Raw genomic sequence first — 57671 nt, 5'->3', positions numbered from 1 at the left:
TTAAATGGCTTACCGTATAAAAAAGCTATGAAACGTGCTATTTTCGAATTAGAAAAAATAGGACAGGGCGAAGGAAAAACCAATTACCGTTTACGCGATGCGGTTTTTTCCAGACAACGTTATTGGGGCGAACCGTTTCCAGTGTATTACGTAAACGGCATGCCACAAATGATTGATAAAGCCCATTTACCAATCCGTTTGCCAGACGTTGAAAAATATTTACCAACCGAAACAGGCGAGCCACCTTTAGGTCGTGCCGATGTTTGGGCATGGGATGTGAAACAGTGTTCGGTTGTTAGTAATGAGTTGATAGATAATGAAACCGTATTTCCGTTAGAACTCAACACCATGCCAGGTTGGGCAGGAAGTTCCTGGTATTTCTTTAGGTATATGGATGCGCATAACGACTTGGATTTTGCAAGCGAAGACGCACTCAAATACTGGGAGAATGTGGATTTATATATTGGCGGAAGCGAGCACGCTACAGGCCATTTATTATACGCACGTTTCTGGGTGAAATTCATGAAAGACAGAGGTTTTGTAGGTGTAGAAGAACCTTTTAAGAAGCTGATTAACCAAGGGATGATACTTGGGACGAGTGCTTTTGTAAATCAACTAAATTATGTTTTTCGTTATAAAAATGAGGCAGATTTGATTGAAGATACTCCTACAGCTTCAATATATTTTAAACATGTTTATATTTCAAATAGTTTGGTGAATGACAATAGTAAAGTTGAAGAACTATTATTTGAATTAATAAATAAAGATTCTGAATACAAAGTTTTGAAGGATTATATTGATTCTGGGAAGTTTGAACAAAAACCCGAATTATTTTTTTATGATAAACATGTTGATGTATCTTTTGTTAACTCTTCAGATGAGTTAAATATTGAATCCTTTAAAAACTGGAGAGAGGAATTCAATAACGTGGAGTTTATAACTGAAGAAGACGGAACATTTAAAGTTAAGCGCGAAGTCGAAAAAATGTCCAAATCCAAATACAACGTCGTCAATCCTGACAGCATTTGTGAAGATTATGGCGCAGACAGTTTACGCCTTTACGAAATGTTTTTGGGTCCTTTAGAGCAATACAAACCCTGGAATACGGCGGGAATTACAGGTGTTCATGGTTTCCTTAAAAAATTATGGAAGTTGTATGTTGATGATAACGGCATTAAAGTTACCAATTCTGAACCAAGTAAAGACAGTTTAAAAACGCTACATAAAACCATTAAAAAAGTAGAGGAAGATATTGAGAATTTTTCATTCAATACTTCGGTTTCTACCTTTATGATTGCGGTGAATGAACTAACAGCTGAAAAATGTACCAGTCGTGAAATTTTAGAACCGCTTGTTATTTTAATGTCGCCATATGCACCACATATTTCAGAAGAACTATGGCATCAATTAGGACATGAAGAATCTATTTCAACAGTTGCTTTTCCAAAATTTGATGAAAGGCATCTGGTAGAAAGTTCTAAAAATTATCCTATTTCTTTTAATGGTAAAATGCGTTTTACACTAGAGTTGCCAATGGACATGAGTAAAGATGACATTGAAAAAGCGGTTATGGCTCACGAAAAAACCCAAGCACAATTGGAAGGACGAACACCTAAAAAGGTGATTGTGGTCCCTGGGAAGATTGTAAACATCGTTGGCTAAAATTCCTGTTTTAGCAGGAATCTGAACAAAAAACTGACAAAATTTCTTAACGAATATTTGGCTTATTATTTGCTATATAACTTGTAAATTTATCTTGAAATAAAAGAAAACACATGATTGGATATTATATATTAATTGGAGCCATAGCATTAGTGAGCTGGGCAGTGAGTAGTCAGTTAAAAAAGAAATTTAAGAAGTACTCGCAAGTTCATTTACAAAATGGCATGAGCGGAAAAGAAATAGCAGAAAAAATGCTATTGGATAACGGTATTACGGATGTTGCAGTTATTTCAACACCAGGGCAATTAACAGACCATTATAACCCTAAAAATAAAACTGTTAATTTAAGTGAGTCGGTTTACAACCAACGAAATGCAGCAGCAGCAGCTGTTGCGGCTCATGAATGTGGTCATGCAGTTCAGCATGCTCAAGCTTACGAGTGGTTAACCATGCGTTCTAAATTGGTGCCAGTTGTTAGTGTGTCTTCAGGAATGTCACAATGGTTAATAATTGGTGGTTTAATTCTTGGTGGAGCAGCAGGTGTAGGGCTTGGTTGGTATGTAGCTGTAGCAGGCGTTATTATGATGGGATTGGCAACCGTTTTTAGTTTTATAACCTTGCCAGTAGAATATGATGCCAGTAATCGTGCTTTGGCTTGGTTAGAAAACAAACATATGGTAACGCGTGAGGAACATGATGCTGCAGAGGATGCTTTAAAATGGGCGGCTAGAACTTATTTGGTAGCTGCTATTGGAGCTTTAGCTTCATTAGCGTATTGGGCACTTCAGGTTTTTGGAGCACGCGATTAAAAATAAACGCTTTAACGAATTTAAAAGTCAGATGCAACACATCTGACTTTTTTTGGTTATTTTCAACCTCAAATTACTAACCAAATTTAATTATGGAAAACCAAGTTCAAGACCAACATTTGTTGGCACAAGTATCGGATATAGATCGTGTAGCTTTTTACAAAAAAACCTACGCACATGTGGCGGGTGGTGTTTTAGTTTTTATTCTTTTTGAATATATATTATTACAAAGTGAAACAATTGTAGAATTCATGTTGTCTATGTTAGATGGGTACAAATGGCTCATTATGTTAGGCGGTTTTATGTTTATTACAAATTATGCAGAACGGATGACCATGAAAACAACGGATAAAAACACGCAGTATTTAGCATTTGCACTCTATATACTAGCTGAAGCTTTCATTTTTGTGCCATTGATTTATATAGCGATGTTTTATATGGATTCTGGTACCGAAATGCTTAATCAAGCTGCGATAGTAACTTTGGGCTTGTTTACTGGGTTATCGGCAGTAGTTTTGGTTACCAAAAAAGATTTTTCATTTATAAAAACAGGTTTAACTATTGGATTTTTTATAGCCATTGGGTTAATTCTAGCAGGAACATTATTTGGGTTTACATTGGGTCTATGGTTTTCGGTGGCTATGTGTTTATTAGCAGGAGGCTCTATTTTGTACCAAACGTCAAATATGGTAAATAAATACACAACAGACGATTATATTCCAGCAGCACTAGGGTTGTTTGCGTCTTTAATGTTATTGTTTTGGTACGTGTTGAGTATCTTTATGTCTAGAGATTAGTAAACAACTATTAAAAACAAAAAAAAGCTCCTGAACATTCAGGAGCTTTTTTTTATGCGTATATATACTTAAATCGCAGAATATTATACGTAGGACTTTGGTGGTAACCCCTATTCTTTAATTGCCGTTATTCTTCTCTTATTTTTCAACGAAGTATTTATCAAATTTGTCATGTTCAGGAATAAGTGTGTTGCAACAAATTATTTGGAATAGGTAGTAGTCGAAAAACCTATAAACGAGTAGACAAAAACTATTAAATTTTAATATCATGGCAAAAGTAAGTGTAACAAATATTACTGTAAACGTAAATGAATTTCAATCTGCCTATAACCACTTTGGGTTAGGGCCAATACCAGCAGGAACAAAAATTGATCATGCTGTGGCGGCTGTTCAAAAAGCATTGAAGACCGAATTATCTACCAATTGGCCAAAGGCAAATCCAAGTCCTCAATATGCACCCGACTCTGCAATTATGGCACCTTGGAAAGGCAATGTAGCTGGTTCTGCGCCTAAATGCGTAACCGATGCTATTACCCAAGATTTTGGTTCTTGGGGATTGCCAGTTGATAAAGCAACAGTAACAGAAATGGCTAAACAGATAACTCAAGAAATTTCAAATAGTGCAGGTTTAAATGGCTACTATTATGGACAATCTTCTTTGGGTGCTTCGGAAACAATTTATTGGGGAGTTTCATATATTTCTCTGGTAGTTGTTGATAGTCCCGAAGAGTATGGAATTCTTTTTGCTTTTTCAGCTTCATTAGGGCTTAATTAGTAATTGATTTTTAGCTAGATTGAAAAAGCCAGAGGCGTTATTGTCTCGGGCTTTTTTGTTGAAAGAAACATAAATTAAGGCTAATTAATTCTGTTTTTATATAAAATTATTTTTTTGTAACTAGTTAAAACGTATCATCTAAAACAACCAATTTCTGACGGATGGCGTATACTACTAATCCTGCTAGGTTTTTCGATTCTGTTTTTATTAATAGATTATTACGATGACCTTCAACCGTTCTAGGACTAATAAACAATTTTTCACCGATTTCATTTGTTGTGTATTGTTTGCAAATTAAATTCAATACTTCTTTTTCTCGCCTAGTAAAATAGGTAGTGTCAAAATTTGATTTTGTATTTTTTTCATTTTGGTTTAACAGGCCTTCGTGGATAAATTTCATGACTTGCGTATCATAATAAAACCCTTTTTCGGCAACTTCTCTAATAGTTGTAAGCATGAGTTTAGGTGTGCTATTTTTGGCTAAATAAGCGACTGCTCCTATAGAAATCATATTAATAATAAATGGCTTACTAAAATAACTTGTTAGAGCAATTATTTTAATGTTGGGATATTCTTTTCGAATTAATTTTGTGGCTTCCACACCATTGAGTCCTGGCATTTTTAAATCTGTTATTATAATTTCAGGTGGATTTGCAGTAGCTCGTAATTGATTCATTAAATCATTACCATCTTTAGCATCAAAAACAATTGAAATATCACTTTCTCTCTCTAAAATAGATATAAGACCTTGTCTAAATAATAGTTCGTCATCTGCAATAGCAATAGTGATTTTATTAGTCATAGTTTCTAAATTTAATGGAAAATAGACTTCCTTTATTTTTTGTGCTGCTTACTTCAATTATCCCATTTAAAATTGCAACTCTACTTTTAATGTTTTGCAATCCAATTCCTGATTTTTTGCTGGCATCATTGGTGTTAAAACCTATTCCGTTATCCTCATATTTTAATTTTAAAAAATCCCCTTTTTTATTAATATCTAATTTTAAAATAGTGGCTTTTCCATGCACTAATGAGTTGTTTATAAGTTCTTGAATAATTCTAAAAATATGTAATTCATCTTCTTTTTTTATACAATCTATTACAATGTTTTGTTCTATTTTAAGAGATGAATTGGATGTAAACTCTTCAAATAACTCTTCGAGGGCTTCCTTTAATCCGAATTTATCTAGAATTGGAGGCATTAATTTATGTGCTATTACTCTAGAGTTCTCTAGCGTTTTATTAGTGATATCTAATATATGTTTGAGGGCTTCTTTGTTTTTAGTACTCATGGTTTGGTCTTCTATTAAAACATGAGTTGTTAAACTTATAATATTTAATTTAGAGCTAATGGCATCATGTAAATCTTGAGATATTCTGTGACGCTCAGCTTCTTGAACTTTTATAGTAGTTTGATGTATTCTCTCTTGGTAATCTAGCTTAATGTTAATTTTTTCTATTTCTTTTTCAATTATTTTTTTTCTTGAGTAATAGAAAAATAAAATAAGTCCTAAAGTTACGAGAACTAAAAAAATGAGGCCGTAAACCAGAGCTTCTATTATCTGCTCCTGACTTGTAAATAGCTCTTCTTCCATTCCAGTAAAATTAAAATTAAATATCCAACATTAAGGATTTTGTTAAAGAACCAAATATTGGTTATGATGTTGTTTTTTGTGTTAGAGGCAATATAGTTTCCTAATATATAAATCAGCGTACTCGTGGTAAGGTACATAAGTACTCCAGAGTTTATAAGCATAAATTTACCTTGTTTGTTTAGTGAATTATATAAATGCATTATTGAATATATAACAATTGGAAACGTTGTTATAAAAATTTCTAACACGTTAAATTTATAATATAATTCTGGTTTTATTATGTATTGAATCGTTAAAGCTGATAAGACAATAAAAAGAATACAATCGATTAGTTTTTGTTGCCATTTTTTGAAAAGTGCTTTATAGAATAATGACAATAATATGAATTGAGATATAAAATAAAAATGAGATAAGTATAAGTTGTTAATTTTAAGTAAATAATGTGTGAAGCTAATTACTTGAATGAGGCATATTATTACAATATAAATACTGAAATATTTGAGAGCTATAGTCGTTTTAAATCGCCTATAGCTCCAAATAAATAAACAGGCGTTTACAATGATTAAAAATATTCCAAGATATCCAAAAAAATCATTGATTGTCATCTATTACTTTTATTAAGGGTTAACCAAAGGACTTAAGTCGTCACAATCATTAGGACAAGGCGTAGTAATATCGTAAATTCCACTGCCTGTTATAGCAGCCGATGGTTCTGCGATACCTTCATCTTGTACTATATCGCGATACTTACCAGCTATTTTTTCTGTACCTACAATATATAGCTTATTACCAAAGCCTTCAGCCATGGTTCGTTTTGAAGGGTCTGGATTCGTGCCCAAGTAGGCTCTTACACAGGCGTCTGGTATGTCATTGACAACCATTGTGCCATCTGATTTTAAACTAATAACACCCATTTCTAAAAAACATCCAATTAAATCCGATACAGGTATTCTGTAAGCTTTAGCTCTAGTCTTATTGTTTTCTTGCCATGTTTGCACCCATTTTTGTACTTGTTTAAGAGGGAATGTTTTCCCAGTCATTTTAGTTTCCATAATGTATAGTTTTTAATTGGTTCAGGTTTAAATGTAGTCATAAAGATCCATGTTTTTATTAATGGATTAAAAAACAGGGGTTTTTACGGTGTTTTGAGATAGGGGAATTTTGCTGTTAAATACTAGGGTGGTTTTACTCAACTTTGATGTTAGTTAATCAATTTAAAATAAAGTACTTATGGAATCATTTTTAGCACAAATTATCATGTTTGCCGGTAATTTTGCACCAAGAGGTTGGGCTTACTGTAACGGTCAGTTATTATCAATAAATCAATACAGTGCATTGTATTCTCTTTTAGGTAATACCTATGGTGGTGATGGACGAACCACTTTTGCATTGCCAGATTTAAGAGGGCGATTACCGAAAGGTATGGGACAAGGCGCAGGCCTTCAAAACGTAACTTTAGGTGCGTTAGGAGGAAAAGAACTTGTTACGCTATCTGTTCAGAATATGCCATCTCATAGTCATGATGGTAGTGGATTGTCACTAGTATTGGCCTGTAATGAAGATGATGGCGATACGAATGAGCCTACTGGTAAAAATATTGGGATTTCAGAATCAGGGACGCCTTATAATACTTCGGCAAACGATGCCGCTTTTGGCAACGGAACCGTATCTGGAAGTACTGGTTTGCAAGGAAACAACCAATCATTTGATGTTCAGAATCCGTTTGTAGGGATTAATTATATCATATCACTAGAAGGAATTTTCCCTTCAAGAAATTAGAAACAAACAAATACAAATTAACACTTTAAATATTAATAATTATGGATGATGCATATATTGGAACAGTAATGATGTTCGGAGGTAATTTTGCTCCACGCAATTGGGCTTTTTGTAATGGACAATTATTAGCAATAGCTTCAAATCAAGCTTTATTTTCAATTTTAGGAACTACGTATGGAGGTGATGGACGCACCACATTTGCACTGCCTGATTTAAGAGGCCGTGTTCCGAAACATCCAGGAAATGGTCCAGGGCTTCAGCCTGTAACATTAGGAGAAATAGCCGGTCGTGAACAAGTAACACTAACAACGGGTCAATTACCTTCACATAGTCATGATGGCAGCGGATTAACAGCTTCCTTATCCTGTAATGAAGATGATGGTGATAGTAATGAGCCTTCAGGAAGAAATATTGGTATAGCAGAATCTGGTACGCCTTATAATTCTGCAAGTAACGACGCATCTTTTGGGAGTGGTACTATATCTGGAAATACCGGATTGCAGGGAGGAAATTTACCGTTTGATATTCAGAACCCTTTTTTAGGAACAAACTATATTATTTGCATGTTTGGAATTTATCCACCAAGAAGTTAATGATATTAACTTAACAAATACAGAAGCGCCGAGTTTATATATGGTATATTGGCGTTTTAACTTTAAAATAAATATTATGAAAACAAAACTACTTTTTTTTACTCTTTTAACAACCTGTATCGTGTATGCCCAAGTTGGTAACGGTTTTGAAAATGTTCCAGGTGTAACTTTTAATGCTGTTGGTGGATCTTGTCAATATTTTGATTTTAATACAAGTACAATCCATACACTTGCAAATTACAATGCGCCTTGTGGATTAATTTATGTTACTGAACCTTCATCGGGATCAACTTTAGGGTATTCGATTACTTTAGATCCAACTGCACCAAACGGTCCTTCTGGATTTAGTGATGGTGATTTCTTTGGTGTAGGAACGAGTGCATTTTTTACCACAGAAATAAATTTAGCACCACCTGAAGGCAGTCAAGCATTTTTTATGGAGGATCCAGATGGTAATATTACAATGACTTTTGATCCTGTTGATTTATCAGGCACTACAAATCCTCAATTTAGTATGCAATATATTTTGGAAGCTACGAGTTGGGAACTTGAGGACTTTTTGAAGATAACCATTCAGTTTGCCAATTGTGCCAGTTCCACATTAACTTTAATTGACACTACTGGTAGTGATATTGATGATTTAAACATTGAAGATGTTTGGAACACATTATCTGCTGATTTAACTGCCTATGTTGGTTGTTCAGCCCAATTAATCATAGAGTTTTCATCTAATTCTGCTGCAGAAGAATTAGGGTTAGACGCTATTTCATTTAGTGCTGGGATGACCTTATCCACCTCAAACTTAATGTTGGAAGAAGCATTCGCTATTTATCCTAATCCATCAAATGGTTTGGTGACTATAAAAAATAATGGAATGGCTATACAAACGGTTATGATTTCAGATATTAATGGTCGTCAGATTGAAAAAATTAACTTAAATGGAACTACGACTCATACAACTTTAGACTTGCGTAAAAAAGTGTCCTCTGGTATGTATTTTATTACATTAACATCAGGGAATAGAACCATAATCAAGAAAATTATTGTTCAATAAGACTACAAAAGCAATTTAAAGAAAAAGCTCCTGAATGTTCAGGAGCTTTTTTTATATTTTAATTTGCCGATCTATTTGCTGATTCAAAGAAATAAAGGTTTCTGTTCTGGAAACACCAGCAATAGATTGAATATCCTTGTTTAACAAATGCATTAAGTGTTCATTATCCTTGCAAAGAATTTTAATAAAAATACTCCAGTTTCCAGTTGTATAATGACACTCCAATACTTCAGGAATTTTTTGTAATTGTTTAACTGCTTCTGGATTACTCATAGCTTTATCTAAATAAATGCCAATAAACGCCATGGTTGTATACCCCAAAACTTTAGGATTAATAACAAATTTAGAACCAGAAATAATGCCTGATTTTTCAAGTTTCCGAAGCCGTTGATGAATAGCTGCTCCTGAAATACCGACTTCACGTGCAATTTCCAGAACAGGGGTTCTGGCATCACTCATTAAAGCACGCAAGATGGTTTTGTCAATACCATCAATCGTTATTTCTTTATCATTTATTTTCATATTTCTGAAAATGTTAGGAGCCAATTGTTTTTATAAATTTAACGGATTGTAGCCTAGATAAGGTACTTCGGTTTCTTTAAAAGCGATACCATAAGTTTCCAATTCTTTCAAAATAGGACCGTAAACTTCTTTATTAATAGGCATCTGTACACCAGGAGTTGTTATTTTACCATTTAAAATAGCGAGTGTGGCAATGGCAACAGGAAGTCCAACCGTTTTGGCCATAGCTGTATAGGTCTGATCTTCTCCAATGGTTACCATTGTAGAGTCTATCTGATGCTTTTCACCATTTAATTCATAACCAAATTTATGGTACATAACAATCATATCTTTATCATCTTCAGCTAGTGTCCAGCTGTCCATTAGAATTTTTTGAAGGATTTCTGCGGGAGTTGCCTTTTTCAAACCAACGAGCTTTGTGCTGTTAAAAAGGTCTAGTTCTAAAAGTTTGTCCCAAACAATATCATCTTGATCAATCTTTAAGGCATGCCTAAATTTTAATTCAACGGAATCTGTAGGGCTGTAGGGTAAAAAAGCATTTACAAAATCGCGGTAGCTCATGTTTTCACTGTCGTCTATGGTGTAGCTATCATCCGTCATACCTAATTGGACAAACATATTCCAAGCACGACTAAAACCTACACGACGCATAGTTCCTCTGTATAAGGTTTTAACATCATTTAAGCCATATACGGACTGATATTTAAGAGAGTCCCGATTGGCATAACCTTCAAAACGGCCAAAACCATCTACATCTAAAAACTCTGTTCTTCTAAATAAACGGTTATAAGGAATATATTTGTAAGTACCTTCTTGTAAGAATTTTGCTGCGCCACCTTGGCCAGCAACAACTACATTTCTTGGATTCCAAGTAAACTTATAATTCCATAAGTTATTATCACTTTCAGGGGCAACCAAGCCACCTGTAAAAGATTCAAAAAGAATCATTTTCCCTCCAGCATCACGAATTCTATCAATGACATGCATAGCACTCATATGGTCAATTCCAGGATCTACACCAATTTCATTCATAAAAATTAAGCCTTTGTCATGTGCAGCTTTATCTAATTTGTGCATTTCATCACTTATATAAGAGGCCGTAACCATGTTTTTATTAAAAGTGATACAATCATGAGCAACTTCAATATGATAGCGAGCAGGTAGCATGGAGATTACAATATCGCAATTTTGAATAGCATTTTGACGTGATTGTTTGTCAAAAACATCCAGCATGATTGCCTGTGCATTTTCGTGGTCATTAATTAATTTTTTGGCATGTGCAAAATTTACATCGCCAACAATTATTAATAAATTTTCTTCATCAGATTTTTCTAATAAGTATTTTATAAGGTAGGATGCAGATTTTCCCGCACCAATCAGTAATATCTTTCGCATAATGAAATATGTTGAGTATTTTTGTTGTCACGAAAGTAAGAAATAGTAATTGGTATAAAAACTCAATCCACAAATTAATATGAACAGTAAGGTGTTAATTTTAGGCGCTTTTTTAGGTCTAACAGCTGTAATTTTGGGTGCTTTTGGTGCGCATGGTTTAAAAGAATTAGTATTGCCTGAACAGTTAGTAACTTTTGAAACAGGTGTTCGGTATCAAATGTATCATGCTTTATTATTGCTTTTTTTAGGGAGTTCATCTGTTGTTAATGCCAAAACTAAGCAGATTATTTTTTATTTAGTTCTCATTGGAATTTTACTTTTTTCGGGATCTATATATGGCTTGGCAACTAATAATTTAACAGCTTTTAATTTTACAACTATCGGGTTTATAACACCAATTGGAGGTTTTTTGCTTATTGTTTCATGGCTCCTATTGTTAATAAAGTTTTTAAAAAACAGGGCTGATATTTCTAAAAATTAAGTGCATAGAATAAAATAATGTTTAATTTTGCAGAATAAACAACACAAATTATTATGATAGATCATACTCAAGCATCGAAAACGATTTCGTTAGAAAACTATGGAATTAAAAATGCTAAAGTTCAATATCAATTATCATCAGAACAACTACATAAACTGACCATTGAAAAAGGTCAAGGCGTAGAGGCAGCATCAGGTGCTTTAGCTGTAAACACTGGAGAGTTTACAGGACGATCTCCGAAAGATCGCTTTATTGTTAAAGACGCAATTACTCAAGATCGCGTTTGGTGGGGAAATATTAATATTCCCTTTGAGTCCGATGCTTTCGAAAAATTATATAATAAAGTAACCGATTACTTATCTGAAAAAGAAGTTTTTGTAAGAGATAGCTATGCGTGTGCAGATGATAATTACCGATTAAATATCCGTGTCATTACAGAGTATCCTTGGAGCAACATGTTTGCTAAAAATATGTTTTTAAGACCAGAAGTTTCAGAACTTAAGGAATTTAAACCAGAGTGGACTGTTATAAACGCACCAGGATTTATGGCCGACCCAGAAGTAGATGGAACACGCCAGCGCAATTTTGCAATTTTAGATTTTACGAGAAAAATTGCTTTAATTGGTGGTACGGGTTACACGGGTGAAATTAAAAAAGGAATTTTCTCTGCTTTAAACTTTATTTTGCCAGTATTTAAAAACACCTTGCCAATGCACTGTAGTGCTAATGTTGGTGAAGATGGAGACACAGCTATTTTCTTTGGGTTATCTGGAACTGGAAAAACAACACTTTCTGCAGACCCTAATCGTAAATTAATTGGCGATGATGAACATGGATGGACAAAAGAAAATACCGTATTTAATTTTGAAGGTGGATGCTACGCTAAAGTTATAAATCTTTCAGCAGAAAATGAGCCAGATATTTTTAATGCAATCAAACCTGGAGCCATACTTGAAAATGTTATTATGGATAACGAAGGTCATGTGGATTTTGAAGATACTTCCATTACCCAAAATACGCGTGTTAGTTATCCTATAAACCATATTAGTAACATTCAAGTGCCTTCAATAGGTGAAAATCCTAAAAACATTTTCTTTTTAACTGCAGATGCCTTTGGCGTTTTACCTCCTATTTCCAAATTAACACCTGGCCAGGCAGCTTATCATTTTATTTCGGGATACACTGCTAAAGTAGCTGGTACAGAAGCTGGAATTGATGAGCCACTACCTAGTTTTTCTGCTTGTTTTGGCGCACCATTTATGCCGTTGCACCCAACAAAATATGCCGAAATGTTGAGTAAGAAAATGCAAGAAGCTGGTGTAAATGTTTGGTTAGTAAATACAGGTTGGACAGGCGGCCCTTATGGTATTGGTACACGTATGAAATTGAAATACACGCGTGCTATGATAACAGCAGCTATGAATGGAAGTTTAGAGGCTGCTAATAAAGATAACTACCATACACATTCTGTTTTTGGTGTTCAACAGCCAAGAGTATGTCCAAATGTACCAACAGATGTATTAAGTCCAAGAACTACTTGGAATAACGACGAAGGATACTATAAAACAGCCTATAAGTTAGCCGATTCATTTAAAGAAAACTTTAAGAAGTTTGAAGAATTTGCTAATGCTGAAATTATGGCAGGCGCTCCAAATGTGAAGCCATAACAATCTGCGAACCAATTATTTTGGTTAGTTAATATTATCCTTTTACTTGTTTGAATAGGTTTAAAATTGTAATTTTACAATCAATTTTAAACCTATTTTTTATGAAAAAAACTACTTATTTATTAGCAATTTTTATTGCTTTTCAAACATTCTCCTATGCACAGTGCCCTGGAACTCCAAATCCAGGATATACATGTGTTCCTGACACTGCTTTCGAACAGGCTTTAATTGATTTTAATTATGACTCGGAAGCTATTTTAGATGGCCGTATACTTACAGCTGATGCTTTAGCAGCAACTGGTTCTTTAAGTTTGCCAAATAAAGGTATTTCAGATTTAACAGGTTTAGAAGCCTTTTTAAATATTGATGCTGTTAATTTATCTTACAATACAGCTATTACAGTTGCTGATTTAACTCCAAATATTAATGTTACAGATGTTAATTTTGAAGGTTGTAGCAGTTTATCTACTTTAACGGTTACTGGTTTAACAGGTTTAGAAAATGTTAATGTTTATGGTACTGTTTTAACAGCTATTGATTTATCAACTAATACTGCTTTACTGTTATTTAATGCTCAAAATTCGTCGTTAGGAATGATAGACTTGTCTGCTAATGGCGCTGTTACAAATGTAAATTTGAGAAATAATAACTTGACTTCAGTAGATATGAGAAACGGTAATAATGCCAATACGGTTTTTAGATCAGATTTTAATAGCAGCCTAACATGTATTTTTGTTGATGATGCTACGGAACCTAATTTAGGGTCTTGGATTATCGATGGCGGTAGTACGTTTGTAGAAACAGAACCAGCTTGTGCTACATTAAGTGTGGAAAGAGCAAACGCAACGGTATTTTCAGTATTTCCTAACCCAGCAAGTGGTATGGTAACTATCACTTCTAATTTGGAACAAGATACGCGTTTAGGTGTTTATGATATCACTGGTAAATTAGTTTTAACGAATACTATTTCATTTGGAAATAACCGATTGAATATTGCGTCTTTACCTTCTGGTGTGTATTTAATGCGTGTTACTACAAATACAAAATCAGTTACTAAAAAGTTAGTAGTTAAATAGATTCATTACTCTATAAATTTAAAAGCCCAATTGAAAATTAATCAATTGGGCTTATTTTTTAGCTTGCAATGAAGCTTATTTCTTTTTATTAACGTCTCTAATATATTTTTCTAATGCCATAGTCATGGAAGGCGTTTCAGGTGTTGGAGCAGATATATCTACTCGCAGTCCATGTTCTTCCACAGCTTTAATTGTGGTATTTCCAAATACAGCTATTCGCGTGTCGTTTTGTTTAAAATCTGGAAAATTATGAAATAAAGATTCTATTCCTGATGGGCTAAAAAACACAAGAATATCATAATATACATCTGCTAAATCAGATAAATCACTAATAACGGTTCTATAAAAAATAGCTTCCTTCCATTCCACATTTAAAGCATTTAATGTTTCAGGAACTTCTGGTTTTAACTTATCGGTTGTAGGCAATAAAAAAGATTCGCCTTTATATTTTTTGATTAAAGGTGATAAATCTGCAAAATTTCGTTTTCCAACATAAATTTTTCGCTTTCTGTAAACCACATACTTTTGAAGGTAATAAGCAACGGCTTCAGACTGACAGAAATATTTCATACTATCTGGAACCTTAAAGCGCATTTCATCTGCTACTCTAAAAAAGTGATCTACAGCATTTCTACTGGTTAATATGATGGCTGTATATTTAGATAAATCAACCTTTTGTTGTCTAATTTCTTTCGCATCAACGCCTTCTACATGTATAAACGGTCTAAAGTCAATTTTTACTTTTTGCTTTTCCTGAAGATCAAAATATGGCGAATTTTCTATTTTAGGTTCTGGTTGAGATACTAAAATTGTTTTCACTTTCATAGGTATTTTCTTTAATTTGAAGCCTTATTCATTTACAGCTAATTGATATAAAATGATGTAAGGTGCGATTTCAAGTGCGCAAAGATACAAAATAAAATAAAACATGTTCTGTTTTATAAGATTTTGATAGGTCTTAACAGTTGTAATTATGCCAATAACAAAAATAAGGAAAATAACAGCCCAAATGCTGTATATTATTGAGTTAGAAATGGGTATGCTGTAGATAATAATAGCGTTTAAGGGCATGAGTATAATGCCTAAAAAATTCTTATAACTTATTTTTTGAAATAAATAATTATCGATTAAAAAATCTATTTCAAAAACACTACCAATAAGTCGCTCTAATAACGTTTTCATAATTAAAAGAATGGCAATAATAGCAGCTAATTTTAACAATAGCATTTTTGAAATTTCTAAATTAGTGGTAAGATGGTTGTAACTAATAAAGCCAAAAATAGAAATTGCTAAAACAAAATTTAAAAAAAGTAAGCCATCAAAGACGTCAAAAAACTTTTGATCTTTTGAATATATTTTAAGGTATTTGGAATTGCCTAAAACTAATATAAAATCATGAAAACGCTTAGCGAAAAGCACTTTGCTAACTGCAATAAGAATAAGCCCAATTACAATTAAAACAGTAAATAAGTCGTTTGAAATTACATTACGAAGCATGTTGTAAAATTATTATAAATTATTCTACTTGTGTCTAATATTTTAAGGAATATTTAAAAAAAAGTATCTTTTAAATAGTTTACATTTGCTAAAAATAACTGCGTGTAATGCCAGACACAATTGTCATCATTCCTACTTTTAACGAAATTGAGAATATAGAAGCCATTATTAGGGCCGTGTTTTCGCAAGAAAAAGTATTCCATGTTTTGGTGGTTGATGACAGCTCACCCGATTTAACTGCGGATAAAGTTGAAGAACTACAAGCAGAATTTCCAAAACAGTTGTATTTATTGTCACGGAAGGAAAAAACGGGTTTAGGAACAGCGTATATAGCTGGATTTAAATGGTGTTTAGAACGCGATTATGAGTACATATTTGAAATGGATGCCGATTTTTCGCATAGTCCAAACGATTTAATTCGGTTATATAATGCCTGCCATATACAACAGGCTGATTTGGCAGTAGGTTCCCGCTATGTTAAAGGTGTGAATGTGGTTAATTGGCCTATGAGTAGGATATTATTATCTTATTTTGCATCAAAGTATGTGCGCTTAATTACTCGAATGAAAATACATGATACAACAGCTGGTTTTGTTTGTTACAAGCGTCATGTTTTGGAATCAATAGATTTAAATAGTATTAAATTTGTGGGCTATGCCTTTCAAATAGAAATGAAGTTTAAAGCCTATTTGAAGCAGTTTAAAATAATTGAGATACCAGTTATTTTTACAGACCGATCTAAAGGGAAGTCTAAAATGAGTGGTGGTATAATTTCTGAAGCAATTTTAGGCGTTATAAGTATGAAAATAAATAGTTTTTTTAGAAAAAAATAAATATGAGTTTACCAACAGCTTTGTTAATTAAAAACGGAAAAATAGTTAATGAAGGTACTATTTTAGAGGGAGATATTTACATTGAAAATGATGTTATAAAAGAGGTTGCGCCTTTAATAAGCGTAAAATCATCTCAAGTAAAAGTTATTGATGCTGAAGGCAATTATATACTACCTGGCATCATTGATGATCAAGTACATTTTAGGGAGCCAGGGCTTACACATAAAGGAGATATTGGTAGCGAATCTAAAGCTGCAATAGCAGGTGGAATTACATCTTTTATTGAAATGCCAAACACCAATCCGCAAACAACAACAATAGAGAAGTTGAATGAGAAGTTTGCCATTGCGGCTCAAACATCTTATGCTAATTATTCATTTATGTTTGGAGGGACAAATGATAATTTAGACGAAATTTTAAAGGTAAACCCTAAAGAAGTAGCTGGTTTAAAATTATTTTTAGGTTCTTCCACAGGGAATATGTTGGTGGATGATCCTGCTGTTTTAGAAAAAATATTTTCAAGCACTGATATGGTAATTTCAGTACACTGCGAAGATGAAGGAACAATCAAATCCAATTTAAAAACGTATACAGATATGTATGGAGATGATATTCCAATGAAATACCACCCAATTATTAGGAGTGAGGAGGCCTGTTACATATCGTCTTCTAAAGCTATTGAACTTGCAAAAAAAACTGGTGCAAGATTGCACGTTTTTCACCTATCTACAGCTAAAGAGACGGCTTTATTTACTAATAAAGTTCCTTTGAAAGACAAAAAAATAACTTCAGAAGTGTGTATTCATCATTTATGGTTTAGCGATGCAGATTATGATAGAAAAGGGACACATATAAAATGGAATCCAGCAGTAAAAACTGATACTGATCGCGATGGCCTTTGGAAAGCTCTGTTAGATGGCAGAATAGATGTAATTGCTACAGACCATGCACCACATACATTAGAGGAGAAAAACAACGTATACACGAATGCCCCATCTGGAGGGCCTTTAGTTCAGCATGCTTTGGTAGCCATGCTTGAAACACACCACCAAGGAAAAATAACTGTTCCTAAAATTGTTGAAAAAATGTGCCATAATCCTGCTATTCTATTTCAAATAGAAAAGCGTGGCTTTATTAAAGAAGGCTATTTTGCTGATTTAGTGATTGTGGATATTAATAACCCATGGACAGTTAAAAAAGATAATATACTGTACAAATGTGGTTGGTCTCCTTTTGAAGGCGCGACGTTTAAATCCCGAATTACTCACACCATTTTAAACGGCCGTTTGGTTTTTCAGCATAATAAGTTTAGTTCTGAAAAGGCCGCAAAACGTTTAACATTTACAAGATGAAAAAAGGACTAATTTATATTTGTATAGCTGTATTTTTTTTCAATTGTGGGCAAATAGGGAAACCTAAAAAGCCCAAAAACCTCATCCCTGAAAAGGAAATGGTAACTATTTTGGTAGATTTAGCTTTGCTATCATCAGCCAAAGGTGTTAATAAAAAAATTCTTGAAAACCATGGTATTTCACCAGAAGAATATGTCTATAATACACACAACATTGATAGTCTACAGTTTTTAGAGAGCAATAAATATTATAGTCATAATACAGAAGAGTATGAAATTATTTTGAGTAGTGTGGAAGATAGTTTGAAGAAATTGAAATTAAAATATACAGATCAATTGAGTATAAATGAATTAAAGAGAAGCGTAAGCAAAGTAAATAACAAAAAAAGAGACTCCACAAGAAAGCAAAAGTCTAGAAAGTAAATTATTATAATTAAGCTTGTTTCAAAAAGTTTTTAGCAACGTTTTTAATACAAACTTCAATAGGAGTAAATTGAAAATCTAATTCGGCTTTTATCTTCGTGTTATCGTAAACCGTTTTGTTCAATGTCGATTTTAACATAGGTTTTACTAATTTTCTTGGTGTTCCAGTTAGTTTGTTCTTCAACCAATCCAAGCGCCAAGCAATACTAATCATCCATGATTTAGCTTCAATGTGCGGTGGTTTTACCTCGAGGTTTTTTGCAATGTAGTTTAAAAATTTTTTGTAAGGCATATGTTCAGCAACCAATATAAAACGTTCATTTTTAATTGGACTTTCTAACAGAGTAATCATACTTTTAACAACGTCTTTTACGTCTATACACGCTATATGGCCTTGGGTATAAAAGGGCAAGCCATTATATACTTTATTGAAAATTTCACCACTTCCATGATTCCAAATTCCAGCACCAATAATAACACCAGGATTTACAATCACAGCATCTAAACCTTCTTGAGTGCCACGCCAAACTTCAATTTCGGCACCATATTTAGTTATCGCATATACACTATTGTCTTTTTCTGGATTCCAATGCGTTTCTTCGTTTACATGTCTGTTATTTTCAGAGTCGCCAATAGTGGCCACACTACTCACATAGCATAATTTTTTTACATGGTGGCTAATGCATAAATTGACGATATTAGTCGTTCCTTCTATATTTGTTTTTCGAAGCTTGTGGTAATCATTAGGCGCAAAAGACACCATGGCCGCACAATGGTATACATGTTCTATGTTCTTAAAAGCCTCTGAAAGTTGTGGGATATTCAATAGGTTAGCTTCAACCCATTCAATTTTATTAAATAGTGCTAAATAATCCTTTGAGTAATACGAGAAAACACGCTTTACAATTTCCTGTTTTTTTTCTGTTCTATATATAGCTCTAACAGGTTTGTCATCTGCTACCAATTGATATAATAAATGCGAACCAACTAAACCAGTTCCTCCTGTAACTAAAATCATAAACACAAAATAAAGAATTATCTATAAAGCGCAATGGTTTATGTATTGATTTTTATCTTTGTGCTTATTAAAATTTATTAGGATATAAAATGGCAAATGCATTTGTAGATGAATTAAGATGGCGTGGAATGGTACATGATATCATGCCTGGTACTGAAGAGCAACTTTCTAAAGAAATGACAACCGCTTATATAGGTTTCGATCCAACATCGGATTCGCTTCATATTGGTAGTTTAGTGCCTATTATTTTATTGGTGCACCTTGAAAAAGCAGGTCATAAACCTATAGCCTTAGTTGGTGGCGCTACTGGTATGATTGGCGACCCATCTGGTAAAAGTGACGAACGTAATTTGTTAGATGAAATTACTTTAAATCAGAACGTAGCAGGTATAAAAGCTGTATTATCTCGTTTTTTAGATTTCGATTCTAAAGCGAAAAATGCTCCAGTTTTAGTAAATAATTATGATTGGATGAAAAATTTTTCATTCATTGATTTTGCTAGAGATGTTGGTAAACGCATTACTGTAAACTACATGATGGCAAAGGATTCAGTTAAAAAAAGACTATCTGGTGATGATGGAAACGTTGGAATGTCCTTTACGGAATTCACCTACCAGCTAATTCAGGGTTATGATTTTTATCATTTATATAAAAATTACAATTGTGTATTACAAATGGGTGGAAGCGACCAATGGGGAAATATAACAACCGGAACCGAATTGGTAAGACGAATGCATGTTGGTGAAGAAGCCAAAGCCTTTGCCATGACCTGTCCTTTAATTACCAAAGCAGACGGTTCAAAGTTTGGGAAAAGTGAAGGAGGCAATATTTGGTTAGATGCTGATAAAACATCGGTTTATAAATTCTATCAATTTTGGCTAAATACAACAGATGAAGATGCTGAAAAGTATATCAAAATTTTTACGTTTTTAGATAGAACAACTATTGAACAGTTAATAAAAGAACATCAAGAATCACCGCATTTACGATTACTTCAAAAGCATTTAGCGGAAGAAGTAACGACATTTGTACATACTAAAGCTGATTTTGAAAATGCAGAAAAGGCCTCTAATATTTTATTTAGTAAATCTTTTAAAGCAGATATAAAAACCTTGGATGAAAAAACATTTTTAGATGTTTTTGAAGGTGTGCCTCAAGCAGAAATTTCTAAAGCAGATTTTGATAAAGGGTTGGATATGATAGGTGCATTAGCGGCACAAACTAATTTTTTAGCATCTAATGGTGAAGCCAGACGAGCACTTAAAGAAAATTCAATTTCGGTTAATAAAGAAAAAGTTACCGATACCTATATACTTTCAGATGATGATTTAATCAATAATCATTATGTCATTATTAATAAAGGAAAGAAAAACACCTATATATTAAAGGTAATCTAATGTTTTTTAAGAGATAAAATAAGAAAGGTTATTAACAGAAACGTCCCGAATATTTCGGGACGTTTCATTTCTAATCAACCAACTAAAAAAAATCATTCTTTTTCATAGTATTGGTTTAGTCGTTTAAAGTATTAGTTCCTTACAACGCCATTAAATTACAACCGCGAATATCAGAATTATCAAAACGGCCTATAATTTCAAAGGAACCATCGTTATGAATTTTTCCTAAATCTTGTGTCGCAATAAATGAGCAAGAATTAATATTAGCCAAATCAATAATGTTTAGCCCACCTGTTTTTCCTAACTCTTGAATGGTTAAGGCATCTTCAGTATCACGAGTTAAAACGTGCATCCATGGAGGGCAATTAAAAATACCATGACCTTTGGAGTAAGCCTGACTTAAAAGTTCGGTCATGCCATATTCACTATGTATTTTATCAACACCAAAGCCGTCTTTTAAAAGGTCGTGAAGTTCCTTTCGGATAAGTTCTTTGCGTCTACCTTTCATGCCACCAGTTTCCATAATAATCGTGTTTTTCAATTTAAATTGATGAAGAGCTACGAGATCTAATAAGGCAAAAGAGACACCAATAAGTAATACTTTACGGTTATCTGATTCTAATGTTAATAGCATGTTTTTCAGCGCTTCTAAATTGTTTAAATAAAAACCACTTTCTGGCTGTTTAGATTGTTTAATCAACGTATCGGCCATGTAAATTAATGAAGATCCATCACGCTCCAAATAGCTAGGTAGTAAAGCTAATACCACATAATTTTCTACTTTACCGTAAAAGCTATCAAATGCTATTTGAAAGCTATCTTCGTAAACTGATAAATCGGTAACGAAATGTTTGCTAGTTGTTTGTCCTGTAGTTCCGGAGCTTGTGAATGTTTTTTGAACAGCGGCAGTAGAGCTTAATACTTTATGCGATTTAAAAAACTGAATGGGTAAAAACGGTATATCTTCAATTTGATAAATATCACTTGGGTTTTTATATAATAGGTCGCAAAAAGAACGATACACGGTATTGTTTTCAAACTGATATTTAAAAACTTCAAGCGCCTGTTTTTGGAATGCTTGTTCGGAATTAATGTTAAAAATGTCAGACGGTTGTATCATGACAACAAAAGTATGTAAAATAAAAAAGCGCTACCAATTGGTAGCGCTTTAAAAATTATAAATAGAGTTGATTATTTAATTACTAATTTTTTAGTAACTGAACTTCCATTTTGAGTTATTCTTAAAATATACAACCCAGAATTTAATGACGATACATTAAGACTGTTATTTGAAATTGTATGGTTCAATACGTTCTTTCCTAACACATCATAAACGTTTACTGAAATAGCTTCAGCGGACGGGCTTGAAATGTTTACAAAACCATTTGTTGATGGGTTTGGATAGACATTGAAAGTCGTTGATGTAAATGAATCTGTTGATAAGGTATTAGAGTATGATCCAACTGGCACTGGTGTACCAGCGGCAGCATTCGTTGTTTCACCATCTAAAACATCAATACCACTAAACGTCCAATTAGCAATTACAAAACCACCGTCAGGACCGGTATCTGATACTCTATAAGCCCAGCCATCAGTATATTCCCAAGCTTCGCCTGTACCATCAACGTTAATATCACCAAAAGTATCAATAACAACGCCGTTTTCAAATAATTCCACAGCATCATCACCATTAATACCCATTGGGCCAGAAGCTGTATAATCAGGAGCAAAACCAAAGAAATTAGCAAACTCTACAGCTTCAGAAGCTACATAGATAAAATCTCCAGCTGACGCAGAAACGGCTGGGAATGTAAATTCTTGTCCATCAGTTCCACCACCATTATTAGCACTACCTAAACCAAATAAGCTTAAATCAGCAATATCTTGAATAACATAAATTTCAACACCTTTTGGTGTTCCACCACCTAAAGGGCCATCAAAAACTGCTGTTAAAACAAGTGAATTTGTAGCGGCACCAAAGACATTACCAGATAATGCTACGGTTTGATCCGTTGTTCCAGTGGAAGCAACTGTTACATCACCAGCATAGCTATTTACAGGTAAACCAGCAGCAAGTCTAACAAATACATCTGTACTCGCTATTGCTCCTGTACCATCAGGTGTAATAGAAACTGAAGAAGCAAAACCACTACCAGAAGTTAACGAAACTTCAAAGCTTGTTGGCGCAGTAACTACAATATCGTTTGTTAAAAATAAACCTTCAACAGAAAAAGAATCTTCATTTGAAGGGCCAGCGCCTAATGAATAATTAAGTGGGTCTACAAAGGCAGTTACAGTTACTAATGGGTCAGCGGCAGATACAGTACCTGATAAGCTTACAGCAACATCAGAAACACCAGCAGCAGAAGCAATAGCATCAGCCGTATAAGTAGCTGGAGTTAAACCGCTATTTAATCTTACATAAACACTTGTACTAGCGGCAACACCACCACCATCAATTGGAATGGTTACAGAGCTAGTAAAGCCACTTCCTGAAGTTAAAGAAACTTCGAAATTTGTAGGAGCAGTTACAGTAATATCGGTAGTTAAATTAACACCACCAACACTAAAAGAACCTTCTGGTGAAGGTCCATTTCCTTCAAAATAATCTAAACCAGTTACATCTGCACCAACTGTAATTAATGGGCCAGTTGCTGTACCTATCCAACTTCCAGGATCAAAACTTGGAGTATCTTGAGCTGTACCAACATGTGTTGTACAACCAGAAACAGTACTGTCTGCCCAAACATTCCATTCAGCTTCATCCCAAGTCGTAGCTCCCATAGTTACAGAGGCTTTTCTTTCTGCACGTCCATCTTCAAATTCATGACAAGTTCCTGTACCGTCCTCACCAGGAACACCAAACTGGTCAACTAATGTTGCACCATTATATAATTCTAAATTATCGTCACCATTGCTTCCAGCTACATCATTAGAGGCTGGATCCCATTGGTTTGGAGCAAAACCATACGTGTCAAAGAATACAGAGTCTTCAGGCCCTGTAGCAATAATGTAAAATCCACCAGCTGGAATTGTACCAGTTAAAGCTAATGTTTGAGATACCGTTGCACTAGCATTTGTATATTTGTCTATTCGCCATGTGCTTAGATCTACACTTGTTGCGCCAGCATTGTATAACTCTATATAACGAGCATCTAGATTATCATTTGGGTCTGCAAGTTCAGTAATAAAGACTTGACCAAAAGATGTCGCAGTCATCATTACCGTTAATAATAAAAAGTAAATTTTCTTCATAATTGATAGTTTAATTGATTTAAAGAATTAAAAATCAAAGATACGTAGAATTCGTCTTTTATTGAAAAATATTAGTATATAAGTTGCTTTTTTACAATAAGATAATATGGGTAATACTTATTTAACAATCAGCTTTCTAGTTGCGCTAATAGCATTTTCAGTAATCTTGATAATGTAAATGCCTGGTTTAATTTTGGATATATTTAATTCTTTACCAGAAAGGGTTTCAGATACTATTTTTTTACCAAGGACATTGTATATTTCTACCTGCTTAGTAAAGTTATTTTTTGTTACAACATATAATTTGCCGTTACTCACAGGATTTGGATAAACCGATAGATGCTCCATATTCTCCTCTTGATTAGACAAATTTTTGTCTTGCAATTGAGCAAAACCTATGCTATAGAAAAACAAAAAAACGAGTATGGTGATAAAAGTATTTTTTGACATAGGTTTAGAAATTATATGATTAAATATACAAAATATATGTATCAAATAGTTTGCCAAAATAAATCAATATTTAATTGGTTTGATTATTAAGAGCTTTTAATCTAAACGTTACCTTATTGTTATTTATCAGGCATTCTGTGTTTATACAAGCTTATAAATTTTATCTTTACATTTTGAATATCTTTTAACTCTATGAAAAAACGCGAAATCAAAATATTATTAGTTGACGACGAACCAGATATTTTGGAAATAGTTGGTTATAACCTATCTTCTGAAGGTTATGAGATTTTCACAGCTGAAAATGGTTTAAAAGCTGTAAAACTAGCAAAGAAAGTTAAGCCGCATCTGATTATTATGGATGTGATGATGCCTGAAATGGATGGTATTGAAGCTTGTGAACTTTTAAGAAAAGAATCGGACTTGAGTGAAACCATAATAACTTTTTTAACGGCACGTGGAGAAGATTACTCTCAAGTAGCCGGTTTTGATGCTGGAGCAGATGATTATATAACCAAGCCTATAAAGCCAAAAGTATTAATAAGTAAGGTAAAATCTCTTTTACGCCGTTTTAAAGAAGATGTTTCAACTGAAGCCATTGTTAAAATAGGTGATTTGGTTATTAATAGAGATGAATATAAAATTATTTTAAACGGCGAAGAGCTTATTTTGCCAAGAAAAGAATTTGAATTATTATCTTTATTAGCATCAAAACCTGGCAAAGTTTTTAAAAGAGAGGAGATTTTAGATAAAGTTTGGGGTAATGAAGTTGTTGTTGGTGGTAGAACCATAGACGTTCATATTAGAAAACTTCGTGAAAAAATTGGCGATGACTCTTTTAAAACCGTCAAAGGTGTCGGTTATAAGTTTGTTGATTAATGCAAAAATTAAAAAAAACATACAAGTTTGCGATTAAAACATCGCTATTTCTCACTATAACACTAACACTCATTTTGAGTGTTTTTTTGTACGCCGTTGATGCAATTACTTGGTTAATTATACCCTTTATTCTCTGTTTTGGTTTAATATCCTTTTTAATTATTCAATATCGTGTAGAGCGATTTATCTATAGACGTGTAAAAAAAATATACGACGATCTAACCTTATTAGAATCAACATCTTTAACAAAACAGCCAATTACGACTGACATGGCTACGCTTACAAAAGAGATTGATAAGTATGCCAAAGACAAGAAACTAGAAATAGAAACTCTTAAAGTTAGGGAGGAATACCGAAAAGAGTTTTTAGGAAATGTGTCTCACGAATTAAAAACGCCACTTTTTACAGTACAAGGATATATTTTAACCTTATTAGATGGCGCTATTGATGATAAACGAATTCGAAAACGGTATTTGCAGCGTGCCAGCAAAGGTGTAGAACGCCTTATATATATTGTTAAAGACTTAGATATGATTACCAAACTAGAAGTTGGGGATTTAAGTTTAGCAAAAGAAGTTTTTGATGTGGTTGCACTCATAAAAAACGTTTTTGAGTTGTTAGAAATGAAAGCCAACAAAAAGAAAATAACCTTAACTTTTGATAGAGATTATAACGAAGCTATTTTAGTTTATGCAGATAAAGAACGTATAGAACAAGTTATTACCAATCTCATTGTAAACTCTATTAAATACGGAAGAGAAAAAGGAACTACCGAAGTTAGTATTGAAAACTTAATTAAAAATAAGGTTATCGTTCGGGTTACCGATAATGGAGAAGGCATTGCGGAGGAACATTTGTCTCGAATTTTTGAGCGGTTTTATCGAGTTGATAAAAGTGGGTCACGAAAAGAAGGAGGTTCAGGTTTAGGTTTATCAATTGTGAAACACATTATAGAAGCACATGACGAGCGTATTTACATTGAAAGTGAACCCGATGTTGGTAGTGAGTTTTCATTTAGCATGGAAAAGGCTAAATAGCTTGTTATAATTTAGTTCATAATTTAACTCTTGTAAGCCTTTAAATTTTGAAACCTCTTGAAGTTTATCCAACCGAAACTCTTCTTGTGTGCAAAAAGGTGTCATTCCAAGGTTATGTAAGCGTTCAGCAAGATATTCTTGCTCAAATTGTCCAGGAGTGGGAATGAAAAAAGCTTTTTTTTCAAGTTTTACTAAATCCATAATAGTCGTGTAGCCAGATCTTGAAATCACCAAATCACTTTGGTTAATAGCATCTTCTAGAAGCGAACTTGTTAGGTAATTATATACGGTAATGGAATTAATGACTTCCTTTTTAATCTCGTTTTCAACAAGCCCTTTAACAAATAATACAGAACCTTTAAATGTTGTTAATTCTTTAAAAAGTAATGTTTCTAAATAACTTCGTTGTGGCTCTGGTCCAGATAGTAAAACTAAAATATCATATTTTATTGGTGTGTTTTTTGTCTCAAATCGGCTTAATGGCCCAATATATTTTAAGTTAGTAAGTGGTGTTTCCACATGGCCTAATTTTCCGCTTAAATTTTTCGTGCCACTAGCATCTGGAACCCAACATTCATCAAATTTATTAATTATTTTTTTATGAATTTTCGTGCTAAACCATGTGGTATTTCCACTTAAAACTTGTAGTTGGTGGGTAATAAAAACCGAAGGAATTTCAGGCGCATACACACCAAAGCGGTTATCTGAAATAATGCCATTTATGTGATAATCTGCTATTATTTTATTAGTTACTTTTTTTTCTGCAGAAATGGTTTTTAAAATTTTAGGCGCATCTTTCAGTAGTTTGTATTTAAAATATTTGGCTTTTTTGGCGTATGTTATATTGTAAGTTGGCAGTTCCAAACAGGTAAGTTTTGGAAATTCTTTTTGTAATAATTGCAAAGCCGCACCATCGCTAGCTAAAATAGGGTTGAATTTATGGTTAATTAAAGCCTTAATTATAGGAATGCATCTGGTGGCATGTCCAAGTCCCCAGTTTAAAGGGGCAACTAATATGTTTTTACTTTCTGTCATTAAAAACAAAGGTAAGCATATATGTGCTTCCACATATTTCCTTAATTTTACCGAAACTTTTGTAAATCATTAAATTTATAATGGGTAGTAAAAATAAACTAAAACGTTTTAACGAAAACGAGACCTTTAAGAATGTGGTTCAGCCAACACGAGAGGAACTTGTTAATAAAGAATTTGCCTTAAAAGGACAATGGAGTCGTGATTTTTTTAAAAATAACAATCCAATAGTTTTAGAATTAGGTTGTGGTAAGGGGGAATACACTACAGCATTGGCAAAAAAGTATCCAAATAAAAATTTTATTGGTATCGATATCAAGGGTGCGCGTTTTTGGCGAGGTGCTAAAACGGCTCTTGAAGAAAACATGCCGAATGTAGGTTTTTTAAGAACACAAATTGAATTAATAGACCATGCTTTTGCTACTCATGAGGTTGATGAGATTTGGATAACGTTTCCTGATCCACAAATAAAGTATAAACGAACCAAACACCGCATGACGAATTCAGAATTTTTATCACGTTATAAAACAATATTAAAACCAGAAGGTGTTGTTAATTTAAAAACAGATAGTGAATTTATGCACGGTTATACACTAGGTTTACTGCATGGTGCAGGTCACGAAGTTTTATATGCTAATCACAATGTGTATAAACAAGAAGGAAGTCCAGAGGATGTAACTAGTATTCAAACCTTTTACGAAGGGCAATATTTAGAACAAAACAAACCAATTACGTATATTCGGTTTAAAATTAAAGATTAGTGAATATAACGCTTGTTTTCTTTGTGAGTTTCTTGACTACCTTTTTAGCCACCTTACCGCCAGGTTTGTTGAACATGACGGCTGCTAAAATAAGTTTAAAAGAAGGTCACACTAGAGGAGTTATGTTTTCTTTAGGAGCCTGTTTTATCATTATATTCCAAGCCTCTATAGCTACAATTTTTGCACGTTATTTAACAAATCATCCAGATGTTATAGAAATTTTAAGATTGGTAGCACTCGTAATTTTTGCCTTAATAAGTGTTTATTTTCTGTTTATTGCTAAGACTACTGAAAATGAAAAAAAGGATGTAGACGTTCGGAGTAAGACGAGTCGGTTTTTTCATGGTATGTTTTTATCGGCTATAAATGTGTTTCCCATTCCGTTTCAAGCCTATGTAGCTATTAGTATAGCATCTTTAGGCTTGTTAAAATTTCATAATTCAGGTATTGCTGCTTATGTTTCAGGAGCTACATCAGGAGCTTTTGTAGCTCTTTATATCTATATGGTCTTTTTCGATAAAATTAAAGACCGAAACGTAGCGTCTCAAAAAAGTATGAATTATCTTATTGGTTTTATAACCGGATTGGTAGCTATAGTCACCTTGTTAAATGTTTTAAATGATTTGTAATGACAACTGAAACACATAATTTTTATGAGAGAGTTTATACAGTTGTTCGGCAAATTCCATATGGTCGTGTAACCAGTTATGGAGCGATTGCTAAATTTTTGGGAGCAGCACGAAGTGCACGAATGGTTGGTTACGCTATGAATGGTTCTCATGCCAAAGATGTTCCTGCACATCGGGTAGTAAATAGAAAGGGACTATTAACAGGTAAGCATCATTTTGAAGGAACGAATTTGATGCAACAGCTTTTAGAAAGTGAAGGTATTGAGGTTGTGGAAAATGAAATTCAGGATTTCGAAAAGCTTTTCTGGGACCCAATGCGAGAATTATAAGTATTAAAATTCCTTAAAAAAGGTGTTATAATAAATCCATATCCACACATCAATCATTTCAATTAAAGCATTTCAAATTCTAAACAATTCACTGTATATTTGTAGTTTAGAATTATTCTCAATAAAGTAATAAGCAACTATTGTTACATACAATTGTAATAGTAGTTTTATTTTTACAAAATAGTAATAATATGAAATTAGAAAAACAAGATATATTAAAAGCGCTCGAATCCATAACGGTTCCTGGAGAAGGACAGAATATGGTTGTCAGTGGTGCCATAAAAAATGTGATGACTTTTGGTGATGAGGTTATTGTAGATATTACAATAACGAACCCTAGCCTTCAAGCAAAAAAGAAAACAGAAGTAGAGATACTTAAAGCTATACATGAAAAAGTTTATGAAAAGGCTAAAATAACCATCAATGTTAAGGTGGATGCTCCACAAGCAAAACCTAAAAATGAAATTAAAGGTAAATCCATACCTGGTATTAAAAATATAATTGCAGTTGCTTCTGGAAAAGGAGGAGTTGGAAAATCTACCGTTACAGCAAATTTAGCAGTTACACTCTCTAAAATGGGTTTTAAAGTCGGAATTTTAGATGCTGATATCTACGGACCTTCCATGCCGATTATGTTCGATGTGGAAAATGAGCGCCCTTTAGCAGTAACTATTGATGGAAAATCAAAAATGAAACCGGTAGAAAGTTATGGTGTTAATATATTATCCATTGGGTTTTTTACACAACCCAATCAAGCAGTAGTTTGGCGTGGCCCTATGGCTGCAAAAGCATTAAATCAGATGATTTTTGATGCACATTGGGGCGAACTTGATTTTATGTTAATAGATTTACCTCCAGGAACGGGCGATATTCATTTAAGCATCATGCAGTCTCTACCTATTACAGGGGCTGTTGTGGTTAGTACGCCACAAAATGTAGCACTAGCAGACGCTAAAAAAGGTGTTGCTATGTTTCAGCAAGAAAGTATAAATGTGCCAGTTTTAGGAATTATAGAAAATATGGCTTATTTCACACCTGCAGAATTACCCAATAATAAATACTACATATTTGGTCAAGAAGGTGCTAAAAATTTGGCTACAGATTTAAACGTACCGTTTCTTGGTGAAATTCCATTAGTTCAAAGTATTCGTGAAGCGGGTGATTTAGGGCGTCCTGCTGCTATGCAAACTGCAACTCAACAAGAAAAAGCCTTTGAAAAAATCACACAAAACGTTGTAGAAGAGGTTGTGAAACGCAACGATGATTTACCACCAACAGAAGCAATTAAAATTACGACCATGGCTGGGTGTTCAGCCGTTAAAAAATAGGTTATGAATACAGAAGAACTACGATTGAATATAGAAAAGGCTCTGGATGAAATTCGGCCCTTTTTACAAAGTGATGGAGGCGATATTTCATTATTATCCATCGAGGATGGTAAACTTGTTAAAGTACAATTGCAAGGTGCCTGCGTTGGTTGTAGCGTGAATCAAATGACTTTAAAGTCGGGTGTAGAAATGACAATTAAAAAATACGCACCACAAATAGAACAAGTTATAAATGTCGAGATTTAGTACACCTGCTATACAGTATGAAAGTAGCTATCATGGTTGGCTGCTTTTATTTTCTATAACTAGCTTAAACTATAGCGAAATTGGTCTTGTAAACTGATAAATATCATAACATTTGCTTGTTATTTATTAGAAATTTGTAACTAAAACCAAAGTTGAACAAAAAGAATTTCCCCAAGTATTGGGCGTGACTATGATTAAAACAGATATACTTATTATTGGCGCAGGGCCAACTGGATTATTCACCGTTTTTGAAGCCGGATTATTAAAATTAAAATGTCATCTTATTGATGCTTTACCCCAAGCTGGTGGTCAATGTACGGAGTTGTATCCCAAAAAACCCATCTACGATATTCCAGCTTATCCAGAAATTTTAGCAGGCGATTTAACGCTTAAACTTTTAGAACAATGTAAACAATTTGAGCCAGGATTTACTCTAGGCGAAAGAGCTGAAACCATAGAAAAACAAGAAGACGGGAGTTTTATTGTTACAACCAATAAAGGAACTCAACATCAGGCACCTGTTGTTGCTATTGCTGGTGGTTTAGGTAGTTTTGAACCACGAAAACCACTTATTGATAATATTGCTCATTTTGAAGATAAAGGAGTGGAGTATATGATTAAAGATCCAGAAATATATCGGGATAAAAAAGTGGTCATTGCTGGTGGTGGCGATTCGGCATTGGACTGGAGTATTTTTTTAAGTGATGTGGCTAGTGAGGTGACACTTATTCATCGTAGAAATGAATTTAGAGGTCATTTGGATTCTGTAGAAAAAGTTCAAGAATTAAAAAATCAAGGAAAAATAAATCTTATAACGCCTGCCGAAGTTGTTGGTATTTTAGGGCATGATAAAGTGCAAGCTGTAGTTGTTTCTCAAGCTGCACACATACCTAAAGATTTTGAAGTGGAATGCGATCATTTTATTCCTCTGTTTGGGCTTTCACCAAAATTAGGGCCTATTGCAAATTGGGGATTAGAGATTGAAAAAAATGCCATTAAAGTGGATAATTCTTTAGATTATCAAACCAATATTCCCGGCATTTTTGCAATTGGAGATGTTAACACCTATCCAGGTAAATTAAAGCTCATTTTATGTGGTTTTCATGAAGCGACTTTAATGTGTCAGTCAGCTTACCAAATTATTAATCCAGGAAAACGTTATGTTTTAAAATATACAACTGTTGCAGGAGTAGACGGTTTTGATGGTACTAGAAAAGAAGCTCCTAAAGCTGTTGTAAAAGCGTTTGATTAGTTAAATTTTATTATTTAAACTAGAACTTCAATAAAAACATGGAACAGGACGTAAATATTACCATCATAGATCGCGAAGGCGTTTCGCATTCAATAGAAGCTCCAACAGATATGGCAATGAATCTTATGGAGGTTGTGCGTAGTTATGAATTAGCACCAGAAGGTACCATTGGTATTTGCGGAGGTATGGCTATGTGTGCTAGTTGCCAATGTTACGTATTAAGTGATACCGCATTGCCAGAAAAACAAGATGATGAAGAAGCTATGTTATCGGAAGCATTTTTTGTTAAGGATAATTCCCGTTTGGGTTGTCAAATTCAAATTACACCTGAAATGGAAGGCTTAAAAGTACAGTTGGCACCAGCCGAATAAAATTCATCATTCATTTTATATAACATTTTTGTACTTTATATGTTCTAATTTTTAAAACATTTAAGAGTCATTTATGGCATTATTTAAAATATTTGTAGATAAAAAAGGTCTTTATCATTTTTTGTTAAAATCAGATTCCAAGCATATTGTTTTTATAAGTGTTGGGTTTTCAACTAAAACCAATTGTTTGAAACACATACAAACAGTTAAGCGTAATTCAGTTAATGACCAAGCTTATTCCCGATTAAAATCTAATTATGGGAATCCTTATTTCAAGTTTAGAAAAATTAGAACAGACGAAACAATTGGAATTAGCGAATTGTTTTTAAATAGGTCTGTTATGGAACGTAAAATTCAAGAAATTAAACAATCAGCTGTACATGCACACATTGATAAATTAACCTATACTATTTAGTTTGGTATTCTATTAACTTTCTTGGGCCTCTAGCAATACTCGAACAACTTTTAATGTGCCATCATCTGTTGTGGCAATTTGCCATTTAATGAGTGAGATTTCGCCTTTTTCAATTTCTATTCCTGTAATACTTCGTGGAAAAACACACGAACCATCATTAAAAAAAGCAATATCTTGTGGTTCTGGAAATCGTGGCCTGTGGGTATGGCCAACAATAGTAATTAAATTATTGTTTTGGACAATCCAGTTTTTTAATAATTTTTCAATACGCATGAGTTCTAATCGGTTTTTTGCCGGACTAGTAGGATTGGAAATACCCATGACATTTAAAGGTTTCCAAAGAATACGAACTAAAAACCGACTCCATTTCCAAAAGGTGTAATTCCACCAATCAGCTTGATGACCATGCGTTAAAAAAAGTTCTTGCTGTGTTTTTGTATGTTTTAAAATGATAGCTTCATTAATAATAATGTCTTTAAAGAGTGGTTCGTTTTTGCCAGTAATAGGGTTGAAATAAATAGATAAATGTTTTTTAACATAGTTAGCATCTTTATATACCATATCATGATTTCCAAAGAGTATGTGCAAGCGGTTATTTTTATAAAACTCCTTGAGTAAAAGATAAACATGTTTGTGTGCTTCAAAAATGGTTTTAAAACTTCGGTGTTCCCATAGTTCATCACCATCTCCTAATTCAATGTAGGTAAAACCTTCAGCATAGTAATGCTTTAGTGCGTGGAAATAGGCATTTTGGTTATTAGCAAAATCATCAGCAAAACTGTTGTCGCCTCTATGGCAATCGCTAAAAAGAATGAATTTTGAATGATTATCAAAGTTGATAATCTTTGCTTCTTTAAGGGCTCTGTCTAAACGTTTTTTGCTGGATAACATACAATAAATGTAAACAAAAAAAGGATAAAAAAATGCTCCTTCGAATGAAGAAGCACTTTTGTAATATACATACTAACGTGTATAGTATTCTATGGAGACAATCTAACTAATGGTAGGTGAAAATATTCTACTTGAAGGCGTTTAAGCCCGTAACATCCATTCCTGTTATTAGTAAGTGAATATCGTGTGTACCTTCATAGGTAATAACACTTTCCAAGTTCATAGAGTGGCGCATAATTGAGTATTCTCCTGTAATGCCCATACCACCTAGCATTTGCCTAGCCTCTCGTGCAATGTTAATTGCCATTTCTACATTGTTGCGTTTTGCCATCGATATTTGAGCCGATGTTGCAGTTCCTTTTTCACGCATAACCCCTAATCGCCAAGCCAATAATTGGGCTTTAGTGATTTCAGTAATCATTTCAGCTAATTTTTTTTGTTGCAATTGAAATTGACCTATTGGTTTTCCAAATTGCATGCGTTCTTTGCTATAGCGTAAAGCTGTATCATAACAATCCATAGCTGCACCAATGGCTCCCCAAGCAATGCCATAACGTGCTGAATCTAAACAACCAAGTGGTGCGCCTAATCCAGACTTGTTTGGTAATAAGTTCTCTTTAGGGACTTTGACATTGTCAAAAATGAGTTCGCCAGTTGCACTTGCACGTAGGGACCATTTATTATGGGTTTCAGGTGTTGTAAAGCCTTCCATACCACGTTCTACAATTAGGCCGTGTATTCTTCCTTCTTCATTTTTAGCCCAAACAACGGCTATTTGACAAAAAGGTGCGTTGGAAATCCACATTTTTGCACCATTTAAAAGGTAATGGTCGCCCATATCTTTATAGTTAGTTGTCATGCCGCCAGGATTAGAACCATGATCAGGTTCCGTTAATCCAAAAGAGCCAATCCATTCACCAGAAGCTAGTTTTGGTAAATATTTATTGCGTTGTTCCTCATTACCATATTTCCAAATTGGATACATAACTAGTGACGATTGCACCGAAGCCGTACTACGAACACCAGAATCACCACGTTCAATTTCTTGCATTATTAAACCATAGGAAATCTGATCTAACCCAGCTCCGCCATACTCTTCAGGAATATATGGTCCAAATGCACCTATTTCTGCTAAACCTCCAATAATGGATTTAGGAAATTCTGCTTTTTGTGCAGCCTCTTCAATTATTGGAGACACATCGCGCTTCACCCATTCTCTAGCAGCATCACGTACTAATTTATGTTCTTCTGTTAAAAGCTCATCCAAGTTGTAGTAATCAGGAGCTTCAAATAAATCTGGCTTCATATGAATTATTTTGTTATAAATGTTTCACAAAGATAATGAAAACGTTTTCAGTCAACAATTTAATAATCCTTTTTTAAGGGTTTAAAATGCCAGCCTATTAGGATAAATAATACATAAAATACCGTTAGAAATAAGTCACTTTTCTTTTTTCAATAAATACGCATAAGCCTCCATGCCTTTGGTGTGATCTAAAATAACCTTTAAAACAGCTATTATGGGTAAAGAAATTACGGCACCCACAACACCCCAAAGCGTTGAGAATACAATAATACCAAATATGGTTATAAATGGGTTTAGATTTATTTCATCACCGATAACCCAAGGTGTTAATACATAATTTTCAATCAATTGTGCTGCAGAAACAACGCCAATTACTATAAGAGCTGGTGTTGAACCTGCATACAAATAGGAAAGAATTACAGCAACACCACCTCCAATTACGTTTCCTATATAAGGGACTATGGAAAATAATGCTGCAAACAAAGCTAAAAACAAAGCATAAGGAACAGACCCTATTAGAAATCCAACATAATAGATGCCAAACAGAAACAACATAATTTTGCCTTTTCCTACAAAATAGTTTTTGGTTATTTTAGCCGAGTTTACTAATAGTGAACTCATAGCTATTTCATTTGAAAAAAGCTTTTTAAAAAAGTTTATAAACTGCTTTTTTTGCATGAGGAAGAGGATAATATAGACAAAAATTATTAAGGATTGTGATAGTAAATTCATGAAAGACGAAAGAAATGAACTGGCTAAACCTTCCGCTTTTTGGACTAATTTTTTGTTGTTTTCTATATAATCTTTATAGTCCCAATTTAACTGTTCGTTAGTCCATTGTGAGAAAATATTGAGTTTTTCGGTTGCCTTTTCTTTCATAGTAGGCCAGTCATTTGCCATGGTATTAATTTGAGAAGTAATGAGCCAGAAGAGCAGAAAGAAAATAACTAGCATTAATAATATAGCAATGGTTATTGCTAACCAATTGGGTAATCCCCAACTTTTAAGTTTTTTTACTGGAATATCAAGCAAAATGGCCATTATAGCAGCCACTAATAATGGCATGATTAGGCTTTGTCCAAAATATAATAAGGTTAGAATGCCTCCAACAAGTAAAAGTATTTTTATTTGGTTTAATGCAGATATTTCTATTTTCGGTGTGCTCAAAATGAGAAAGAATTATAAAGTTCAACACTATAAAGCTACATTAAAAATTGGCAAACATGATGTATTATCCGAAAATTACATGTTCAGATAAAAATCTTTTGTAAGTGTCACGTACTCATCGGTGTATTGGTGTCTTCCCGTTTCTATGATGAGGTGCGTTTTTTCTAATGTGGTTTTTGTTCGTTTAAAACAAATTAAACTGCGTTTAATTTCAGAATCAGGATTTCCTTGAACATACGTAATCCGATGTGGAAATAAATGAAAGCTTTCAGCTAAGCGTATAAATTTTTCTTCCTCTTGAAAAGGTATTATAATTGAAAATTCACCAGCTTCTGAAAGTAATTTTGAAACACCAGCTAAAAGATGCTCAAAGGGCATGGCGTCTTGGAGTCTAGCAATGTCACGTTGCTGGTTATCTGTTTTGAAATCTTCGGAATAGAAAGGAGGGTTAGAAATAATAAGATCATAAGTATCATCTATCTCATCTGTAAACTCATTTAAAGATGCATGATAACAAAATAACCGGTCTGCCCACACTGAATTTTCGAAATTTTCCACGCACTGTTCATAAGCAGCTTCATCTATTTCAAGAGCATCAATAATCTCGATATCGATAGGGATTTCTGAACTTCTTTGTGCTAACATTAAAGCCAAAACACCAGTGCCAGCGCCAATATCTAAAATAGAACTTGGTTGGTGTTTTATGGAAGTCCAAGCGCCAAGTAACACAGCATCTGTACCTATTTTCATGGCACAACGGTCTTGGTGAATGGTGAATTCTTTAAATTTGAATGGCTTAGACATAAACAGAAGAGTTGTTTAGAGTAGAAAGCGTTTAGGAAGGATTTAAATACAAATCAATAAGTCCTTCAGGTGTATCTAATACAATTTCCTTGTTAGGTTTGTCTACTTTTACTATGAAAGCGTCATGCATTGGAATTAAAATTTCAGTTCCATTATTATCAATTTCAAAGAGCGCCTGTGCAGTCGAGTCATTAACAGAAATTACAATGCCCACGTTTCCAAAATTAATATCAGTAACTTTAAACCCAATTATTTCATGGTAATAAAATTTATCACCTTCAAGCTTTGGTAATAAATCTAGAGGTAAATAGATATCGCAAGCTATTAGTGCGTCTGCATCGGCTTCTGTATCGACATCTTCAAAGCGTACTCGCAATAAATCTGATTTATGAAGTTGGGAAGTTTCAATAAAAAATGGTACCAGATTATTCCGTAAATCTACAAACATAGCATCCAGGTTTTCGTATAAGTCGGGTTCGTCAGTATCTAACTTTATAAGTAACTCACCTTTAAAACTGTATTTTGATACTATTTTGCCTAAATAAAAACAATCCTCTTTTTTCATATCTATTTCCCGTTAAAACCGGAATCTATTTTGTTTGCTTGTTATTGATGAGATTTCCATCTACGTGGTAATTCATACAAAAAATCAAAAGATTATAAGTACTAAAAAACCCAGACTGTAAAAAGTCTGGGTTCAAAAGTATAAAAAATTTTGTTTTTTATTCTTCTTCTTTTGAAGCATCTGCTTCTGCAACTGGAGCGTCTTCGGCTGCTTCTTCAGCAACTTCTTCTTCAGCTACAGGTGCATTGGCAGCAATACGCGCTGCATTAGTTGCTTTTTCAGCTTCTAATGCTTTTGCTTTTGCTTCAGCTTGAGCAGCTGTTAAACCTTGCGATTTAGCTTCTACTTTACTTGCTTTTTCTTCTAACCAAGCAGTGAATTTAGCTTCAGCTTGTTCTTCGGTTAAAGCTCCTTTTCTTACACCACCAGCAAGGTGATTTTTCAACATAGCGCCTTTGTAAGATAAAATACCTTTAGCTGTTTCAGTTGGTTGTGCACCATTCTGTAACCACTGTACGGCACCATCAATATTTAACTCTATGGTTGCTGGGTTGGTGTTTGGATTGTAAGAACCTAATTTTTCTAGGTATTTACCATCTCTCTTTGCTCGTGCATCGGCTGCAACGATCCAGTAATAAGGTTTTCCTTTTTTACCGTGTCTTTGTAATCTAATTTTAACTGACATATAAATTAATTAGTGAGGTTCGCGACCTCGATTATTAATAAGGGTGCAAAGATACTATATTTTTTTGAAATTTAAATAGTTATGTAAAATTCTATTTCTTATAATTTTTATTCTATTTTTGAGTTCTTATTTTTTGACAATAAACGCAAAATCATGAAAAAATTATTTGTTTTAGCTTTAGCATTTGTGACTGTTTTTAGTTGTGGTGATGAAATTGAATTTAACTCTCCAGCTCTTCAAGGCAAAAAAGATGGCGAACGTTGGAAGGCCTTATTTTATAACGCAAGTTACGATGATACCGGAAGATTAATTATTACTGGAGGCGATAACTTTGAATCCATTACCCTTAATATTGAAACACTAGCCATTGGAAATTATTCAGTAGGCATAGGTAATTCAAGCTTTGCTGAATTTATAGATTTGGAAGATGTTACCTATTCTACGAATAACGAGCCTGATCCAGATTTTAGCTTATATCCAGCCGATGGATTAATTACTATTTCACGATATGATGCAATTAATAATACCGTTTCAGGCGAATTTTATTTTAATGCGTACTCAGAAGCAGGTCTCAAAACAGTTACTTTAAGTGAAGGTGTATTTTTCGATTTGCCACTCCCAACTGGAGCAGGTCCTAATGTTATGTCTTGCGACGATGCCTTGGCACAAGTAGCATTAACCCGAACAGTTTTTGAAGATACACCAACCACTTCAGATGATTATTCGGCTAATTGTAATGCATATAGACAAGCACTAGTGAATCAGCAAAATGCTTGTATCGATAGTGACGGCTCTATTCAAGCAATTATAGATAGCTTATACTGTAATGATGATGATGGCGATGGTATTTTATCAATAAACGAAGATTTGGATGGCGATGGTAACCCTGAAAATGATAATACAGATGCCGATGAATTTCCAAATTACCTTGACTCCGATGATGATGGTGACTCGTTAGCTACCATAGCTGAAGATGTAAATGATAATGGTAATTTAATGGATGACGATACGGACAACGACGACATTCCAAACTATTTAGATAATGATGATGATGGTGATGGCATACTTACCATAGATGAAGATGTGGATGGCGATGGCGATGTTACCAACGATGATAGTGATGGCGATGGTATTCCAGACTATTTAGATAATATGTAAGGTAATTCTCATAAAAAAATTAACAAACGCGGCTCTTTAGTCGCGTTTTTTGTTAAAAAGAGCCAAAGTTTTTAAGGTTTCGGACTATATACTTGACTTCAGCCCACATAACCCTTATATTAAAGTAGATGTGAAACAATACGCATCTTTAAAGAACCTATTGAAATTTAAATGAAAGCGATATTATGAAGAAGTTCACAGAAGAAATTTCAAACAAATTAAACGAATTATTAGTAAAAAATTACGATGCTGAAAAGGGTTACATTAATGCCATGAACAATGTGGAAAATCCTGAAATAAAAATGTTTTTTAAACGAAGAGCTACCGAGCGTAGTCAATTTGCAAAAGAACTCCGGACGGAAATACTTCAATACGGAGAAATTCCAGAAGATTCAGGAAGTTTTAAAGGTACCATGCACAGAAATTGGATGTCCTTAAAATCAACTTTCACTACCAATGATACAGAAGCTATTTTAGAAGAGGCTATCCGTGGCGAAAAGGCTAGTTTAGACGAGTATAAAGAAATACTAAAAGACAGAACATTGCCACCAAGTATTGATTCCTTATTAATTAAGCACAAAAATGCTATACAAAGTGCAATTAATACTGAAAAAGTTCATGAGGAATTAGTATCTTAAAATCAATAAACAATAAAAATTGCTTGAAAAAGCGCAACTGGAAACAGTTGCGCTTTTTCTGTATAAATATTTATAACTTCATTTTAAAAAAGCATTAATTCTATGTAATTTTATAGTCTCATTTTTTCCAATAAATTCATAATTATTTTCAGTATTTTGAACTGAAATTAGTTCAGCATAACGATAAATAACCCTACAACAGATGTACTTAATTTTCGATACAGAAACAACTGGCTTACCAAAACGTTGGGATGCACCAATTACGGATACCGATAACTGGCCAAGATGTATTCAAATTGCATGGCAGTTGCATGACGACATGGGAAACTGTATTGATCATCAGGATTATTTAGTAAAACCTGACGGATTCAATATTCCGTATGACGCTGAAAAAATTCATGGTATTTCTACAGAATTAGCTCACGAAAAAGGTTTGCCGTTACAAGATGTTTTGGAAAAGTTTAATGAAGCATTAGCCAAAACCAAATTTGTAGTTGGACAGAACGTAAAATTCGATCTTAATATTATGGGAGCCGAATTTGTTCGTGGGAATCTAGAAAATAACCTTCAGGAATTGCCAGTTCTAGATACCTGCACGGAACATACAGCAAGTTTGTGTCAGTTGCCAGGAGGACGTTACGGAAAATTTAAACTACCTACGCTAACAGAGTTACACCAGTATTTATTCAATAAACCATTTGCGGAAGCACACAATGCTACTGCCGATGTGGAAGCAACTACGCGTTGTTTTCTAGAATTAGTCAGACGTGAAGAGTATACTAAAGAGCAATTAGATGTTCAGCCAGATTATTTTGAAAAATTTTCCAAAGCGAATCCGCAGGAGATTAAACTGCTGGGCTTAAAACACATCAATTTAAAACAAGCAAGTGCAGAAATACGTCAGCAGATTTTAAAAACTCAAGATGATGGTTTATCGGCTCAAGAAATAAAGGAAAATATTTCAGAGTTAAAGTCGGTTAATTTTGTGCATTTGCATAATCATTCGCAATTTTCCATTCTGCAATCAACCATTAGTATTCCTAATTTAGTAGCAGCAGCAGCCGAACATAATATGCCTGCCGTTGCCCTAACGGATCATGCAAACATGATGGGAGCTTTTCATTTTGTAAAAGCGGTTAGTAATCATAATAAAAGTGTTCAGGTAAAAAATAAGGAAGCTCAAGAGCGTGGAGAAACCACTAAATTACAAGAGATTAAACCCATTTTAGGTTGCGAATTTTTTGTGTGCGAGAATCATACCGATAAATCTAGAAAGGATAACGGTTATCAAATAGTTTTACTAGCCAAAAATAAAAAAGGCTATCATAATTTAGCCAAGTTATCATCCCATGCTTTCGTAGATGGCTTTTACTATTTACCACGAATTGATAAAAAGCTCATTCAGCAGTACAAAGAAGATTTAATAGTCCTTACTGGAAACTTATATGGTGAAGTGCCAAGTAAAGTTTTAAATATAGGTGAAAACCAAGCCGAAGAGGCCTTACTTTGGTGGAAGCAAGAGTTTGGAGACGATTTGTATATTGAAATTATGCGCCATAATCAGGAAGATGAAAATCGGGTAAATCCGGTTTTAATTGAATTTTCCAAAAAGCACGATATTAAATTAGTCGCCACTAATAACACCTATTACGCAAAAAAAGAAGATGCCAATGCCCACGATATTTTACTGTGTGTAAAAGATGGTGAAAAACAAGCTACACCTATAGGTCGTGGTCGTGGCTATCGATACGGTCTTCCAAATCAAGAGTACTATTTCAAGTCTTCTGAAGACATGAAAGCGCTTTTTAAAGATGTTCCAGAAGCTATTAGCAATATTCAGGAGGTTGTAGATAAAGTAGAAGCCTATGAATTAGCACGAGATGTTTTACTGCCTGCTTTTAATATTCCTGAAGAATTTAAAGATTCAGCAGACTTGGATGATGGTGGTAAGCGCGGTGAAAATGCATTTTTACGACATTTAACATATGAAGGCGCAAAAAAACGCTACGGTGAAAATCTTTCGGAAGAAGTTACCGAGCGTTTAGATTTCGAGTTGAGTGTTATTGAAAATACCGGTTATCCAGGTTATTTTTTAATTGTTGAAGATTTTATACGAGAGGCCAGAAATATGGATGTGTCTGTAGGGCCAGGTCGTGGTTCGGCTGCTGGTTCTGTAGTGGCCTATTGTTTATGGATTACCAATATAGACCCGTTGAAGTACGACTTACTTTTTGAGCGTTTCTTAAATCCAGATCGTGTAAGTATGCCTGATATTGATATTGATTTTGATGATGAAGGCCGAAGTCGTGTTATGGATTATGTTATTGATAAATATGGTAGCAGTCAGGTGGCGCAAATTATTACCTATGGCACCATGGCAGCCAAATCCTCTATTCGTGATACTGCTCGTGTATTGGATTTGCCTCTATTTGATGCAGATAGAATTGCTAAATTAATTCCAACCATGTCTAAGCTTGCCAAGATTTTTGGCATGAGTGAAAAGGAGTTGAGTAGCAAATTCCGCTCGGAAGATTTAGAAAAAGTTAACGAACTTTTAAACATATCAGAAGGATCCGATTTGCAAGCAGAAACCGTAAATCTAGCACGAATATTAGAAGGTTCAGTCAGAAATACCGGAATTCATGCTTGTGGTGTTATTATTACACCAGACGATATTACCAAATTCGTTCCCGTTGCAACGGCAAAAGATTCTGACTTGTATGTTACCCAATTTGATAACTCGGTTGTTGAAGATGCTGGTTTGTTAAAAATGGATTTTTTGGGTTTAAAAACGCTAACCTTAATAAAGGATACGGTTAAAATTGTTAAAGCCAAACACAATATTGATTTAGATCCAGATAGTTTTCCATTAGATGATGAAAAAACTTACCAGTTATTTCAACGTGGAGAAACCGTTGGTGTGTTTCAGTATGAATCGCCAGGTATGCAAAAACATTTAAAGGAATTAAAACCGACAGTTTTTGAGGATTTAATAGCTATGAATGCCTTGTACAGACCAGGTCCTATGGAATACATACCAAGTTTTACAAAACGTAAACATGGTAAAGAAGATATTGAGTACGATTTACCAGCCATGGAAGAGTACTTAAAAGAAACCTACGGAATTACAGTTTACCAAGAGCAGGTTATGTTACTCTCCCAAAAATTAGCCAACTTTACCAAAGGTGAAGCCGATGTATTACGTAAAGCCATGGGTAAAAAGCAAATTGCGGTTTTAGATAAAATGAAGCCAAAATTCATTACCCAAGCTGAAGCAAATGGTCATGATGCTAAAAAATTAGAAAAAATCTGGAAAGATTGGGAGGCATTTGCTAGTTACGCATTCAATAAATCGCATTCTACTTGTTACGCCTGGATTGCTTATCAAACTGCTTATTTAAAAGCACATTATCCAGCAGAGTATATGGCAGCTGTATTGTCTAATAACATGAATGATATTAAGCAAGTATCGTTTTTTATGGAAGAATGTAAACGTATGAAATTGGACGTGCTTGGTCCAGATATAAATGAGAGTTACTATAAGTTTTCCGTAAATCAGGATTATGCTGTTCGTTTCGGAATGGGAGCTATAAAAGGCGTCGGTCACGGTGCGGTTATGACCATTGTAGAAAATCGTAAAAAAGATGGACCTTTTAAATCTATTTTCGACTTTGCCAAGCGTATAGATTTACGTGCAGCAAATAAAAAGGCTTTCGAAAATTTAGCGTTAGCAGGTGGTTTTGATTGTTTTGAAGACACACATAGAGCGCAATATTTTCATAAAGAAGGTGACGATATTACCTTTCTAGAAAAGGCCATAAAGTATGGTGCCAAACATCAAGAAAATGAAAATTCTGCTCAAGTAAGTTTGTTTGGTGAGGCCAGCGATGTGCAAATTGCCGAGCCCGAAGTACCACCTTGTGAAGAATGGGGAACCATGGAAAAATTAGCACAAGAAAAAGAAGTGGTTGGTATTTATATTTCGGGTCACCCGTTGGATGATTTTAAAATTGAAATGAAAACATTTTGTAATGCCGAGTTAGCTTTATTAGAAAATATTGAACCCTATATAAATCGAGAGTTAACCTTTGGTTGTGTGGTTACAGATGTTCAGCATCGGGTAAGTAAGCAAGGAAAAGGTTGGGCTATGTTTACGGTTGATGATTATACAACTAGTTTTGAATTTCGAATTTTTGGGGAAGAATATTTAAAATTCAGGCACTTTTTATTAAAGAACTCTTTTGTACATATTAAAATATTTGTACGTGAAGGTTGGATTAAAAAAGATACTGGTGTTCGTGGTGAACCGCGAATTCAGTTTAACAGTTTTCAACTGCTACATGATGTGATGGAAACCTATGCCAAGAAACTATCCATACAGTTAAATATAACCGATTTAGAAGAATCTAAAATAAGTCAGCTAGAGGGCTTATTGAATAGTCATGTTGGCGATCATGCGCTGAATTTTATAGTGTATGATAATGAAGAACAGATAAAATTAAATATGCCAAGTAGAAAGCAAAAGGTGCAAATTTCGCAAGAGTTGTTATTGGAATTGGAGCGTAATGATGTGTTTTATAAGCTGAATTAATGTGCCATAGTAACGCAGCCAAATGCTTTTGTGTACTAGATTGAAACTATTAAGATGTCAAAAAAAATGTAGAATAGAGAAGAGAACAAAGAAAAGATAGATAAGAAAATTGACTGAATTTCAAAATATCGTAAACGACTAACTCTAAATTACTAACAGATTGCAGCAGTATTCTTTTTTTTTTGTCATGGAATAGTAAATTCTGACGTTTTATAGCAATAATAAAAAAGAGGATGTGTTAAAATAGTGAGCATAGCTGCAAGTAATGAAACCATAAGTAAAACAAATTGTCAGGTTGTAAGCTTTGGCAAAATTTTTGACTAATATTGTATTATAAATTGAAGTAGAACCTATTAAATTATAAATTATGGCATTAGAAATAACAGATGCAACATTCGAGGAAACAGTATTAAAAAGTGACAAACCTGTAATGGTTGATTTTTGGGCAGCTTGGTGTGGACCATGTCGTATGGTGGGACCAATCATTGACGAAATTAGTACAGAATATGATGGTAAAGCTGTTGTAGGAAAGGTAGATGTTGATGCAAATCAAGAGTTTGCTGCTAAATACGGTGTGCGTAACATACCAACAGTATTAGTTTTTCAAAACGGTGAAGTAGTAGGTCGTCAAGTTGGTGTAGCGCAAAAAAGTGCTTATACTGAAGCTATTGATGCACTTTTATAGTATACTTATTAAAAGAAAAGATAAAAGGTTTGTTGTTATGGCAAACCTTTTTTAGTTTAGGGCTATAGTAGTTTGGGTTTTTACCAATAACTATTGGTGAATAACCCAAATTGTAAACCTTCCCATTGGGAAGATGTTGTTATAGCAACAGATGGATGATATAATAAAATAATAATCGTTATATACTTTCTCGTTTAGGAAAGATACCCCAAGGTAAAAAAGGAATGGATTTACAAAACGAACTTAATAAAGCAGGTGGTTTTAAAAACCTAGAGTTGCTAGCCAAACAGGTGGTAGAAGGCTTTGTTGCAGGAATGCATAAAAGTCCGTTCCATGGTTTTTCAGCAGAATTTGCAGAGCATAAAATTTATAACCAAGGCGAAAGCACACGTCATATAGATTGGAAACTGTTTGCAAAAACGGATAAGCTTTTTACCAAACGGTATGACGATGAAACCAATTTACGCTGCCATTTAATTGTGGATAACAGTAGTTCCATGCATTATCCAGAACTCAAACAGTATAACATAGACGCTTTAAATAAAATAGCTTTCTCTGTTTTAGCTTCCGCAAGCTTAATGCATATTCTTAAAAAACAACGGGATGCTGTTGGCTTGAGTATTTATAGTGATCAGTATGATTTTTATGCTCCTGAAAAAGGGAGTGAGCGACACCATCAAATGCTATTGTATCAGCTCAATAATGTGTTAATAAAGAAACCGGAAGCTCGGAAAACAGAAACCTATACGTATTTGCACCAAATAGCTGAAAAAATTCATAGACGCTCTTTAATTTTCTTTTTTACAGATATGTTTCAAACGGAAACCGAAGAAGGTGAATTATTTAATGCGCTACGCCATTTAAAATACAACAAGCATGAAGTTGTGTTATTTCATGTATTTGATAAGGAAAAAGAGGAACGTTTTGATTTTGACAATGCTCCCAAACGTTTTGTAGATGTTGAAACAGGTGATCATATTAATTTATATGCAGATCGGATTAAAGAAAACTATGAAACAGCCATCCAAGCATATTTTAATAGAATTCGCTTAAAATGCCAACAATACCATATAAATTATGTGGAAGCGGATATCAATAAGGATTTTAATAACATATTGACAACCTACATGATAGCGCGCCAAAAATTTAAGTAGTAAAAAAAGTTCAAAATTTATTGAAAAAACATTTGACATATTGAAAAAGCTGTTTATATTTGCACCCGCTTGATAGGTTGTTACGCAAGTAAAAACAATTAAGCATGCAATAAAGCAACGGTCTGGTAGTTCAGTTGGTTAGAATGTCGCCCTGTCACGGCGAAGGTCGCGGGTTCGAGTCCCGTCCAGACCGCAAATATTGCTAAAGCTTCAAGAAATTGAAGCTTTTTTTGGCAATAAAATTTAGTTGTGTTGTTTGATAGATGTAAAAGTCTATCAATGGTTTAAGTAGTTAAACCGATGGAAAGCTTTCCTTTTTTCTGTATAGAAGATTGGGATGCTTTTTTGTTTTATAAGCTTTACAAAGCTGCTTAAAGTATGTAGCAAGATACATTTTATAGTGCCTTAATAAGCAGATATTGATATGGTATTTAATAGATTATTCCACTTATAATTTTCTAAACTCTCTTAATTTTTGTAAATTCATTGAATTATCCTCAAGTAATAGCAAGATATTTTAACAATATTGCAAACCTACAAGTCAAAATATGATGTGTGCTCAATTACAAAAAATATGGAGTGAATTGAATCCAAATGAATTAGCCAAAGTACTTCATGAAAAAGCATTGATTTGTTTTTTGAATCAATCGGGTAAATTTATGTATGTCAGTCAGCCTTTAACGGTTTTATTGGAATGTGATGAAAGTGAATTGCTCAACAAATCAATAAATAGTCTTCAATGTACTAAAGTTGAGCAGCAAGCTAAACATCCGCTTTGGGGTATCATAAGTAATGAAACATTCTGGAATGGTTACATTGATCTCTCTACAAAACGAGGTAAAGATTTAAGGGTATTAACCACATTTGCTTTGTTAGAAAATAAAGAGCTTCACGAATCATACTACATAGGTATTTTTGATTTGAACCCGTTGCATGTCGATTTCCAGATGTTTAAAGAAAATGATTCCTGCTACAACAGTTTTTTTAATAATAGCCCAATACCAAAATCAGTATTTGATTTAGAAACATTTAAATATGTTGATGTTAATGAGGCTTGGGAGGATTATACTGGTTTTAATAGAAATAATGCATTAAACCATACACCAAATGAGCTCAAGCTGCATACGGTTTTTAATTCAGAATTTATAAACACCATCAAATCCTCTGAAAATATATCTATTTCACATGATAAAGTTGAATTAATCAATCATTCTGATAGCATCAAACATGCAACACTCACCTTTAAAAAAATATTTATACATAATCAAGCATATCTTTTAGAGATAATTATGGATAGTACCGAACGTTTAAAATACCAAAAGGTACTTGAAAAAATATCCAAAAAATCAGTGCAGAAAAAAGATGTTATTTTAAAATTAGCGGGATTAGTTGGAGGCGATTTAAGCTATGTTTTTAAGGAAATAACTAGGCTAGCTGCTAAAACCATGCGTATTGAGCGTGTTAGTATTTGGCAGTTTGAAGAGGGAAAGAACACCATTGCGTGCCAAAGTGCATATAACCTAAAGGAACACGATTACTTTAAACAAGTAGAATTCAAAGCGCATGACTATCCAAAATACTTCCAATATTTGTTTAAACATAAAACTCTGCGGGTTGATGATGCTATTCATAGTGAACAAACTGAAGAGTTTGCGGAAAGATACCTAAAGCCGTTAAATATTACTGCTACTTTAGATGTACTGATTCAAGGCCACCAAACGCATTATGGTGTTTTATGTTTTGAGCATATTGGTTCAAAAAAAGAATGGACCATTGAAGACGAGGAATTTGCAACGTCAATAGCTAATATTATTTCATTAGCAGTTGAATGCGATAAAAGAAATACAGCTGAAATAGAACTTATTAAGTCCAATCAAAAACTAGTGGGATTAAATTCGGAGTTAAAAAACCTACAAAAAAAACTAGAGCAGGAAAATATTTATTTACGTGAAGAAATTGATTTGGTATTTAATTATGAAGAAATGGTTTACGGGAGTAAATCCTTTAGTCAGGTACTTACAGATGTAGAGCGTGTAGCAACAACCAACGCAACCGTATTGCTTTTAGGGGAGTCAGGTACCGGAAAGGAACTGTTGGCACGAGCTATTCATAATACAAGTTCCAGAAAAAGTAAACCTTTAATTAAGGTGAATTGTGCCGCAATTCCTAAAGAGTTAATTGAGAGTGAGTTATTTGGGCATAAAAAAGGTTCTTTTACGGGAGCTATTAGTGATAAATTAGGGAAGTTTCAATTAGCCGATGGAGGCACTTTGTTTTTAGATGAAATAGGCGAATTACCTTTAGATATGCAACCAAAATTATTACGAGCCATCCAAGAGTCTGAAATTGAGCCAATAGGAGGGACCAAGACTCAAAAAGTAGACATTCGTATTATAGCAGCTACTAACAGGGATCTGCAGGAAGAGGTGCAGGCCAAAAACTTTCGTGAAGATTTGTATTTCAGAATCAATGTCTTTCCAATTATCATACCTCCTTTGCGCGAACGTATTGAGGATATTCCTATTTTATTAGAGCATTTTGTAAATAAATATAGTAAGCTTTATAGTAAAAGCGTGAAATATATTTCCGAAGAAACCAAACGTGATTTGCAATCCTATTCTTGGCCAGGAAACATCCGTGAGTTAGAAAACTTGGTAGAAAGAGCCATTATACTTTCAAATGATGAAAAACTTAAAATTCCCAATTTTAAATCCTCAGAAAAGGAATCGCTAATTTCATCAACAAATTTATCATTAGATGATGTTCAAAGAATTCACATAAAAAAAATATTACACAAAACGAATTGGAAGATTGAAGGGCCTGATGGTGCAGCAGAATTGCTACAAATGAAACCCAGTACGTTACGAGATAGAATGAAAAAATTAGGACTGAAAAAGCTAACATAATCCATGGTATTCCGTGGAATTCCCGTTTGTCGACTATTTTTCTCGGTATGCCGTGATGTCCAAAATATTCTAAAATTTCTTAAACATTTTTTTGTAGCTAATAATCAGTTGATTATCATTTTTTAGTGTGGCCATTTGCTGTTTGGCATATATTTTGGCATTCCAAATTAGCACAAGTACCCCAAAGAATGCTAACCTATGACGATGCCTATTTTAGATCAATCTGAAAAAGTCATATTTTGGATTGAAAATGACATTTTGTTTTGCCAATTTAATCAGTCAGATTGTTTTTTGACTGAAGATAGTGCAGAAGCTTACCTGTTAAAGATTGAAAAACTTACAGCAGGTAAACCCATGCCACTACTTATTGATATTCGTAATTTTATTGGTAATTTTTCGCCAATAGCAGCCAAATTCTTCGCTGATAGCCTCATTGTAAAAAAGTTTGTTATCACACAAGCTTTTGTTATCAACACATTACATAGTAAACTTCTTATTGGGTCTTATAAAAGATTATTTGCTCAAGATGCGCTTGTTCAGGTTTTTGCAGATACAGAAACTGCATTAGCATTTTGTGAAGAATCCAAAAGAAATTTTAATGTCTAAAGAACTAGAATATACAAATTCAAATATTCAAGAGAAAGCCTTGTTGGCTTCTTTGGATAGTCATCTTATTGTCGCCATTTCAGATGCGGTAGGAAGAATAATATATCAGAACGAAAATTTCACCAAGATATTGAATGTTCCTAGGAATTCAACTATCGGACAAGCCAATCATTTGCTAAATGCACTCATTCAATCTAAAACTGTTTTTTGGGAAATATGGAAAGCTATTTTGGCAGGAGAAACCTGGCGAGGTATCCTGTTTCATAAATCCGACAACGGTAAGAGTCATTGGTTAGATACCACCATTGAGCCTGTAAAAAATGAAGAAGGCCAAGTAATTAAATATATTACGGTTGGTAGTGATATTACCAATTACTACTGCAATAATACAAGTAAAAACTCTATTCAATGTCAAGAAAAAAGACTGATTGAAAATTTCACGGATGACGTTCTATATATTAATAAATATGGGAAAATCATCAACACATCTAAAAGTGCAATTAACAATTCTTACAACAGTATTATAGGTTTATATATATATGATTTTGTAAATCCCGTAAATCATGATTATATAAAAAACCAAGTAGAAAAAGTATTTACAAAAGGTAAAGTTTGTAAATATCAATCTATGGGTTTATCGGAAAAAGGCAATCAAGTATTTTTTATATCGAAATTAAAGCCAGTTTTTAATTTGGATAATGAAATTATCTATGCAACTATAAAATCAAAAAAACTTAAAAATAGTGCCAAAGCAACAAGTCAATTAAAGGCTATTGAAACCAAATACAGTAATATATTTCAATCTATTAATGTCGGTATTTTAGTTGTAGCCAATAGTGTTGGGAATATTATTGAATGGAATAAAGGCGCTGAATTGGCATTTGGTTATTCCAGTTCTGAAATTATAGGAGAACCACTAACAGTTTTAATCTCTAAAAATCAAGTAGACACAGGTGTAAAAGAATTGCTTAAAGCTAAAGATAAACTGGATAATGACACCTATGGCGATAATATTGAAATGCTAGGTTTACGAAAAAATGGCGAAGAATTTCCAGTTGAATTTGCCATGAGTAATTGGCAAAATGGTAAAGAAAAATTTTATTGCGCCTTCATGCTTGATATCTCTAAACGAAAGAAGCTAGAAGAAAAACTAAAAAAAACAACGAAAGACTTGGAGTTGTTTTTATACCGCTCGGCTCACGATTTGAAAGCGCCCTTAACATCTGCTGAAGGCTTGCTACATCTTTTAAAAGAGGAAAAGCTGAATAACAGAACAACCTTATTGGTAAATATGCTGGATGAAACTCTAGAGAAAGGTCGCCTTTTATTAGATGATTTAGCTTTTGCTTCCATTATATCTGAAAAACGGCGAGATATTACCATGATAGATTTTGATGAGAAAATAAACAAGGCGCTTGTAGCTTTAAACGGTATTAAGAATTTTGACAATATTAAATTTGAAGTCGCTATTAATCAGCGTGCTGATTTTTATTTTAATCAAGAGTTGATAGACTCAATAGTTCAAAATCTAATCCATAATACCGTTTGTTTTGCCAAACCTGAAACAAATAATATCATTCCTACAACCTGTATTCAAATAAATGTATCAGATACTCACGCCTTTATAACCGTTTCAGATAATGGTTTAGGCATACATGAAGATCATATTGATAAAGTGTTTGATCTTTATTTTAAGGCAAGTACAGTACACACAGAGGGTACTGGCCTAGGACTCTATATTGTTAAACGTATTGCGGAAGATTTTAATGGAAGCGTGCGTGTAACAAGTAAACTAAATGAAGGCACCACGTTTGAGGTGCAATTACCAAATTTAAAAGAAGGAAACGTAAACAATGATTAAAAATATCATGTTGATTGATGATAATAAAATAGATCTTTTCGTCAATCAAAGAATACTTGAAAAGTACAACCCAAATGTTAAAACACGGGTTTTTAATAATGCAATATCTGCTATTAGTTTTTTTAAATTAATGGAATTGAATGCTAATATTAAGTCTGTAGCTATTCCAGATGTTATTTTGCTAGATGTAAATATGCCTGAAATGAATGGTTTTAACTTTTTTGAAGAATTTAAGCAATTAAACTTTATGAATACCAGAACGATAGAAATTTATATGGTATCGTCTTCAATGTGTCCAGACGATATTAATAAGGCTCGCAACGAGCCTTATTGTGCAGGCTATATTACCAAACCTTTAACTGTTAATAAGCTTAAAAAGGTATTACAGAAATCAGTAAATATTGAACAACATGAACCATTTAAAAAAATAATTTAATCCCTTAACCAAATCTTAATACTATGAACTTAAAACCTACACTTATGTTCTGTGTTTGTATCTGCGTCAGCTATCTGGCAAGTGCGCAAGTTATAAATACAGGTCAACTTAAAATTACCCCAAATAGCGTTGTGTATTTTCAAGACGAATACACCAATACAGCTACCGGAAATCATGTGTCTGATGGTAACTTGTATTTAAATAACAGTTTTATAAACCACGGCCTTACTTCTGCTTCAAATGGAACCACATATTTTAAAAGTGATACCAATAATTTTCTAAATATTTCAGGAAATAGTGAGGTTGTTAATTTTCATAACCTTGAAATTAATATCACACCCGAAGGACTAAAAGGTGTTTCTGTTGCAGATAATTTTTTAGTTCAAATTACCAATAATCTCAATTTAATAAGTGGTGATATGAGATTGACAGGCGAATCGCAACTTGTTCAAGAGCATTCAGGTCTGAATAATAATACAGTAGTTGCAGGAAAGCTTCTTTTAGATCAACAAGGAACCGTTTCACCATATCAATATGATTATTGGTCTTCGCCAGTTAATAATAGTGGTGTTTTTAGGTTTCAAGGAGGCAAATTTGATGGCGTAGATTCTACAATTAATCCGTTTAATCCTACACAAATTTTGTTTAATTCCGGAAGTCCATATAATGGTTTGCCTTCCGTTACAGATGGCTCTGGAAATGTTACAACAGCATTAACAATAAACAAAAGGTGGTTATATAAATATGCAAGAGGAACAGGTTCGTATGCTGAATGGATTGCCTTAAACAGTACAAGTATTTTGAACCCTGGAGAGGGATATACCATGAAAGGTCCTAATGCTTCTGGAGCCAACCAAAACTATGTGTTTTACGGTGCACCAAATAATGGCGATTATCAATTTCCTATTAGTGGTGGCGAAAGCATTCTGCTGGGTAATCCTTATCCATCTGCTTTAGATGCAGATGACTTTATAAACGATAATATTGCAGTGCTTAATGCACTTCATTTTTGGGTAGATGGTGGTTCTACATCTCATGTTTTATCGGATTATTTAGGTGGTTACGCTATCAGAAATCTTACAGGTGGAACACCTCCATCCATTGCTTCTCCGCTTATTGCTGGTATTGGTAATTCTGGAACTGTTACAGCACCTTCACAATATGTGCCAATTGGGAAAGGGTTTTTTATAGATGCAACAGACTCTGGAACCATTGTCTTTAAAAATTCGCAACGGTTCTTTAAGTTAGAATCTTCAAGTAGGCCACAGAATTCGGAAAAGAATTTAGAGGATGAGAATCAATATATCCGAATTGGGTATGAAGACCCAGAAGGATTTCACAGACAGTTATTATTAGGGTTTCTTCCTAATTCATCAGCCGATGAAAATTATAATTCAGGATATGATGCGCTTCAATACATGTCTCGAGCAGATGATTTGTTTTTTATAATAGAGAACAACCCTAGTAATCGCTATGCTATTCAAGGTGTTAGTCGTTTTTCAGATACATTGGAATTTCCTGTGGGATTAATTATTTCTGAATCGGGATCCCATCATATTATGTTGGACGCGGTTGAAAATTTTAATCATACTATTTATTTGAAGGATAATTTACTAGAAACGACCTATAATTTAACAGAGGAAAATTTTGAAATTAATTTACCAGTTGGGGAATATCCTTCACGATACTCAATAGTTTTTCAGCCTGCTGAAACTTTAAGTGTACCACAAAAAGAATTAGATAATACGATGGTTTTTTACAATGGCCTTGAAGAAATAATAGTTTCAAACCCTAATAATTTAGAAATAACAAGTATTGACATCTACAATATTATAGGACAACAGCTTTTATCTGTTTCCGAAAATATAGGTTCACAACCTAAAATAACAATTCCTTTTACCCACAGTAATGGTGTTTACCTAGTGGTGCTTAAAACCAATAATGCCCAAAAATCTACTAAAATCTTAAAATATTAATTATGAAAACTAAAAAATTACTTTTAAAAACGTTTAGCCTATTGGCTTTTTTAATCATGCTAATGCCAAGTTATGCGCAAGTAGGAATCGGCACATTAACGCCAGATAGTTCTGCTATGTTGGATGTTACGTCAACAAGCAAAGGAATGTTAACACCACGTTTGACATCGGCAGAGCGGTTAGCAATTTCAAACCCAGCAAATGGTTTGTTAGTTTATGACACATCAGAAAATGCATTTTACTTTTATAAAGGAAGTGTTTGGACAAAAATAGATTCAGAAGTGAGAACGAACTATAAACTTATTAAATCGGCAACAGATTTAAGTAGTGAGCTTACAGCAGGTGGTGGTTCTGAATATAAACTCGATGCCAATACGCTTTATGAAATAAATGGCGCTATAAGTATTTCAAATCCTATTAATTTAAATAATTCCTATGTGTTAGGTTTGGATACTAATGAAGATAAATTGATAAAAACATCTGGCGGAAGTCTGTTTATTGGTAATAAAGGAGGTTCGCTTAAAAATGTAACATTAGTAAATAGTACTGGAAGTATTTTTAATTTAGCAGGAAGCGCATCAGAAAACTTAATTATTAGAGATTTGGTAATAGCAAACTCGGCATCTGTAGGAACTATAAATAGTTATGGTTTAGTTTTTACCAGTGTTATTCAATTTGTTGGAAATACAACAGGTATTGTTTATAGTAATATTACAAATTTACTGATTAGTAATGTTGGTTGGTTTAGTTCAAATGCAGGAACTTATGAAACGTATACAGGGACATTTAATTCTATAGAAAAACAGGGTGGATTTATGGTTATTAATGGGTCTAATAAAGGAATTGATGTAAGTAGTAATCCAACAGTTGCTAATGCCGTATTAAATGGGGTAACATTTAGTGGAACGAGTACCGAATATGTCAAAAAATATACAGTAGGAACCTATCCAAATTATAATTTTAATAATTCATGGACCGTTAATTGTCCAGGTATAAAATTAGAATCTGATGAGGTTGCAACCGCTAATATTTATTATGATGGAACAATAACTACAGGATTTGTACAAACCGTTGCTAATGGTAGTCCGTTTAACCTTACAGGGAATTCTAATTCAAATTCAACGACTGTGGTTAATGTTTTAAGGACAGCATCTCCTCAAAACAACCGAATTACCTATTTAGGAAAACGCACAAGAACGTTTCAAGTTAACGCCGCATTATCTGTAAGAGGAAATAGTGGAGTAGGTGATTACTATGCTTTTTTTATCAGAAAAAATGGCACCACAAGTTTAGTAGAAACCAATACGTTAATGCGAGTTAATAATACTTCAGATATCTCCAGTAATGCTATTTCTGGAACGGTGGAATTGGCTACTAATGATTATATCGAAATTTGGGGTATGCGTTTAACAGGTTCTGGAACGAATTCTATTACGGTTTTCTCTTTAAATTTAAATATGCGATAGCATATAACATATAGAAACTGCCCAATTGGGTTTTATTTTGGTAGAAAAACATTCCTTTTTATGCCGTTTCGAAATTTTCGAGATTGGTAATAAAAACTGGGATGTTTTTTGTTTATATACAGCTTGTTTTTGTAATAGCTTTATTTCAAAAGTTTTTGATACAAAGCCTCAATCCTTCTTAAATCCGTAGAGTTGGTAATGCTTTGTTGAGTGTCTTCATACAACAATTTGGCTTCCGCTAAAAGGACATCATGGTATTCTGGTAAATGGGCCTCCTGAATAAGTAAATATTTAAACATGATAAATAATTTTTGAATACAACTTAAGTCGTGTTTGCAATAGGTTCGGTAAGACACCATAACTTGATATACGAGCTCTTTAAAGTTTGTTGTAGATACTGCAATTAAAGAAGCCTCATCAGAAGTAATAATGGTTTGGTCATTTTTTTTAAGTCGCATGGCAAATAATTCTGTCAAATAATCAATGGTGCTAATAGCAGTTCCTGGGTCGTTAATTCCAGGCGACATAGCTTTCATGCCAATTTCTGTAATTTGTTTAAAGGCAAGCGCATAATTATCTTCAACAAATTCACCTTTAGCAAAATTGAAATTAGACAGTATTTTTTTAACTAATTCGTCGTTTATGTCTTTACTTACCTGAATAATTGGAACACCTTCTAAAACAAACAACCCTTGGATTGGTAAAATTTTAAGTTGAATATCTTCTTCCTTACAAATACTCACCAAATTGGCCACAGCAATATTCTGGAAATAACCCGTTTCAGAACTGTAATAGGATTTCCAGTCCGATGAATCTGGAAAGTTTGGTGGTGTTTCCGATTCCTTTTCTAACAGATATTCCAAACGCATTTTTGCTTTCTTGTAAATAGTGTCTAGAATATTATTAACCTGTATGGATTGGGATATAGAATGAATAAAATATAAGAATGCTCCCAAACAAACAACGGTTAAAATTATACCTATAAGTACTGAAAACCCTGGAAGCTGGTATTTGTCGTTTTCTTGTGGATTTATACCAACCAACGTAAACGTGTTGTATAAAATAGTGGCTAAATATATACCCAACACAAATTGGTGATTTCTATTGGAAATTAGTCCAGGTAATACCCGTGGCGAAAAGTTACTAGACGCTTGATTTAATAAAACCATTACCATTGAAAAGCTAAAAACCATGATGGATATAATGCCACCAGTTAAAAAACTTAACAGTGTTTTTGCCGTATCGGCATTATTGATAACTAATTGGGGAATGTGTTCCAAAACAAATGCCGATATGCCCTCCTTCTCTAGATACAGCATAGTCATGGCAAAACTAAACCCAATGATGCTAAATAAGGTTGGGTAAAAAGCAATTTTGCCCTGAATCGTATTTATAAAACTAATGAACTTATTATATAGAGATTTCATATTTCTTAATTGTTTTTACAAGTTAGTAACATTTTTTAATCTAACACGTTTGTTAAAAACGGTTTTTCTTACAATTTTAATAAGTTTTACCATTTTTATTAACAATTATTTGTAAGAAAATATTTCAATAAAAGCTTTTTATCGATAAAATAATGCATTTCATCTATATTTAAATGCTTTTTTGTATATTCAACTTATATTTGTCATCCTTATTATAAGTCCCTAAATCGATTTTCAACTTATTTAAGGTTAATTATTCCATTTTAAGACACATAGTGTCTATTCCCTCATGTTAAAAATAATAGTTTGTAGCATTTTGCTACACACAATTTACGGTTATTAATCCATCTTCCCTCGACAGTGATTTTTAAACTAACTAAAATTTATAGTAAATTTTTTAACCCTAAATAAACTAACATGAAAACCCTTAAAATTACTTTAGTAGCAGCTATTTTTTGTATGACACTTACAGGTCTTACAATCCAAAATCAAAACCAAAATACAAATCCGAACAATGAGGAACAGGTTTCTCAAAAAGAAGATTTTACATATGCTTTTCAAACTAAAAGACATGTAAAGAAAGGAAAAGAAATTCCAAGTAACGGATAAAAAACTACTTATATTTTTTTTAAAAACCCTTTATT

At 33.6% G+C, this 57671-nt stretch carries 54 protein-coding genes, 1 tRNA gene and 1 pseudogene (1 of these 56 cut by a window edge); 37 read left to right on the top strand and 19 right to left on the bottom strand.

The genetic code is table 11. The annotated features are described in order from the left end of the window. From BM239_RS01670 to BM239_RS01655, 4 genes are all read left to right on the top strand, one after another. Window positions 1-1662, top strand: the 3' portion of a protein-coding gene (locus tag BM239_RS01670; RefSeq protein WP_092205912.1) for a leucine--tRNA ligase. The gene continues 1323 nt to the left of window position 1, outside the view; only the last 1662 of its 2985 coding nucleotides appear in the window; its start codon lies beyond the left edge, outside the window; the stop codon is at window positions 1660-1662. 113 nt (window positions 1663-1775) lie between these two features. Next, entirely contained in the window at window positions 1776-2471 is a 696-nt protein-coding gene (locus BM239_RS01665) for a zinc metallopeptidase (RefSeq protein WP_092205911.1), read from the top strand. 92 nt (window positions 2472-2563) lie between these two features. After that, a complete protein-coding gene (locus BM239_RS01660) occupies window positions 2564-3268 on the top strand; it encodes a Bax inhibitor-1/YccA family protein (protein ID WP_177208959.1) in 705 nt (234 codons plus the stop codon). Between the two features lie 268 nt (window positions 3269-3536). Beyond that, window positions 3537-4043, top strand: a complete 507-nt coding sequence (locus BM239_RS01655; protein ID WP_092205909.1) for a hypothetical protein — start codon at window positions 3537-3539, stop codon at window positions 4041-4043. 124 nt (window positions 4044-4167) lie between these two features. Here BM239_RS01655 and BM239_RS01650 read toward each other — a convergent pair whose 3' ends face one another. From BM239_RS01650 to BM239_RS01640, 3 genes are all read right to left on the bottom strand, one after another. Beyond that, window positions 4168-4845, bottom strand: coding sequence for a response regulator transcription factor (locus tag BM239_RS01650; RefSeq protein WP_092205908.1), 678 nt, complete (start codon window positions 4843-4845; stop codon window positions 4168-4170). Next, window positions 4838-5638 (bottom strand): sensor histidine kinase, encoded by an 801-nt coding sequence (locus BM239_RS01645; RefSeq protein ID WP_092205907.1) that lies wholly within the window; start codon window positions 5636-5638, stop codon window positions 4838-4840. The genes BM239_RS01650 and BM239_RS01645 overlap by 8 nt, the downstream gene beginning before the upstream one ends. A 617-nt stretch (window positions 5639-6255) precedes the next feature. Next, window positions 6256-6690, bottom strand: coding sequence for a hypothetical protein (locus tag BM239_RS01640; protein WP_092205906.1), 435 nt, complete (start codon window positions 6688-6690; stop codon window positions 6256-6258). Between the two features lie 178 nt (window positions 6691-6868). Between BM239_RS01640 and BM239_RS01635 the strand changes: the two genes are divergently transcribed. From BM239_RS01635 to BM239_RS01625, 3 genes are all read left to right on the top strand, one after another. Further along, on the top strand, window positions 6869-7417 hold the full coding sequence (locus tag BM239_RS01635; RefSeq protein ID WP_092205905.1) for a phage tail protein: 549 nt from the start codon (window positions 6869-6871) through the stop codon (window positions 7415-7417). 41 nt (window positions 7418-7458) lie between these two features. Continuing rightward, the gene (locus BM239_RS01630) at window positions 7459-8010 is read left to right on the top strand and encodes a phage tail protein (protein WP_092205904.1); all 552 of its coding nucleotides are present in this window, start codon (window positions 7459-7461) and stop codon (window positions 8008-8010) included. A gap of 76 nt (window positions 8011-8086) precedes the next feature. Next, on the top strand, window positions 8087-9064 hold the full coding sequence (locus BM239_RS01625; RefSeq protein ID WP_177208958.1) for a T9SS type A sorting domain-containing protein: 978 nt from the start codon (window positions 8087-8089) through the stop codon (window positions 9062-9064). Between the two features lie 51 nt (window positions 9065-9115). On the opposite strand, the gene BM239_RS01620 is transcribed toward BM239_RS01625, so the two are convergent. Next, entirely contained in the window at window positions 9116-9586 is a 471-nt protein-coding gene (locus BM239_RS01620; RefSeq protein ID WP_092205902.1) for an Lrp/AsnC family transcriptional regulator, read from the bottom strand. 30 nt (window positions 9587-9616) lie between these two features. Next, on the bottom strand, window positions 9617-10981 hold the full coding sequence (locus BM239_RS01615; protein ID WP_092205901.1) for a saccharopine dehydrogenase family protein: 1365 nt from the start codon (window positions 10979-10981) through the stop codon (window positions 9617-9619). A 79-nt stretch (window positions 10982-11060) separates the two neighbouring features. Between BM239_RS01615 and BM239_RS01610 the strand changes: the two genes are divergently transcribed. The 3 genes from BM239_RS01610 (at window position 11061) to BM239_RS01600 (ending at window position 14205) form a co-directional block, all read left to right on the top strand. Beyond that, entirely contained in the window at window positions 11061-11462 is a 402-nt protein-coding gene (locus BM239_RS01610; protein WP_092205900.1) for a DUF423 domain-containing protein, read from the top strand. Window positions 11463-11515: 53 nt separating this feature from the next. Continuing rightward, window positions 11516-13129, top strand: coding sequence for a phosphoenolpyruvate carboxykinase (ATP) (gene pckA / locus BM239_RS01605; RefSeq protein ID WP_092205899.1), 1614 nt, complete (start codon window positions 11516-11518; stop codon window positions 13127-13129). Window positions 13130-13230: 101 nt separating this feature from the next. Next, window positions 13231-14205 (top strand): T9SS type A sorting domain-containing protein, encoded by a 975-nt coding sequence (locus BM239_RS01600; protein WP_092205898.1) that lies wholly within the window; start codon window positions 13231-13233, stop codon window positions 14203-14205. A gap of 75 nt (window positions 14206-14280) precedes the next feature. Here BM239_RS01600 and BM239_RS01595 read toward each other — a convergent pair whose 3' ends face one another. Continuing rightward, the gene (locus BM239_RS01595; RefSeq protein ID WP_092205897.1) at window positions 14281-15030 is read right to left on the bottom strand and encodes a uroporphyrinogen-III synthase; all 750 of its coding nucleotides are present in this window, start codon (window positions 15028-15030) and stop codon (window positions 14281-14283) included. Between the two features lie 24 nt (window positions 15031-15054). Further along, window positions 15055-15702, bottom strand: coding sequence for a DUF4271 domain-containing protein (locus BM239_RS01590; RefSeq protein ID WP_092205896.1), 648 nt, complete (start codon window positions 15700-15702; stop codon window positions 15055-15057). Window positions 15703-15809: 107 nt separating this feature from the next. On the opposite strand from BM239_RS01590, the gene BM239_RS01585 reads away from it, so the two are divergent. The 3 genes from BM239_RS01585 to BM239_RS01575 are packed head-to-tail and all read left to right on the top strand — an operon-like array spanning window position 15810 to window position 18309. Then, entirely contained in the window at window positions 15810-16535 is a 726-nt protein-coding gene (locus BM239_RS01585) for a polyprenol monophosphomannose synthase (RefSeq protein WP_092205895.1), read from the top strand. A gap of 2 nt (window positions 16536-16537) precedes the next feature. Then, window positions 16538-17887, top strand: a complete 1350-nt coding sequence (locus BM239_RS01580) for a dihydroorotase (protein ID WP_092205894.1) — start codon at window positions 16538-16540, stop codon at window positions 17885-17887. Further along, entirely contained in the window at window positions 17884-18309 is a 426-nt protein-coding gene (locus BM239_RS01575; protein ID WP_092205893.1) for a DUF4296 domain-containing protein, read from the top strand. Before BM239_RS01580 ends, BM239_RS01575 begins: the two co-directional genes overlap by 4 nt. A gap of 10 nt (window positions 18310-18319) precedes the next feature. On the opposite strand, the gene BM239_RS01570 is transcribed toward BM239_RS01575, so the two are convergent. Beyond that, window positions 18320-19327, bottom strand: coding sequence for an NAD-dependent epimerase/dehydratase family protein (locus BM239_RS01570; protein WP_092205892.1), 1008 nt, complete (start codon window positions 19325-19327; stop codon window positions 18320-18322). A gap of 89 nt (window positions 19328-19416) precedes the next feature. Here BM239_RS01570 and tyrS point away from each other — a divergent pair, with 89 nt between their 5' ends. Continuing rightward, window positions 19417-20724, top strand: a complete 1308-nt coding sequence (tyrS, locus tag BM239_RS01565; RefSeq protein WP_092205891.1) for a tyrosine--tRNA ligase — start codon at window positions 19417-19419, stop codon at window positions 20722-20724. A gap of 139 nt (window positions 20725-20863) precedes the next feature. Here the strand turns inward: tyrS and BM239_RS01560 are convergent, their stop codons facing one another. The 3 genes from BM239_RS01560 to BM239_RS01550 all read right to left on the bottom strand — a co-directional run bounded on the left by BM239_RS01560 (window position 20864) and on the right by BM239_RS01550 (window position 24429). Continuing rightward, complete coding sequence (locus BM239_RS01560; RefSeq protein ID WP_092205890.1) at window positions 20864-21844, bottom strand: LuxE/PaaK family acyltransferase; 981 nt, start codon at window positions 21842-21844, stop codon at window positions 20864-20866. A 71-nt stretch (window positions 21845-21915) separates the two neighbouring features. Beyond that, on the bottom strand, window positions 21916-23979 hold the full coding sequence (locus tag BM239_RS01555; protein WP_092205889.1) for a lamin tail domain-containing protein: 2064 nt from the start codon (window positions 23977-23979) through the stop codon (window positions 21916-21918). Between the two features lie 117 nt (window positions 23980-24096). Continuing rightward, window positions 24097-24429 carry a T9SS type A sorting domain-containing protein gene (locus BM239_RS01550; protein ID WP_092205888.1) on the bottom strand — a complete coding sequence of 111 codons (333 nt, stop codon included), beginning with the start codon at window positions 24427-24429 and terminating at the stop codon, window positions 24097-24099. A gap of 192 nt (window positions 24430-24621) precedes the next feature. Here BM239_RS01550 and BM239_RS01545 point away from each other — a divergent pair, with 192 nt between their 5' ends. Further along, window positions 24622-25305, top strand: a complete 684-nt coding sequence (locus BM239_RS01545; RefSeq protein WP_092205887.1) for a response regulator transcription factor — start codon at window positions 24622-24624, stop codon at window positions 25303-25305. Further along, window positions 25305-26342: a sensor histidine kinase gene (locus tag BM239_RS01540; protein ID WP_092205886.1), complete on the top strand. Its 1038-nt coding sequence runs from the start codon at window positions 25305-25307 to the stop codon at window positions 26340-26342. Before BM239_RS01545 ends, BM239_RS01540 begins: the two co-directional genes overlap by 1 nt. Here BM239_RS01540 and BM239_RS01535 read toward each other — a convergent pair. Next, window positions 26316-27377, bottom strand: coding sequence for a glycosyltransferase (locus tag BM239_RS01535; RefSeq protein ID WP_092205885.1), 1062 nt, complete (start codon window positions 27375-27377; stop codon window positions 26316-26318). The genes BM239_RS01540 and BM239_RS01535 overlap by 27 nt on opposite strands. Before the next feature lie 80 nt (window positions 27378-27457). Between BM239_RS01535 and trmB the strand changes: the two genes are divergently transcribed. The 8 genes from trmB to BM239_RS01495 all read left to right on the top strand — a co-directional run bounded on the left by trmB (window position 27458) and on the right by BM239_RS01495 (window position 32705). Continuing rightward, window positions 27458-28135 (top strand): tRNA (guanosine(46)-N7)-methyltransferase TrmB, encoded by a 678-nt coding sequence (gene trmB / locus BM239_RS01530; protein WP_092205884.1) that lies wholly within the window; start codon window positions 27458-27460, stop codon window positions 28133-28135. Next, the gene (locus BM239_RS01525; RefSeq protein ID WP_092205883.1) at window positions 28135-28764 is read left to right on the top strand and encodes a LysE family transporter; all 630 of its coding nucleotides are present in this window, start codon (window positions 28135-28137) and stop codon (window positions 28762-28764) included. Before trmB ends, BM239_RS01525 begins: the two co-directional genes overlap by 1 nt. Continuing rightward, on the top strand, window positions 28764-29093 hold the full coding sequence (locus tag BM239_RS01520) for an MGMT family protein (protein WP_092205882.1): 330 nt from the start codon (window positions 28764-28766) through the stop codon (window positions 29091-29093). Before BM239_RS01525 ends, BM239_RS01520 begins: the two co-directional genes overlap by 1 nt. A gap of 191 nt (window positions 29094-29284) precedes the next feature. After that, on the top strand, window positions 29285-30421 hold the full coding sequence (locus tag BM239_RS01515; RefSeq protein ID WP_092205881.1) for an Mrp/NBP35 family ATP-binding protein: 1137 nt from the start codon (window positions 29285-29287) through the stop codon (window positions 30419-30421). A gap of 3 nt (window positions 30422-30424) precedes the next feature. Continuing rightward, window positions 30425-30667 carry a NifU family protein gene (locus BM239_RS01510; protein ID WP_092205880.1) on the top strand — a complete coding sequence of 81 codons (243 nt, stop codon included), beginning with the start codon at window positions 30425-30427 and terminating at the stop codon, window positions 30665-30667. Between the two features lie 190 nt (window positions 30668-30857). Beyond that, entirely contained in the window at window positions 30858-31919 is a 1062-nt protein-coding gene (locus BM239_RS01505; RefSeq protein ID WP_092205879.1) for an NAD(P)/FAD-dependent oxidoreductase, read from the top strand. 38 nt (window positions 31920-31957) lie between these two features. Continuing rightward, window positions 31958-32290 carry a 2Fe-2S iron-sulfur cluster-binding family protein gene (locus tag BM239_RS01500; RefSeq protein ID WP_092205878.1) on the top strand — a complete coding sequence of 111 codons (333 nt, stop codon included), beginning with the start codon at window positions 31958-31960 and terminating at the stop codon, window positions 32288-32290. Between the two features lie 73 nt (window positions 32291-32363). Next, window positions 32364-32705: a YegP family protein gene (locus BM239_RS01495; RefSeq protein ID WP_092205877.1), complete on the top strand. Its 342-nt coding sequence runs from the start codon at window positions 32364-32366 to the stop codon at window positions 32703-32705. Here BM239_RS01495 and BM239_RS01490 read toward each other — a convergent pair. The 6 genes and pseudogenes from BM239_RS01490 to BM239_RS01465 form a co-directional block, all read right to left on the bottom strand. Continuing rightward, a pseudogene (locus BM239_RS01490) lies at window positions 32698-33596 on the bottom strand (metallophosphoesterase). The gene BM239_RS01495 and the pseudogene BM239_RS01490 sit on opposite strands and share 8 nt — an antisense overlap. A gap of 127 nt (window positions 33597-33723) precedes the next feature. Next, window positions 33724-34902: an acyl-CoA dehydrogenase family protein gene (locus BM239_RS01485; protein WP_092205876.1), complete on the bottom strand. Its 1179-nt coding sequence runs from the start codon at window positions 34900-34902 to the stop codon at window positions 33724-33726. Window positions 34903-35037: 135 nt separating this feature from the next. After that, window positions 35038-36069 carry an AI-2E family transporter gene (locus BM239_RS01480; RefSeq protein WP_092205875.1) on the bottom strand — a complete coding sequence of 344 codons (1032 nt, stop codon included), beginning with the start codon at window positions 36067-36069 and terminating at the stop codon, window positions 35038-35040. A gap of 75 nt (window positions 36070-36144) precedes the next feature. After that, on the bottom strand, window positions 36145-36873 hold the full coding sequence (locus BM239_RS01475) for a tRNA1(Val) (adenine(37)-N6)-methyltransferase (RefSeq protein WP_092205874.1): 729 nt from the start codon (window positions 36871-36873) through the stop codon (window positions 36145-36147). A 31-nt stretch (window positions 36874-36904) separates the two neighbouring features. Next, window positions 36905-37438: a ribosome maturation factor RimM gene (gene rimM, locus BM239_RS01470; protein ID WP_092205873.1), complete on the bottom strand. Its 534-nt coding sequence runs from the start codon at window positions 37436-37438 to the stop codon at window positions 36905-36907. Between the two features lie 157 nt (window positions 37439-37595). After that, window positions 37596-38123 carry a 30S ribosomal protein S16 gene (locus tag BM239_RS01465; RefSeq protein ID WP_092205872.1) on the bottom strand — a complete coding sequence of 176 codons (528 nt, stop codon included), beginning with the start codon at window positions 38121-38123 and terminating at the stop codon, window positions 37596-37598. Window positions 38124-38276: 153 nt separating this feature from the next. Here BM239_RS01465 and BM239_RS01460 point away from each other — a divergent pair, with 153 nt between their 5' ends. From BM239_RS01460 to BM239_RS01405, 12 genes are all read left to right on the top strand, one after another. Further along, complete coding sequence (locus BM239_RS01460; RefSeq protein WP_092205871.1) at window positions 38277-39281, top strand: DUF6252 domain-containing protein; 1005 nt, start codon at window positions 38277-38279, stop codon at window positions 39279-39281. A 185-nt stretch (window positions 39282-39466) separates the two neighbouring features. Further along, window positions 39467-39919, top strand: coding sequence for a ferritin-like domain-containing protein (locus BM239_RS01455; RefSeq protein WP_092205870.1), 453 nt, complete (start codon window positions 39467-39469; stop codon window positions 39917-39919). A gap of 202 nt (window positions 39920-40121) precedes the next feature. Continuing rightward, entirely contained in the window at window positions 40122-44510 is a 4389-nt protein-coding gene (gene dnaE, locus BM239_RS01450; RefSeq protein WP_092205869.1) for a DNA polymerase III subunit alpha, read from the top strand. A gap of 367 nt (window positions 44511-44877) precedes the next feature. Further along, on the top strand, window positions 44878-45195 hold the full coding sequence (trxA, locus tag BM239_RS01445) for a thioredoxin (RefSeq protein WP_092205868.1): 318 nt from the start codon (window positions 44878-44880) through the stop codon (window positions 45193-45195). 224 nt (window positions 45196-45419) lie between these two features. Next, the gene (locus tag BM239_RS01440) at window positions 45420-46349 is read left to right on the top strand and encodes a DUF58 domain-containing protein (protein ID WP_092205867.1); all 930 of its coding nucleotides are present in this window, start codon (window positions 45420-45422) and stop codon (window positions 46347-46349) included. Between the two features lie 119 nt (window positions 46350-46468). Next, window positions 46469-46542 (top strand) — tRNA-Asp (locus BM239_RS01435). Window positions 46543-46897: 355 nt separating this feature from the next. After that, a complete protein-coding gene (locus BM239_RS01430) occupies window positions 46898-49255 on the top strand; it encodes a sigma 54-interacting transcriptional regulator (RefSeq protein WP_245758172.1) in 2358 nt (785 codons plus the stop codon). 198 nt (window positions 49256-49453) lie between these two features. Beyond that, complete coding sequence (locus BM239_RS01425; protein WP_092205865.1) at window positions 49454-49861, top strand: DUF7793 family protein; 408 nt, start codon at window positions 49454-49456, stop codon at window positions 49859-49861. Beyond that, complete coding sequence (locus BM239_RS01420; RefSeq protein WP_092206743.1) at window positions 49854-51722, top strand: PAS domain-containing sensor histidine kinase; 1869 nt, start codon at window positions 49854-49856, stop codon at window positions 51720-51722. Before BM239_RS01425 ends, BM239_RS01420 begins: the two co-directional genes overlap by 8 nt. Beyond that, complete coding sequence (locus BM239_RS01415) at window positions 51715-52158, top strand: response regulator (RefSeq protein ID WP_245758171.1); 444 nt, start codon at window positions 51715-51717, stop codon at window positions 52156-52158. Before BM239_RS01420 ends, BM239_RS01415 begins: the two co-directional genes overlap by 8 nt. 23 nt (window positions 52159-52181) lie before the next feature. Continuing rightward, complete coding sequence (locus tag BM239_RS01410; RefSeq protein WP_092205864.1) at window positions 52182-54134, top strand: T9SS sorting signal type C domain-containing protein; 1953 nt, start codon at window positions 52182-52184, stop codon at window positions 54132-54134. A gap of 2 nt (window positions 54135-54136) precedes the next feature. Next, entirely contained in the window at window positions 54137-55600 is a 1464-nt protein-coding gene (locus BM239_RS01405) for a hypothetical protein (protein ID WP_092205863.1), read from the top strand. A 140-nt stretch (window positions 55601-55740) separates the two neighbouring features. On the opposite strand, the gene BM239_RS01400 is transcribed toward BM239_RS01405, so the two are convergent. Then, a complete protein-coding gene (locus tag BM239_RS01400; RefSeq protein WP_092205862.1) occupies window positions 55741-57027 on the bottom strand; it encodes a DUF2254 domain-containing protein in 1287 nt (428 codons plus the stop codon). Between the two features lie 417 nt (window positions 57028-57444). On the opposite strand from BM239_RS01400, the gene BM239_RS01395 reads away from it, so the two are divergent. Beyond that, window positions 57445-57636 (top strand): hypothetical protein, encoded by a 192-nt coding sequence (locus BM239_RS01395; protein ID WP_092205861.1) that lies wholly within the window; start codon window positions 57445-57447, stop codon window positions 57634-57636. Window positions 57637-57671: the final 35 nt, after the last annotated feature.

The sequence above is a fragment of the Algorimicrobium echini genome (assembly GCF_900115185.1).
Classification (GTDB): Bacteria; Bacteroidota; Bacteroidia; order Flavobacteriales; family Flavobacteriaceae; genus Algorimicrobium; species Algorimicrobium echini.
The sequence above is the reverse complement of the archived record's forward strand: the minus strand, read 5'-3'. Positions and strand labels throughout refer to the sequence as shown.

Coding starts and splice junctions, on each gene's coding strand:
- BM239_RS01585 (WP_092205895.1), top strand. CDS start 15,810: ATGCCAGACACAATTGTCATCATTCCTACTTTTAACGAAATTGAGAAT.
- BM239_RS01575 (WP_092205893.1), top strand. CDS start 17,884: ATGAAAAAAGGACTAATTTATATTTGTATAGCTGTATTTTTTTTCAAT.
- BM239_RS01540 (WP_092205886.1), top strand. CDS start 25,305: ATGCAAAAATTAAAAAAAACATACAAGTTTGCGATTAAAACATCGCTA.
- BM239_RS01545 (WP_092205887.1), top strand. CDS start 24,622: ATGAAAAAACGCGAAATCAAAATATTATTAGTTGACGACGAACCAGAT.
- BM239_RS01420 (WP_092206743.1), top strand. CDS start 49,854: ATGTCTAAAGAACTAGAATATACAAATTCAAATATTCAAGAGAAAGCC.
- BM239_RS01645 (WP_092205907.1), bottom strand. CDS start 5,638: ATGGAAGAAGAGCTATTTACAAGTCAGGAGCAGATAATAGAAGCTCTG.
- BM239_RS01620 (WP_092205902.1), bottom strand. CDS start 9,586: ATGAAAATAAATGATAAAGAAATAACGATTGATGGTATTGACAAAACC.
- BM239_RS01660 (WP_177208959.1), top strand. CDS start 2,564: ATGGAAAACCAAGTTCAAGACCAACATTTGTTGGCACAAGTATCGGAT.
- BM239_RS01395 (WP_092205861.1), top strand. CDS start 57,445: ATGAAAACCCTTAAAATTACTTTAGTAGCAGCTATTTTTTGTATGACA.
- tyrS (WP_092205891.1), top strand. CDS start 19,417: ATGGCAAATGCATTTGTAGATGAATTAAGATGGCGTGGAATGGTACAT.
- BM239_RS01570 (WP_092205892.1), bottom strand. CDS start 19,327: ATGATTTTAGTTACAGGAGGAACTGGTTTAGTTGGTTCGCATTTATTA.
- BM239_RS01475 (WP_092205874.1), bottom strand. CDS start 36,873: ATGTCTAAGCCATTCAAATTTAAAGAATTCACCATTCACCAAGACCGT.
- BM239_RS01615 (WP_092205901.1), bottom strand. CDS start 10,981: ATGCGAAAGATATTACTGATTGGTGCGGGAAAATCTGCATCCTACCTT.
- BM239_RS01590 (WP_092205896.1), bottom strand. CDS start 15,702: ATGCTTCGTAATGTAATTTCAAACGACTTATTTACTGTTTTAATTGTA.
- BM239_RS01510 (WP_092205880.1), top strand. CDS start 30,425: ATGAATACAGAAGAACTACGATTGAATATAGAAAAGGCTCTGGATGAA.
- BM239_RS01440 (WP_092205867.1), top strand. CDS start 45,420: ATGGATTTACAAAACGAACTTAATAAAGCAGGTGGTTTTAAAAACCTA.
- BM239_RS01410 (WP_092205864.1), top strand. CDS start 52,182: ATGAACTTAAAACCTACACTTATGTTCTGTGTTTGTATCTGCGTCAGC.
- rimM (WP_092205873.1), bottom strand. CDS start 37,438: ATGAAAAAAGAGGATTGTTTTTATTTAGGCAAAATAGTATCAAAATAC.
- BM239_RS01405 (WP_092205863.1), top strand. CDS start 54,137: ATGAAAACTAAAAAATTACTTTTAAAAACGTTTAGCCTATTGGCTTTT.
- BM239_RS01610 (WP_092205900.1), top strand. CDS start 11,061: ATGAACAGTAAGGTGTTAATTTTAGGCGCTTTTTTAGGTCTAACAGCT.
- BM239_RS01495 (WP_092205877.1), top strand. CDS start 32,364: ATGGCATTATTTAAAATATTTGTAGATAAAAAAGGTCTTTATCATTTT.
- BM239_RS01520 (WP_092205882.1), top strand. CDS start 28,764: ATGACAACTGAAACACATAATTTTTATGAGAGAGTTTATACAGTTGTT.
- BM239_RS01460 (WP_092205871.1), top strand. CDS start 38,277: ATGAAAAAATTATTTGTTTTAGCTTTAGCATTTGTGACTGTTTTTAGT.
- trxA (WP_092205868.1), top strand. CDS start 44,878: ATGGCATTAGAAATAACAGATGCAACATTCGAGGAAACAGTATTAAAA.
- BM239_RS01640 (WP_092205906.1), bottom strand. CDS start 6,690: ATGGAAACTAAAATGACTGGGAAAACATTCCCTCTTAAACAAGTACAA.
- BM239_RS01625 (WP_177208958.1), top strand. CDS start 8,087: ATGAAAACAAAACTACTTTTTTTTACTCTTTTAACAACCTGTATCGTG.
- BM239_RS01665 (WP_092205911.1), top strand. CDS start 1,776: ATGATTGGATATTATATATTAATTGGAGCCATAGCATTAGTGAGCTGG.
- BM239_RS01485 (WP_092205876.1), bottom strand. CDS start 34,902: ATGAAGCCAGATTTATTTGAAGCTCCTGATTACTACAACTTGGATGAG.
- BM239_RS01500 (WP_092205878.1), top strand. CDS start 31,958: ATGGAACAGGACGTAAATATTACCATCATAGATCGCGAAGGCGTTTCG.
- dnaE (WP_092205869.1), top strand. CDS start 40,122: ATGTACTTAATTTTCGATACAGAAACAACTGGCTTACCAAAACGTTGG.
- BM239_RS01400 (WP_092205862.1), bottom strand. CDS start 57,027: ATGAAATCTCTATATAATAAGTTCATTAGTTTTATAAATACGATTCAG.
- BM239_RS01655 (WP_092205909.1), top strand. CDS start 3,537: ATGGCAAAAGTAAGTGTAACAAATATTACTGTAAACGTAAATGAATTT.
- BM239_RS01560 (WP_092205890.1), bottom strand. CDS start 21,844: ATGATACAACCGTCTGACATTTTTAACATTAATTCCGAACAAGCATTC.
- BM239_RS01550 (WP_092205888.1), bottom strand. CDS start 24,429: ATGTCAAAAAATACTTTTATCACCATACTCGTTTTTTTGTTTTTCTAT.
- BM239_RS01425 (WP_092205865.1), top strand. CDS start 49,454: ATGACGATGCCTATTTTAGATCAATCTGAAAAAGTCATATTTTGGATT.
- BM239_RS01650 (WP_092205908.1), bottom strand. CDS start 4,845: ATGACTAATAAAATCACTATTGCTATTGCAGATGACGAACTATTATTT.
- BM239_RS01430 (WP_245758172.1), top strand. CDS start 46,898: ATGATGTGTGCTCAATTACAAAAAATATGGAGTGAATTGAATCCAAAT.
- BM239_RS01630 (WP_092205904.1), top strand. CDS start 7,459: ATGGATGATGCATATATTGGAACAGTAATGATGTTCGGAGGTAATTTT.
- pckA (WP_092205899.1), top strand. CDS start 11,516: ATGATAGATCATACTCAAGCATCGAAAACGATTTCGTTAGAAAACTAT.
- BM239_RS01580 (WP_092205894.1), top strand. CDS start 16,538: ATGAGTTTACCAACAGCTTTGTTAATTAAAAACGGAAAAATAGTTAAT.
- BM239_RS01515 (WP_092205881.1), top strand. CDS start 29,285: ATGAAATTAGAAAAACAAGATATATTAAAAGCGCTCGAATCCATAACG.
- BM239_RS01505 (WP_092205879.1), top strand. CDS start 30,858: ATGATTAAAACAGATATACTTATTATTGGCGCAGGGCCAACTGGATTA.
- trmB (WP_092205884.1), top strand. CDS start 27,458: ATGGGTAGTAAAAATAAACTAAAACGTTTTAACGAAAACGAGACCTTT.
- BM239_RS01555 (WP_092205889.1), bottom strand. CDS start 23,979: ATGAAGAAAATTTACTTTTTATTATTAACGGTAATGATGACTGCGACA.
- BM239_RS01465 (WP_092205872.1), bottom strand. CDS start 38,123: ATGTCAGTTAAAATTAGATTACAAAGACACGGTAAAAAAGGAAAACCT.
- BM239_RS01635 (WP_092205905.1), top strand. CDS start 6,869: ATGGAATCATTTTTAGCACAAATTATCATGTTTGCCGGTAATTTTGCA.
- BM239_RS01455 (WP_092205870.1), top strand. CDS start 39,467: ATGAAGAAGTTCACAGAAGAAATTTCAAACAAATTAAACGAATTATTA.
- BM239_RS01535 (WP_092205885.1), bottom strand. CDS start 27,377: ATGACAGAAAGTAAAAACATATTAGTTGCCCCTTTAAACTGGGGACTT.
- BM239_RS01415 (WP_245758171.1), top strand. CDS start 51,715: ATGATTAAAAATATCATGTTGATTGATGATAATAAAATAGATCTTTTC.
- BM239_RS01600 (WP_092205898.1), top strand. CDS start 13,231: ATGAAAAAAACTACTTATTTATTAGCAATTTTTATTGCTTTTCAAACA.
- BM239_RS01595 (WP_092205897.1), bottom strand. CDS start 15,030: ATGAAAGTGAAAACAATTTTAGTATCTCAACCAGAACCTAAAATAGAA.